The organism is Chitinophaga sp. RAB17, assembly GCF_052114225.1.
Taxonomy (GTDB): Bacteria; Bacteroidota; Bacteroidia; order Chitinophagales; family Chitinophagaceae; genus Chitinophaga.
Map to the genome: position 1 here is coordinate 57672 of NZ_JBFREI010000017.1, position 57671 is coordinate 115342.

General features: G+C 45.9%; 44 protein-coding genes and 1 tRNA gene (2 of these 45 cut by a window edge). 25 read left to right on the plus strand and 20 right to left on the minus strand.

Annotated elements, in window-relative coordinates:
• The 6 genes from mgtA to AB4Z08_RS33020 form a co-directional block, all read left to right on the plus strand.
• On the plus strand, nt 1-194 hold the final stretch of the coding sequence (mgtA, locus tag AB4Z08_RS32995; RefSeq protein ID WP_441578055.1) for a magnesium-translocating P-type ATPase. 2557 nt of this gene lie to the left of the window's left edge; 194 of the gene's 2751 nt are visible here — the last part of the coding sequence; the start codon falls outside the window, past its left edge; the stop codon is at nt 192-194.
• 144 nt (nt 195-338) lie between these two features.
• On the plus strand, nt 339-1439 hold the full coding sequence (locus AB4Z08_RS33000) for an efflux RND transporter periplasmic adaptor subunit (protein ID WP_441578056.1): 1101 nt from the start codon (nt 339-341) through the stop codon (nt 1437-1439).
• Nucleotides 1440-1465: 26 nt separating this feature from the next.
• Complete coding sequence (locus tag AB4Z08_RS33005) at nt 1466-4549, plus strand: efflux RND transporter permease subunit (protein WP_441578057.1); 3084 nt, start codon at nt 1466-1468, stop codon at nt 4547-4549.
• Between the two features lie 9 nt (nt 4550-4558).
• Nucleotides 4559-5845, plus strand: coding sequence for a TolC family protein (locus AB4Z08_RS33010; RefSeq protein WP_441578058.1), 1287 nt, complete (start codon nt 4559-4561; stop codon nt 5843-5845).
• Nucleotides 5846-5881: 36 nt separating this feature from the next.
• Nucleotides 5882-6592 carry an SDR family oxidoreductase gene (locus tag AB4Z08_RS33015; RefSeq protein ID WP_441578059.1) on the plus strand — a complete coding sequence of 237 codons (711 nt, stop codon included), beginning with the start codon at nt 5882-5884 and terminating at the stop codon, nt 6590-6592.
• A 103-nt stretch (nt 6593-6695) separates the two neighbouring features.
• Nucleotides 6696-7838 carry an FG-GAP repeat domain-containing protein gene (locus AB4Z08_RS33020; RefSeq protein ID WP_441578060.1) on the plus strand — a complete coding sequence of 381 codons (1143 nt, stop codon included), beginning with the start codon at nt 6696-6698 and terminating at the stop codon, nt 7836-7838.
• A gap of 2 nt (nt 7839-7840) precedes the next feature.
• Here AB4Z08_RS33020 and AB4Z08_RS33025 read toward each other — a convergent pair whose 3' ends face one another.
• Nucleotides 7841-9136, minus strand: a complete 1296-nt coding sequence (locus AB4Z08_RS33025) for an OmpA family protein (RefSeq protein WP_441578061.1) — start codon at nt 9134-9136, stop codon at nt 7841-7843.
• An 84-nt stretch (nt 9137-9220) separates the two neighbouring features.
• Nucleotides 9221-9451 carry a hypothetical protein gene (locus tag AB4Z08_RS33030; RefSeq protein WP_441578062.1) on the minus strand — a complete coding sequence of 77 codons (231 nt, stop codon included), beginning with the start codon at nt 9449-9451 and terminating at the stop codon, nt 9221-9223.
• Between the two features lie 132 nt (nt 9452-9583).
• Between AB4Z08_RS33030 and AB4Z08_RS33035 the strand changes: the two genes are divergently transcribed.
• From AB4Z08_RS33035 to AB4Z08_RS33045, 3 genes are all read left to right on the plus strand, one after another.
• Nucleotides 9584-10063: an inorganic diphosphatase gene (locus tag AB4Z08_RS33035; RefSeq protein ID WP_441578063.1), complete on the plus strand. Its 480-nt coding sequence runs from the start codon at nt 9584-9586 to the stop codon at nt 10061-10063.
• A 301-nt stretch (nt 10064-10364) separates the two neighbouring features.
• Nucleotides 10365-12992: a PAS domain S-box protein gene (locus AB4Z08_RS33040; RefSeq protein ID WP_441578064.1), complete on the plus strand. Its 2628-nt coding sequence runs from the start codon at nt 10365-10367 to the stop codon at nt 12990-12992.
• Nucleotides 12993-13175: 183 nt separating this feature from the next.
• Entirely contained in the window at nt 13176-13691 is a 516-nt protein-coding gene (locus AB4Z08_RS33045) for a hypothetical protein (RefSeq protein ID WP_441578065.1), read from the plus strand.
• 5 nt (nt 13692-13696) lie between these two features.
• Here AB4Z08_RS33045 and AB4Z08_RS33050 read toward each other — a convergent pair whose 3' ends face one another.
• The 3 genes from AB4Z08_RS33050 to AB4Z08_RS33060 form a co-directional block, all read right to left on the minus strand.
• Complete coding sequence (locus AB4Z08_RS33050) at nt 13697-16051, minus strand: ABC transporter permease (RefSeq protein ID WP_441578066.1); 2355 nt, start codon at nt 16049-16051, stop codon at nt 13697-13699.
• 19 nt (nt 16052-16070) lie between these two features.
• Nucleotides 16071-16478 carry a hypothetical protein gene (locus AB4Z08_RS33055; RefSeq protein ID WP_441578067.1) on the minus strand — a complete coding sequence of 136 codons (408 nt, stop codon included), beginning with the start codon at nt 16476-16478 and terminating at the stop codon, nt 16071-16073.
• 143 nt (nt 16479-16621) lie between these two features.
• Nucleotides 16622-19102 carry a YfhO family protein gene (locus tag AB4Z08_RS33060; protein ID WP_441578068.1) on the minus strand — a complete coding sequence of 827 codons (2481 nt, stop codon included), beginning with the start codon at nt 19100-19102 and terminating at the stop codon, nt 16622-16624.
• A gap of 395 nt (nt 19103-19497) precedes the next feature.
• Between AB4Z08_RS33060 and AB4Z08_RS33065 the strand changes: the two genes are divergently transcribed.
• Together AB4Z08_RS33065 and AB4Z08_RS33070 are read left to right on the plus strand one after the other, a co-directional pair.
• Complete coding sequence (locus AB4Z08_RS33065; protein WP_441578069.1) at nt 19498-20430, plus strand: hypothetical protein; 933 nt, start codon at nt 19498-19500, stop codon at nt 20428-20430.
• Nucleotides 20431-20462: 32 nt separating this feature from the next.
• Nucleotides 20463-20999: a hypothetical protein gene (locus AB4Z08_RS33070; protein WP_441578070.1), complete on the plus strand. Its 537-nt coding sequence runs from the start codon at nt 20463-20465 to the stop codon at nt 20997-20999.
• Between the two features lie 64 nt (nt 21000-21063).
• On the opposite strand, the gene bla is transcribed toward AB4Z08_RS33070, so the two are convergent.
• Nucleotides 21064-21780: a subclass B1 metallo-beta-lactamase gene (bla, locus tag AB4Z08_RS33075; RefSeq protein ID WP_441578071.1), complete on the minus strand. Its 717-nt coding sequence runs from the start codon at nt 21778-21780 to the stop codon at nt 21064-21066.
• Between the two features lie 126 nt (nt 21781-21906).
• On the opposite strand from bla, the gene AB4Z08_RS33080 reads away from it, so the two are divergent.
• The 7 genes from AB4Z08_RS33080 (at nt 21907) to AB4Z08_RS33110 (ending at nt 28750) form a co-directional block, all read left to right on the plus strand.
• Nucleotides 21907-22722, plus strand: coding sequence for a serine O-acetyltransferase (locus tag AB4Z08_RS33080; RefSeq protein WP_441578072.1), 816 nt, complete (start codon nt 21907-21909; stop codon nt 22720-22722).
• 98 nt (nt 22723-22820) lie between these two features.
• The gene (locus tag AB4Z08_RS33085; RefSeq protein WP_441578073.1) at nt 22821-24878 is read left to right on the plus strand and encodes a TonB-dependent receptor; all 2058 of its coding nucleotides are present in this window, start codon (nt 22821-22823) and stop codon (nt 24876-24878) included.
• Between the two features lie 4 nt (nt 24879-24882).
• Entirely contained in the window at nt 24883-25455 is a 573-nt protein-coding gene (locus AB4Z08_RS33090) for a Crp/Fnr family transcriptional regulator (protein WP_441578074.1), read from the plus strand.
• A 156-nt stretch (nt 25456-25611) separates the two neighbouring features.
• Nucleotides 25612-26073: a hypothetical protein gene (locus AB4Z08_RS33095; protein ID WP_441578075.1), complete on the plus strand. Its 462-nt coding sequence runs from the start codon at nt 25612-25614 to the stop codon at nt 26071-26073.
• Nucleotides 26074-26152: 79 nt separating this feature from the next.
• Entirely contained in the window at nt 26153-26947 is a 795-nt protein-coding gene (locus tag AB4Z08_RS33100) for an MlaE family ABC transporter permease (RefSeq protein ID WP_441578076.1), read from the plus strand.
• Between the two features lie 3 nt (nt 26948-26950).
• Nucleotides 26951-27724: an ABC transporter ATP-binding protein gene (locus tag AB4Z08_RS33105; protein ID WP_441578077.1), complete on the plus strand. Its 774-nt coding sequence runs from the start codon at nt 26951-26953 to the stop codon at nt 27722-27724.
• Nucleotides 27725-27727: 3 nt separating this feature from the next.
• On the plus strand, nt 27728-28750 hold the full coding sequence (locus AB4Z08_RS33110; RefSeq protein WP_441578078.1) for an MlaD family protein: 1023 nt from the start codon (nt 27728-27730) through the stop codon (nt 28748-28750).
• A 4-nt stretch (nt 28751-28754) separates the two neighbouring features.
• On the opposite strand, the gene AB4Z08_RS33115 is transcribed toward AB4Z08_RS33110, so the two are convergent.
• The 10 genes from AB4Z08_RS33115 to AB4Z08_RS33160 form a co-directional block, all read right to left on the minus strand.
• Complete coding sequence (locus AB4Z08_RS33115) at nt 28755-29051, minus strand: isochorismate lyase (protein WP_441578079.1); 297 nt, start codon at nt 29049-29051, stop codon at nt 28755-28757.
• Nucleotide 29052: 1 nt separating this feature from the next.
• Nucleotides 29053-29757, minus strand: a complete 705-nt coding sequence (locus AB4Z08_RS33120; protein ID WP_441578080.1) for a 3-keto-disaccharide hydrolase — start codon at nt 29755-29757, stop codon at nt 29053-29055.
• Between the two features lie 136 nt (nt 29758-29893).
• A complete protein-coding gene (locus AB4Z08_RS33125) occupies nt 29894-30592 on the minus strand; it encodes a CDGSH iron-sulfur domain-containing protein (RefSeq protein WP_441578081.1) in 699 nt (232 codons plus the stop codon).
• 237 nt (nt 30593-30829) lie between these two features.
• A complete protein-coding gene (locus AB4Z08_RS33130) occupies nt 30830-32176 on the minus strand; it encodes an alpha-L-fucosidase (RefSeq protein ID WP_441578082.1) in 1347 nt (448 codons plus the stop codon).
• Between the two features lie 6 nt (nt 32177-32182).
• The gene (locus AB4Z08_RS33135; protein WP_441578083.1) at nt 32183-33367 is read right to left on the minus strand and encodes a DUF4998 domain-containing protein; all 1185 of its coding nucleotides are present in this window, start codon (nt 33365-33367) and stop codon (nt 32183-32185) included.
• Between the two features lie 25 nt (nt 33368-33392).
• Nucleotides 33393-34559 carry a DUF5000 domain-containing lipoprotein gene (locus tag AB4Z08_RS33140; protein WP_441578084.1) on the minus strand — a complete coding sequence of 389 codons (1167 nt, stop codon included), beginning with the start codon at nt 34557-34559 and terminating at the stop codon, nt 33393-33395.
• Nucleotides 34560-34589: 30 nt separating this feature from the next.
• Nucleotides 34590-36488, minus strand: a complete 1899-nt coding sequence (locus tag AB4Z08_RS33145) for a RagB/SusD family nutrient uptake outer membrane protein (protein WP_441578085.1) — start codon at nt 36486-36488, stop codon at nt 34590-34592.
• 21 nt (nt 36489-36509) lie between these two features.
• Nucleotides 36510-39896, minus strand: coding sequence for a SusC/RagA family TonB-linked outer membrane protein (locus AB4Z08_RS33150; RefSeq protein ID WP_441578086.1), 3387 nt, complete (start codon nt 39894-39896; stop codon nt 36510-36512).
• Between the two features lie 238 nt (nt 39897-40134).
• Nucleotides 40135-41298, minus strand: a complete 1164-nt coding sequence (locus AB4Z08_RS33155) for a FecR family protein (protein ID WP_441578087.1) — start codon at nt 41296-41298, stop codon at nt 40135-40137.
• Between the two features lie 83 nt (nt 41299-41381).
• The gene (locus AB4Z08_RS33160; RefSeq protein ID WP_441578088.1) at nt 41382-41966 is read right to left on the minus strand and encodes an RNA polymerase sigma factor; all 585 of its coding nucleotides are present in this window, start codon (nt 41964-41966) and stop codon (nt 41382-41384) included.
• 273 nt (nt 41967-42239) lie between these two features.
• Between AB4Z08_RS33160 and AB4Z08_RS33165 the strand changes: the two genes are divergently transcribed.
• The 6 genes from AB4Z08_RS33165 (at nt 42240) to AB4Z08_RS33190 (ending at nt 51049) form a co-directional block, all read left to right on the plus strand.
• Nucleotides 42240-43388, plus strand: coding sequence for a putative sensor domain DACNV-containing protein (locus tag AB4Z08_RS33165; RefSeq protein ID WP_441578089.1), 1149 nt, complete (start codon nt 42240-42242; stop codon nt 43386-43388).
• A gap of 221 nt (nt 43389-43609) precedes the next feature.
• On the plus strand, nt 43610-44209 hold the full coding sequence (locus AB4Z08_RS33170) for a pseudouridine synthase (protein ID WP_441578090.1): 600 nt from the start codon (nt 43610-43612) through the stop codon (nt 44207-44209).
• A gap of 147 nt (nt 44210-44356) precedes the next feature.
• A complete protein-coding gene (locus AB4Z08_RS33175) occupies nt 44357-46657 on the plus strand; it encodes a family 20 glycosylhydrolase (protein ID WP_441578091.1) in 2301 nt (766 codons plus the stop codon).
• A 94-nt stretch (nt 46658-46751) separates the two neighbouring features.
• On the plus strand, nt 46752-48050 hold the full coding sequence (locus tag AB4Z08_RS33180) for a hypothetical protein (protein WP_441578092.1): 1299 nt from the start codon (nt 46752-46754) through the stop codon (nt 48048-48050).
• A 314-nt stretch (nt 48051-48364) separates the two neighbouring features.
• Nucleotides 48365-50815 carry a glutaminase domain-containing protein gene (locus tag AB4Z08_RS33185; protein WP_441578093.1) on the plus strand — a complete coding sequence of 817 codons (2451 nt, stop codon included), beginning with the start codon at nt 48365-48367 and terminating at the stop codon, nt 50813-50815.
• Nucleotides 50816-50976: 161 nt separating this feature from the next.
• Nucleotides 50977-51049, plus strand: a tRNA-Lys gene (locus tag AB4Z08_RS33190).
• Between the two features lie 319 nt (nt 51050-51368).
• On the opposite strand, the gene AB4Z08_RS33195 is transcribed toward AB4Z08_RS33190, so the two are convergent.
• The 3 genes from AB4Z08_RS33195 to AB4Z08_RS33205 form a co-directional block, all read right to left on the minus strand.
• Nucleotides 51369-52523, minus strand: a complete 1155-nt coding sequence (locus AB4Z08_RS33195; protein WP_441578094.1) for a macro domain-containing protein — start codon at nt 52521-52523, stop codon at nt 51369-51371.
• Nucleotides 52520-53875, minus strand: a complete 1356-nt coding sequence (gene darT, locus AB4Z08_RS33200; protein ID WP_441578095.1) for a type II toxin-antitoxin system toxin DNA ADP-ribosyl transferase DarT — start codon at nt 53873-53875, stop codon at nt 52520-52522. The genes AB4Z08_RS33195 and darT overlap by 4 nt, the downstream gene beginning before the upstream one ends.
• Nucleotides 53876-54886: 1011 nt before the next feature.
• The gene (locus AB4Z08_RS33205; protein ID WP_441578096.1) at nt 54887-55729 is read right to left on the minus strand and encodes a hypothetical protein; all 843 of its coding nucleotides are present in this window, start codon (nt 55727-55729) and stop codon (nt 54887-54889) included.
• Between the two features lie 379 nt (nt 55730-56108).
• Here AB4Z08_RS33205 and AB4Z08_RS33210 point away from each other — a divergent pair, with 379 nt between their 5' ends.
• Nucleotides 56109-56237, plus strand: coding sequence for a hypothetical protein (locus AB4Z08_RS33210; protein ID WP_441578097.1), 129 nt, complete (start codon nt 56109-56111; stop codon nt 56235-56237).
• A 103-nt stretch (nt 56238-56340) separates the two neighbouring features.
• On the opposite strand, the gene AB4Z08_RS33215 is transcribed toward AB4Z08_RS33210, so the two are convergent.
• Nucleotides 56341-57671 carry the 3' portion of a UvrD-helicase domain-containing protein gene (locus tag AB4Z08_RS33215; protein WP_441578098.1) on the minus strand. Its footprint extends 469 nt past the window's final position, so the window shows 1331 of its 1800 coding nt (coding positions 470-1800); its start codon lies off the right edge, out of view; its stop codon occupies nt 56341-56343.

Sequence of the window (57671 nt, forward strand, 5' to 3'; positions counted from 1 at the left end):
CCGTGGTGGCATTGACCAGTGTGATTATGCTCATCGGTATCGCGATTCCGTTTACACCGTTTGCCGCTACACTAAAAATGGAGCCACTTCCATTGTCCTATTTTCCCTGGCTCGCAGCTATTTTATTTGGTTACTGTATGCTGACACAAGTCATCAAAAACTGGTATATCAGGAGATTTAACCAATGGTTATGAGTCATTCAAAACGGTGGTGGATCACCACTATTATAGTGGTCCTGTTGCTGATTGCGATAGACTGCTGGATTAGCAGCCATTGCGCAGGAAGGTAGTCAACAGGACCACTTCGGGTACTATATCATTTTTCAATCCGCAAACATCATGAGAACAAGACTAATTGCCGCAGGCATGCTGACCGCTGCTGCCTGTCATTCTGTAAAGGACGCCCCTATCACGACTGCCGTTCCGCAGGGAGATACGATTACCCTCCCGGCCGGATCAATCGTAAAGAACCGGATTAAAATCAATGCCGTAGTAAGTACCCCTTATAGCCGGGAGGTGAGCACCGCCGGAACTGTGAAAGCTATTCCCACTCAGTATGCAGAAATAGCCCCGCCTTTCCAGGGCCGGGTCACGAAATCCTATTTGCACCTGGGCATGAAAACACAACTGGAAGCACCTTTGTTTGAAATCAGTTCGCCGGATTTTATTGCGGCACAAAAAGTTTTCTTCCAGGAAAAAACACAGTTGCAGCAGGCCGAAAGAACCTGGCAACGGCAGCAGGACCTGATGGCCAACGGAGTGGGGACACAGAAAGACCTGGAAGAAGCGCTGACTGCCTATGAAGTAGAAAAGAAAGAGTATGAAAACGCCGTCATGGGCATTCGCATTTTTAAAGTCAACCCTGCACAATTATCTCTCGGACAACCACTGGTGATACGTGCGCCGGTGGCGGGAGAAGTAATAGAAAATAAAGTAGTGCTGGGACAATTTATAAAAGATGATGCTGCCAGTGTGGCTACCATCGCCGACTTATCCGGTGTATGGATTGCCGGACAGGTAAAAGAAAAAGATATCCGCTTTATTCATACCGGTGACGAATGTACGATTGAAGTAGTGGCCTTACCGGGTGTACTGCTTAAAGGAAAAGTATATCACGTAAATGCCGTGGTAGATGAAGATACCCGCAGCGTCCAGGTATTAATTGCCGTCACCAATACCGATCATGCCCTGAAACCCGGCATGTATGTAACTGTAAACTTTAAGGATCATCCTGTGCCTTCGCTGCTGATCCCCGCCACTGCATTGTTGCAGGCCAACGATGCGCCCTATGTATTTGTAGCCACCGGGGAAGCGCAGTTTGTAAAACGTACTATTACTACCAATGGTACCAGCAACAACCAGGTGGTAGTTACTGCCGGTCTTCAGGCTGGCGACCGGATTGTAACCGAAGGTGGATTTTACCTGCTGGACGCTAAATAAGTACTCCTGTTTATCAACGACTTTTTATGAAGAAATTAATATTTACCGCTATTGAAAAGCGCTGGCTTTTTGCTGTGCTCTTTTTACTCCTGGCCCTGTTTGGTTATTACTCCTGGAAACAACTATCTGTGGAAGCTTATCCGGATATCGCGGATGTAACTTCCCAGGTAGTTACCCAGGTACCTGGTCTGGCTGCAGAAGAAGTAGAACAGCAGATTACCGTTCCGGTAGAACGTGCGCTGAATGGCATGCCGGGCATGCACGTGATGCGTAGCAAAAGTACTTTCGGCCTGTCCGTTATCACCATTGTATTTGAAGATGGTATGGAAGATTACTGGGCCAGGCAACGCATCACCGAACGACTCAGCGATGTAGACCTGCCTTACAGTGCCAAACCCGGACTGGACCCATTGACTTCGCCCATCGGTGAAATATACCGGTACATTATTGAAAGCAACAACCATGACCTGAAAGCCATCACCGACTTACAGAACTGGACCATTATTCCCCGCATCAAACAGGTGCCGGGCGTAGCAGATGTGACCAATTTTGGTGGTATCACCGCCCAGTACCAGGTGGAGATTGATCCGCAGCTGCTGGAGCAGTACCATGTATCACTGGCAGATGTGCAGGCGGCCATCAGTAACAACAATGCCAATGCCGGGGGGAGTGTACTCACCATTGGTGATCTTGGTTATGTAGTGCGTGGTATAGGGCTGGTGAAAACATTGGAGAGCCTTGGTGATGTGGTGGTAAAATCGGTAAACGGTGTGCCCGTATTTTTAAAAGACCTGGGACGTCTCAAACTGGGTAACCTGGAACGCAAGGGCATCCTGGGTTACACCGATAGAAAGGTGAATTACAGTGAAGGTGATGAAGGCATTGTATTGTTGCTGAAAGGCCAGAATCCTTCTGTGGTACTGGAAGGCATACACGCTGCAGTTGCTGATCTTAATCAACATATTTTGCCGGCGGGTGTCACCATCCGTCCCTACCTGGATCGTACGCAGCTGATCAACAATACCCTGGATACGGTATCGCATACATTGCTGGAAGGTATAGGGTTGGTGATTATTGTGTTGATCATTTTCCTCGGTAACTGGCGTGGGGCACTGATTGTGGCCATCACCATTCCGCTTGCGCTGCTGATTGCATTTATATTGATGCACTTCACCAACGTTCCTGCTAACCTGCTTTCCCTGGGCGCCATTGATTTTGGGATCATTGTAGATGGGGCCATTGTGATGATGGAAGCCATCCTGAAAAAGCGGGAAGATAATCCGGAAATGGAATTGTCCGAGACTGGCATTGCGCAGAAAGCGGCGGCAGTGGCTAAACCTGTCCTTTTTGCTACTGTCATTATTATCACTGCCTACCTGCCTTTGTTTTCTTTTGAAAGAGTAGAACGTAAGCTGTTTACACCGATGGCTTTTACCGTAGGCTATGCCTTGCTGGGCGCATTGGTCGTAGCATTGTTGCTCATACCCGGTCTCGCGTTTGCGATATATCGCAAGCCCCGTAAGCTGTATCATAATAAATGGCTGGAGCGGTTAACAAACGCCTACCGGCGGCGGTTGGAAAAGATCATGGAAAAACCCAGACGGGTATTTGTTCCATTGGCGTTGGTGCTGACGGGGGCGGTGATCCTTTCCTTTACGGTAGGGAAGGACTTCCTGCCACCGCTGGACGAAGGTTCTATCTGGCTGCAGGTGCAACTGCCTCCCGGGATATCGCTGCAGCGCTCCAAGGAAATGAGCGATAGTTTGCGGCAGCGCACCATGCAATTTGGTGAGGTAACCTACATGATGGTGCAGGCCGGCCGCAATGATGACGGCACAGATCCCTGGACCGCCTCGCATTTTGAATGTTCTATTGGCCTCAAGCCCTATCATGAATGGAAGAACGGTCGTACCAAGGGAGATCTTATCAACGATCTGTCTGCCGCTTATGCCGCGATGCCGGGATATAACGTGGGTTTCAGTCAGCCGATGATTGACGGCGTTATGGATAAAATATCCGGGGCACATAGTGAGCTGGTAGTAAAAGTATATGGCGATGATTTTAAAGAAACGCGGCGCATGGCAGAAGAAATATCCGCTACGTTAAAACAGATTCCGGGAGCAGCAGATGTGGCCATCGACCAGGAGCCGCCACTGCCGCAGTTGCAGATTGCCATCAACCGTGATGCCATTGCACGCTACGGCCTCAACGTGAGCGATGTGGCGGAGCTGATAGAAGTGGCCATCGGCGGGAAAGCCATCTCACAGGTCTTTGCCGGCAATAAAGTATACGATGTCATTTGTCGTTATACCGATGAAAGCCGTAACACGCCAGAGAAAATTGCAGGTCTGATGCTCACTTCTGCCACAGGCGCAAAGATCCCGTTGTCGCAGGTGGCCACTGTAAAAACAGCCACCGGGGAAAGCACCATTACCCGCGAGTTAAACAAGCGGCACCTGACCGTGAAGCTCAACCTGCGGGGCAGCGACCTCACCACATTTCTGCAGTTGGCACAGCAGCAGATTGAAAAGAAGGTGCACTACAATCATGAGCTGTATAGTATTAAATGGGGCGGACAGTTTGAAAACCAGCACCGGGCCTATGCCAAGTTGATTGTCGTAGTGCCGTTGGCGTTAGCTATCATGTTTTTACTGCTCTACGGCGCCTTCGGGAAATTCCGGCAGGCGGGCCTGATCATCAGCATTGTGCCGCTTGCATTATTCGGTGGGATGCTGGCACTGAACATTCGTGGCATGACGCTGAATGTATCTTCCGCAGTGGGTTTCATTGCCTTGTTTGGCGTGGCCATTCAGAACGGAGTGATTTTGATTTCACAGATCAATGATTTGAGACAGCAGGGCTACCTGTTGCTGCAGGCTGTTATAGAAGGGGCGCGTAACCGCTTCCGGCCGGTGCTGATGACGGCCTCCGTAGCCGCCCTGGGCTTGTTGCCGGCTTCCTTTGCCACAGGCATCGGTTCGGATGTGCAACGTCCGCTGGCTACCGTAATTGTATATGGACTGCTGGTGGCTACAGCTATCACCCTGTTCGTATTGCCGGCGCTGTATTATCTCATCGAAAAGAAATGGAATTCTTCACCTGAAGCGTAAAGTCATTGTATGCAGTTTTTTAAAAGATATCTTATACTGGCGGGGGCGCTGTGGCTCATTCACAGCACCGCCCTTGCACAACGGGACAGCAGTTTTAATAAAACGCCGCTCTCCCTGCCGCAATACCTGCACCTGGTAAGCACGCAGCACCTGGGCTATGCGGCGCAGCAATATAATGTGAGCATCGCCGCTGCCGGCATAGAAAGCGCTAAAGTTTTCCCGGATCCGGAACTATCGCTGGGAGGTTTCGATAATCAGCACCGGGCACTCCATCTTTCTTATGGCTATAATGCAGGACTAAGCACCACCATTGAACTGGGAGGTAAAAGAAAAGCCCGCATAGGACTGGCCCGCAGCAACCTGGAACAAAGCCAGGCCCTGTTGCTCGACTATTTCCGCAACCTCCGCGCAGATGCTACCCTGGCCTGGTTTAATGCCATGCAACAGCAACACCTGTACGAAGTACGGCAACAGTCTTATCTCCTGATGCGGCAGCTGGCAGATGCAGATGCCATCCGTTTTCAAAAAGGCGTGATAACGGAAACGGATGCACGCCAATCGAAACTGGAGGCAGACAACCTGCTGAACAGCGTGTATCAGCAGGAAGCCGACTGGAAAGCCGCGCTGTTACAACTGAATATCAATACCGGACATGCACATGCGGATACCCTGTTATGGCCATCGGGCAACTTTGAACACCTGCAGCGGATATTCATCTTACAAGACCTGGTGACCAACGCACAAAATACCCGTGCAGATGCCGTAGCAGCCAACGCCGGCAGGGTAGTGGCGGATAAAACCCTGACACTGGTGAAAGCAAACCGGAAAATAGATCTGGGCATCAATGCAGGCGTAGGGTATAATGCAGAAGCTACCAGCGAAATTGCGCCTACACCCCGTTACGTTGCCAGCAGCGCCGGCATTTCGGTACCACTGAAGTTTTCCAATCACTATAAGGGAGACCTGCATGCTGCACAATATGCAGTGAAACAGGCAGCACTGGAGTATGAACAGGTACTGCTGCAAATCCACACCGATGTGATACAGGCCTGGTTTAATTACAACGCAGCAGGGCAACAGGTAAAACAATTTGAAAACGGATTGCTGGCAGATGCGCAAAAAGTATTGCAGGGGAAAGTATACAGCTACAAACGTGGTGAAACCTCCCTGCTGGAAGTACTGAATGCGCAGCGTACCTGGAATGAAGTACAGCAGGATTATTACCAGACCTTATACAGCTATGCCGCAGCGCTGGTTGCACTGGAACGTGCCGCCGGTACCTGGGATATACAATAATTGTAAAATTATTATCTTGGCATAAACCCAACAGGAATGAGTAACGGAGATAAAGTATGTTTAGTTACCGGAGCGAGCAGCGGTATCGGTTATGCCATCGCCGATGCATTAAGGGCAGACGGTTTCCAGGTAGTAGCTACCGCCCGCCGGGAAGACCGGCTCCTGCAGCTACAGGCACCTAACGTAGCGATTTTAACCGGCGACCTGAGCGATGCTATTTTTCAGGATAAGATAGAAACGTTTGTATATGAACAATTCGGCAGGTGCGATTATCTTTTTAACTGCGCCGGTACTATTGCCACCGGTACTATCGAAGCCATAGATATCGACAAGGTAACCGATATGATACAACTGAATGTGACTGCCACCTTCCGGTTGACGTATAAATTATTGAAACGCTTTCGCCAGCAGGGATCCGGTCATGTCATTAATATATCCAGTATCCTTGGTACCAAAGTAAGACCTACCGCAGGCGCTTATGCCGCTACTAAGTTTGCGATGGAAGCCTTGTCGGAGGCACTACGGATGGAGCTTACCGGCAGTAATATACAGGTGTCCTGTATTGAACCCGGACTGGTGATGACAGAGCTGCATAAAGATTGGGAAGTGCATCCGAAAGATGGGATGGGCATTCATGAACCTCTCAGCACCGGCGACATTGTGGCCACCGTGAAATTTATCATGCAGCAGCCCGCACATGTAAGAATTCCACGGCTGATGATTTTGCCGAAAGACCATAATATTTAAAACTGCCGGCGGATACCACCTGGTGTCCGCCGGTCAGGACACTACAGGATAGTTTATTCGGAAGGTTCAGTATATTGTCAGGTATAACTGATTCCACGTTGATATGAAAAAACGATTGATACCAGCGCTCGCCGGACTATTATTTGTTACTACTGCGCATGCGCAGCAGCACGTATCCAAAGTAACACCATCACTGAAGTTTGAAAAGCAGACCATCGCCGCAGAAAGCTATGAGTCGGTGGCTGTGTTTGATGTAAATAATGATAAGATCCCTGACCTGGTATCCGGTGCTTTCTGGTATGAAGGACCGGCGTATTTTAAACGTCATTATATTGGTCCGGTTAAGCAATACGGAGAATACTGGGATGATTTTTCCACCATCCCTTTTGATGTAAATGGAGATGGCCGCATGGATTATATTACAGGTGGCTGGTTTGGAAAAACGCTGGTATGGAAAGAAAATCCCGGCAATGATAATGAGTGGAAAGAACATATCATCGCTACGCCTGGCAATATAGAAACTACCCGTTCCTGGGATATAGACGGAGACGGCGTGCCGGAGATCATCCCCAATACCCCCAATGACCCACTGATTATTTTCCATCATAATAAAGCTACCGGGGAGTTTACTGCCCATAAGATCCTGGACAGAAAATCCGGTCATGGTCTTGGTTTTGGAGATGTGAACGGAGATGGCCGTGTAGACATTATAATACCGGAAGGCTGGGTAGAAGCGCCCGCGGCACCATTTACGGCGCCCTGGACTTTTCATCCGGAGTTTAACCTGGGCACCGCCAGTGTACCCGTGATCGTTACAGACGTGAACAAGGATGGGTTGACAGATTTAATTGCAGGGCAGGGCCATGATTATGGGCTGGACTGGCACGAACAAAAAAAGGATGTCAAAACAAATAAGCGCACCTGGATCAAACATGTCATTGATCCCTATAATTCCCAATACCACACCATGGCATGGGCAGATATTGACGGGGATGGCGCGGAAGAACTGGTAACGGGTAAGCGTTATCGTGCCCACAACGATCATGATCCAGGCTCTGATGATCCCTGTGGTATTTATTATTTTAAATGGAATGGTGAATCTTTTACCAAGCAGGTGATCAGCTATGGCTCAAAAGGGGCGGGGCTTTACTTTGGGATATATGACCTTACCGGCTCCGGTAAAAAGGATATCATCGTAGCCGGTAAGGATGGGTTGTTTATCTTTTATAATAAAGGGAATAAGTAATACTATAGTTTAACAAATTCCACTCTTCTGTTATTGGCTTTTCCTACCTCGGTGGTATTGCTGTCTATCGGCTGCGTTTTGCCTTTACCGTTAGTGACCATTCTGCCGGCATCAATACTGAAATTTTTGGTGAGGGCGGTCTTCACGGCTTCGGCTCTGCGTTTGGATAATTCCAGGTTCAATTGTTCGTTGCCATCGGCATCGGTATGGCCGGTGATGCTCACCCGTAAGGCGGGGTTTTCTTTCAGCACCGCGGCAATATCCTGTAAGGCGCCGTAGGATTCCGGCAGTATCACATCACTGTTGGAATTAAAGAGAATACCATGGGTAACGAATTTACCTTCGGTAACCAGTTTGTTCCGGGTATCGGGGGCACCTACTGCGAGGCGTATATTGCTGAGAAAGAAAGTGCCACCACTCTGACCATAATCCGGTGCATAAGTCGCAAAAACCAGCGCATTCATTACGGCGCCTGCATCCAGTGCGCGGGGCAGGTCCAGTACTTTGGTGCTGTCCAGGTATACTCTTACTCTTTGTTTTTGCCGCCAGATAGCTATTCTTACCGCGTTCTTTTTGGGCACATTAAAAGCGGGCATTGCAGATATGGTATTGCTGCCTATTACGTTGGAGGAATAGTGCAACATCCCGCTACCGGAAGATTTTGGCGTGAGTGTTACTTTAAAGGAGGGGATGGAACTAACATCATGTTCATCGCCATAACTAAATTTTTCTTCCGTATTGGCCGCCTTAATCAGGCTGATGGTGAATCCGCCAATGCTGGAAATGTTGTTGTTGGCCATCACATCGGCCTGCAGGGTGAAATTTTCCGGCAGGTTGCCCGTCAGGTATTCAGGAAAAAAGATACCATCCTGCTTCATGCTGAGCCATTTGCCGGGGCGGTTGTCTACTGTTACCAGTTCCGCGCCGGAGTGGGTATTCCATTGTCCGGGAAATTCACCTATGGCGTCCTGGGCGAACGATTCTTCCACAATTATTTTTTCTCCCGGTACAAAATCGAAATGAGAGTAGGCAGTAATGTCTGTCTTTATATTCGTACCTGCTTTACCGTTATCAACTGTATTTTCCGGGGTTCCGGCAGGAGCTGGCGTAGTTGCTTCCGGTGGCTGATCAGCAGGGGGAGGCGTCTCTTTTTTCTTGCCTTCCGTAGCCTGGTCAATGGTTTTATCTATTTTTTCATTGACCTTCTGTTGTACTTTGTTTTTGATACGGTCGAAGATCTGAGCACTGGCACTGGTTGCCAGGCTACAAACAATTGCTGTGAGTATTAACTTCTTCATTACTAGGGGGTCCTTTATCTATGGTCTCTATAAAGGAGTCCGCAAGATAAGGATGTTGTAAATATCAGAGACATGATTTTTGCATTATGCGTCCGGATGCTCCTGTGCGAGCCAGGTTTCAATGGCGGCGCCCAACTCGGCAGTCAGGGATGTTTCATTGTCTTTTCCTTCTTCAAACCAGTGGTTCGCGCCTTCATTGTCCTGTCTTCTGAGCAGGTGAATTGTTTTTTCCGGCAGGCGGACAATAAAGACATTTTCATCTTGGCGGGAAACGCCGATTTCATGGTCATGCAGTTGTATATGGAAGGTACTCATGGCAATATGTTTATGTCATTCGTACAATCATTATGCCCTCCTGTGTATTATATATCAACTGGTTGGTCCTTTTTTTGTTTCTTCGCAGCTGAGTCCTCTTTATCCTATTTATTAGACCAACAAAATGTGCGTATGATCATTAAAGAGTTACCTGTTGTCATTGAAACCCCGAAAGGGAGTAGCGAAAAATATGATTTTGATCCGTTATCCCGGTTTTTTGTTCTCAGCAAAATATTGCCCGCCGGAATGGTTTTCCCTTATGATTTTGGTTTTATTCTGGGTACCAAAGGGGCAGACGGTGATCCGCTGGATGTCATGGTGATTTCTGAATTTAAAAGTTTCCCTGGCTGTCTGATTAAATGTCGTTTGTTGGGCGCCATTAAGGCGGAACAGCGGGAGAGAGATGGCACCATCCTGCGAAATGACCGCTATATTGCGGTTCCTGTAGTGTCTAAAATCTTCAAAGGAGTGGACGCGGTGTCTGCGCAAACCATCAAAGAGATAGAGCATTTTTTTGTTTCCTATAATGAACAGGAGGGAAAACAGTTTACCCCATTGGGCTATATAGAAGCCGCCCCTGCATACGAACAGATAAAGTTTCCGGATAAATAAAGCTGGCAGAGCAGCTTTCGTCACGATTATTGCAATTGTAAGGAGGATAGGAGAAGCACGGACGATCATAGCGGTATCCCCGTTTGCTGGTATTGCAGCCGTTGCGATAGGAAAGGCTTACGGGGAACAAAAGAACGGATCAGCTCTACGGGAAAACAGTATCCTACACAAATTGGGTGTTTTGTGCATTTTTTTACCCAGTTTTAAGCTGACTGTGGATTTTAATAGCATCAATGTAGCGCGTGGATCAACCATCATAAACCTTTACGATTTTATTTTTTGTACGATGATAAATGCCCCATTGAAGGCAACTTTGAGTGAACTGTCTGCACCTTCATTTGGATTTCTCGCTGGTGGCGGAGAAACAGGTGAACTGATACGTTCCTATAACTGGACCAATACCCCACTGGGGCCAGTGGACCAATGGCCGCAAAGTTTACAGACCTGCATGCGTATTTTGCTTACTTCCCCTCAACCGATGTTTTTGTGGTGGGGTAGTGAAGCCATCCATATATATAATGATGCCTGCCGGCTATTGCTGGGAGATCAGCATCCCGGCGCTTTGGGCCTGCCGGCATCTGCAGTTTGGGCCGGACTCTGGGATCAGCTGCAACCACGATTTAAAGACCTCCTGGTGCCTGGCACCGAGACCTCTGATACCCCTTTACTACAGATGGTACAACGGGATGGGCTATACTATAATTTCAGTGGCAGTCCCATTGCAGACGAAAAGGGCCACATCGCCGGTATTCTTTCCATTGGCGCAGTATTACCGCATCCAACGCCTTCTTCTTTTGTTAAAACAGATATCAGCAGCTTTACCAAAGGATTGCTGGCGCATTTCGATCCTGTTATCCGACAGGCGAAATTAACCCTCGTCATTAGTATTGAACCAATCATTGATGAAGTATACATAGACCGGGAAATGTGGGAGAAGATCCTCCTGACGCTATTGGCTAACGCACTGAAATATACGTTGAACGGCGCCATTGCGGTAAGACTTGCCCAGCAACAAGGACAGGTTCAATTGTCGGTAGCCGATACGGGCATAGGCATGAGCCCTTTGTTGCTCGCGGAGATCAGGCAAAGCCTGCTCCGGCAGGAAGATTGTAATAATGGTCTAGCCCTGGTAAATGAGCTGGTAGCAAGACATGCAGGTGAATTGCAGATCAGCAGCTCGCCGGGAGAAGGCAGCACTTTTTACGTGACCATTCCGGCAGGAAAAGAACATTTGCCGGCAGACAAATTGAGCAACGGAAATAGCCCGGTAATATATAAGCAATACAAGGACTTTTTATCTGCGATGGAATCCAACATCCGGATATCCAAAGAAAGACTACGGCAGGATACCGGAGCGGAAGCCTACCGGCAGTTAATAGAATGTTTACCTGCGGCAATATATACCTGTGATAAATATGGACGTGTACTCATGTATAATGAGGCGGCCGTAGCCCTCTGGGGCAGGGAGCCCCGGGCCGGTGTAGATATGTGGTGCGGCTCCTGGAAAATTTATGAACCGGACGGTATTACCCCCATCGCACTCGATAGTTGCCCAATGGCAGAAGCGATCAAAGGCGCAGTTCCTGTCAGAGGTAAAATAATCGTGGTAGAACGACCAGATGGTAGCCGCAGACTTATACAACCTTATCCTGATCCGCTTTTTGATGCGGACGGTATATTGACTGGTGCCGTGAATATGCTGGTAGACATTACTGATCAGAAGTTCGCAGAAGAATATGTATCTAAACTGGCGGCCATTGTGGAAAATTCAGATGACGCCATTATCAGCAAAAACCTGGATGGCGTTATTACCAGCTGGAACCCTGGCGCCGAAAAGTTATTCGGATTTACTGCCGAAGAAATGATCGGAGAAACCATTACCAGGATTATCCCACCTGATAAGTTGAATGAAGAACCTAAAATAATAGAGCAGCTGAAGGCAGGGCAACGGGTAGACCATTTCCAAACGAAACGTCTTACGAAAGATGGGAAATTACTGGACATCTCGTTAACCATCTCCCCGGTAAAAGATATGCAGGGTAAGGTGGTTGGTGCCTCCAAAATAGCCCGGGATATCAGCCAGCAGCGGCAACTGTTTTCCGCACTGAAGGAAAGCGAAGCCAAGTACATGCAGCTGGCCTATAAGCTGGAAGTCCTGGTAGAACAACGCACGCGTGAACTGCAGGATGCTAACTTCTATCTCGAAAAATCAAACCGTGAACTGGAACAGTTTGCCTATGTAACCAGTCATGATCTGCAGGAGCCGCTGCGCAAGATTCACACTTTTGCAGGCATGTTATATAACGTAAACAAAGATATCCTTTCCGATACTTCCCGGATGTACATTGACAAAGTGATGTTCAGCGCCAAACGGATGTCGCAACTGATCAATGAATTATTGGATTATTCCCGGCTCGTACATGTGAAGGATCCTTTTGTGGAAACAGATCTTAACGAAATACTGAAAAATGTACTGATAGATTTTGAGGTAGCTATCAGTCAGCATGATGTGCAAGTGGACACGGCGGAATTGCCGCGCCTGTTTGTGAGCCCGTTGCAGATGAACCAGTTGTTTCACAACCTCCTGGGAAATGCGCTTAAATTTTTATCACCCAACAGGAAGCCGCAGATAAAAATATATGCGGAACCGTTATCCGCAGACGAATTGGCAACATTGCCGGATCTGGACCAGGAGAAAGCTTATGTTGTCATTATTGTAAAAGATAACGGGATAGGTTTTGATCAGATGTATGCCGATAAAATATTCCAGATTTTTCAGCGGTTAAACGAGCGTACTGCATTTGAAGGAACCGGTATAGGACTGGCTTTGTGCAGTAAAATTGCCATTAACCATAAGGGATATATTTATGCAAATGGTGTTCCTGATAAAGGGGCAGAATTCAAAGTGGTTTTACCGGCAATGCCTTAGGGCATTGTTGCCGTTTTGTTAATTATTGGTGTTTTTTGAAAGATCCCGGTGTATTGTAACCCTCCAATTTTTTCAGGAACATTTCCGGGTGTAATATTGCAGCTGAAGAACAAAAATTTTCTATCGCTTGTTTTCAAGAGATTGTTGTTACAGAATTTTTTCCTGCCATTAAACTGCCCTGCAATGAGAGAAAAATTAACCTCCTTATTAATTGACCCGGACCGCGACCGGCGTAACCAGTTTTATCTTGCACTGGACCTTTTAAATATCAGCAAAGCTTGTATTGCCCAGGATAATACGACAAGAGCATTGGAATATTTAAAAAAGCAATCCGGCTTTACACCGGATTACATTTTTTTAGACAGCTTGCAACCTTCAGACGAAGCCATTTCATTTTTGCGTGAACTCAGAAAAATGAAACGCCTGAAACAGGTGCCATTAATCTGGTATGCCGCATCGTTTGAGCCTGCACAGCAGCAAGCGATCCGGGAAGCCGGTTTTGCAGCTGGTTTAGCCAAGCAGGAAAACCTGCATAAGCTGAAAGAGAACCTGAAAGTGCTCTTCCAGAGTGAGTTGCTTGAAACAGTGGTACCGGATGAACTATCTGCGGCTACCCGCTTTAAGCTGAAGATGAAGGAAGTATTCCTGCAAACACAATCGCTGCTGGAAGCTCCCGAGCATTTGCTGACCCATCCCTGATCCGCTTATTCGGTTTGTAATGCCTTCACTGGATTTGCACCTGCTGCTTTAATGCCCTGGTAGCTGATGGTGGCGATGGCAATCATCACCGTTAATGTCCCGGCTGCCAGGAACATCCACCATTGCAATTCAATACGGTAGTCGATACCTTTCAACGCCTGTTGCATTGTTAACACGGCAATAGGTATGGTAATGAGGAAGGCGATGAAAACCGGTTTCAGAAATTCCTGTGCCAGCATAAACCATATCCTGCCTGCGCTGGCGCCCATGATTTTACGGATGCCTATTTCTTTCGTGCGCCGTTCCGCCAGGAAAGAGGATAGTCCAAATAATCCCAGGCAGGAGATCAGGATGGCCAGACCGCCTGTCCAGTTCAGCATAAACCCTGATGACCTGAGCCCCGTAAATTTCTGCTGATAGGCCTCTTTTGTAAAGTGAAATTCAAATGGAAATTCGGGATTGCTCTTTTTTACGGCAGCCTCAATTTTAGTCAGCGCCGTTTGCGGATTATCTGTTTGTCGTAGCCGTACAAAGAAATGACTCATAGCCCCGGTACCCAGGTATACCACCATAGGACCGGGAGTTTTGTAGGGATCATTGGACACAAAATCTTTCACAACGCCAATAATCGGATTGGTGCCCAGCAATGTACCGATGATGGGTTCTTTCAGTCCCATTTTTTTTACAGCAGCTTCATTTACCAGGCAGCCAATAGAATCACTGCCATAGTCTGCGCTGAAGTCGCGTCCTGCCGCTAGTTGCAGCCCACCTGTTTTTACCCAGTCGTACTGCACCCAGGTAATGGTGATGGGGAAATTCTGGTCCGGCGTTTTTCCTGGCCATTGCACTCCATCGGTGGCGCCGCCAAATCCTAAGAGGTCATCCGATCCGGCAGATACACTTTCAATTTCCGGAATCCTTAACAGGTCTTCCCGCACCACCTTAAATTTGGTGGTCATATCGCCACGGGCGGGTATTTCCAGCAGGTTATCCTGGTTATATCCCAGTGGCCTGTTTTCTCCATGCTGTAGCTGTTTATAAATAACGATGGTCGTAATAATGAGGAAAATGGAGATCACAAACTGAAAAGTCACGAGGCTTTTGCGGAAGAAGCCACCGCCATGCTGGTTGGCGACAACGCCCTTCAACACTTTTACCGGCTGGAAGCTGCTGAGGAAAAAAGCAGGATAGCTCCCTGCCACCAGGCCGGTGAACAGCGTCAGCAATAATAAGCCTGACAAAATTTTCCAGTTGCCGAAACTAAAGGAAACACTCCGGCCTGAAATGCGATTTAATCCCGGGATAGCCAGCTTCGCGAGCAGGATGCCGAGCAGCATCGCCAGAAAGGTAATGAGAAGCGCCTCCGTCAGGAATTGCAGGATGATAGTGCGCCTCGAAGCGCCCAAAGCCTTTCGTACGCCCACTTCGCGGGCACGGCGTTCTGAGCGTGCGGTGGAAAGATTCATGAAATTGATACAGGCAATCAATAAAATAAACAGTCCGATAGTGCCCAGCAACATCATAATCTCGATACGCCCACCATCCGGCTGCCCGTTCTTAAAACCGCCATGCATATGTAGTGCGGCAAACGGATAGGCGAATAAATAGCTGGTCTTATCATTTTCACTGGCGGTTTGTCTGGACACCTGCTTCAGTTTGTTGTTAAAGCCGGCAAGACTGCTCCCCGGTTGCAGCTGTGCCCAGGTGGAGAGCCGGTAATTATCCCATTTATCTATCCAGTCCACGTTCTCCAGTTCATAAAGACGGAAGGGGAGGATCATATCAAATTTGGTGGTACTGTTAGGTGGCACATCGCGGATCACCGCTGCTACTTTGAGGTCGTGCTGACTATTATGCCGGATGATTTTACCCATTGGATCTTGCTCGCCAAATAGCCGGCTGGCAGCGCTTTGGGTGAGCACTACGTTACCGGGTTCCCGCAGCGCGGCTACCGGATCGCCACTGATGGCTGGGTAAGTAAAGATGTTAAAGTAGTCGGGATCAGTATATATACTTTGTTGGTAGATGCTCTTATTACCGGCCAGTACCAGCTGCTGCCCTCCGAAGGCGCTGCGGGAAGCATATTTTATTTCCGGCAGGTCCAGCTTCAACTTTTTCATCAGTGGCCCCTGCGTATTATCGCTGGTGCTCCAGGAACCGCCCTGCTGCCGGTTTTCCATTATCTTGAAAATGTCCGCGCTGTTTTTATGGAACGTATCAAAACTGAATTCATCATTGATCCAGAGCAGGATAATGATGCCAGTGGCCAAACCGATGGAGAGTCCGCCCATATTGATAAGGGTAGATAATTTGTTTTTCAGGAGATTTCTCCAGCCATGTCTGAAATAATTTTTGAACATAGGAAACAGTTGAGGGAAATTAAAAACCGATTTCTTCTATCGTACAATCGCCGGAGGCATCTCGGTGATTAGTGCCGTTAGCGCTTTTGATAGCGATGCTCAGTGATATATTGTTAGCGTTTTTTTTCAGCCCATATTTTTCCCAGAACTTAATATTGCCTTGCTGATCTCTGACTTCAATAATATGTGTGCGGGAGGTAAGCAGTACGAAGCGTGTTTTTTTATCCAGGTCGCCTTCTCCGCATTTGGGAGCTTTTTCCAGGTAAGGGAGCGTGCCTTGTAAGCTATCGTTGATATATAGGAAGTAGGGACCGTTGCTTTGGTGGCGGGTCCAGAAGTAAGCCTTCATTGTGCCTCCCTCTTCCCCGCAATGGCTGAGTAATAGCAGGGAGAAGGAAGCAACGAGAAGGGTAAATATGATTTTCATGCGATGTGATTTTGGAATCAGTAACTATCCAAAAATTACACAAAGCAGTGGCGTATTTCACCTAAATGTGACAGAACGATTGTTATATGGGACGAAAGCACGCATGTTTTGTTTAACATCCGGTCCATCTTTATCTTGTCTTGTTATTTTTTCACGACAGATTTCCAACTACTCCATATAAATCCGATGGTCACGCCGATCAGTAATATCAGTGAGGATATGGCAGATATTTTTCTTCCGAGGAAGAAAGTAGCCGGTTCAAATTTAAAAGTGATGTCGTGTTTGCCCGCCGGGACTTTGAGTCCGCGCAGGGCATAGTTCACGCGGATGATCGTTGTTTCCTTTCCATCGATGTAAGCCTTCCATCCGGCAGGATAATAGATGTCGGAGAATACCGCCAGTCCTTCGCCGTTGTTTTGTGCGGTAAACTGTAATTGGTTAAGGCCGTATTTGGTTAATACTATCTGTGCACTGCTATCCGCTGCGGGCGTGAAGCTGCCCGTGATGGGCTGAAAACGTTTATCGATGATAACAGTATCCTTTGGATTAAAGTGATCCAGTGTGTTCATCTCCGTATTGGCGTCCGGTACCCAGTTAATGGCTTTTACAAACCATGCATTGCCCAATGCGCCGGGATTACGTTGTACCGTAGGCTGTCCGGACTGCCGGTCCGGTACAATAAAGTATTTGGTATTGAGCATATTGAACACCGCCATATTATTTTTCGTGAGCTGATGTTCAATCAGGTCTTCGTAGATCCAGAGCTTGGCGGGACTTTGTCCGCCTACTGATTTATGAAAGTAGGAGGTGTTCGCATCCAGGAAGGGATTGGTGGTGAGATTGATTACGCGGTAATAAGGATCCTTATCCTGTAAGATCTGTTCATCTGTTGGGGACGGGGAAATGTATTCTGCCAGGGGGGCTTCGCTGAAGTTGTTTTCATTCATGTAGCTTTTATCCAGCTGGAAGAGATCAAACAATACGGCTACCACGATGATGCCCACGGCCAGTCCGGCTTTTAATTTCCCTTTCAGGAAATACCACATGGCCGCAAAGGCAATCAATATTAATATCAGCGCGCGTATACCATCTGCTCTTAGTATCGCACTGCGATCCTGTTTTAGTGCGCCCAACAATTTGGCAGCGGGGATTTCACCTCCGAGCATCTGTGCGTAACGGGACAGTAAGGCACTATCGGCCGGACCGCTGAAAGGATACAGTACGCTGCCTGCCAGTGCAAGTAATATCACCAATCCACCGGTGACAAACAACGCCATCTTCAGGTGCTGCTGTAAAAATGCTTTGGGTAAGTCGCCGTAGATTAGCTCCTGCAACGCCCAGCAGGCCAGTATCACCATGCTCACCTGTGGAATTACCAACGCCATGGTAGGAGCCCGGAACTTACTATACAAAGGCAAATGATAAAACAGGAAGTTATTCAGCTCCGGGAAATTGGATCCCCAACAGAGTAAAATGCCGATTACAGTAGCAGCCACCAGCCACCACTTATGCCAGCTTTTAATGATGAGCAGCGACAGTACAAACAGGAAACAGATAATAGCGCCTATGTAAGCAGGACCCGAAGTAAATGGCTGTGCACCCCAGTATAACTGCCAGCTGGCGGTGTTCACAGCATCTTCCGCTTTAGCGGGAGGTACGCCAATTTCGGTGAGTGCTTTATAGGTATGTGATCCGGTCGATAGTTTTTCGCTGGTAGAACCGCCTACCAGGTGGGGCAGCAATAGCGTGAATGTTTCTCCTTTGCCATAGCTCCATTGGAAAGCGTAGTCAATATCAAGTCCACCTGATTTTTTATGATCCTTGTCCTGCTGGTTCAGTGTTAACTCCGACTGGCTGCCCCGGATAGTATACTTCGTATACTCTTTCATGATAAGCAGGTTATCCATCGCTGGCAATACGGCCATTACACCGGCAATGGCCAGTAGTACCGACGCTTTGAAAAAAGCAGGGAGTTGCTTCTCCCGGAAAGCATTAATACCAGCAGCCACTGCAAGGCAGATGGCCATGATAAGCGTGTAATAGGTGATCTGCGGGTGATTGTTGTAGATCTGCACGGCCGCAGCGAGTGCAGTAAGACAGGCACCCGCAACATAGCGTCCGCGGTAGGCGAGGATCATACCTGCCAGCACCGGCGCCATGTAGGCCATGCTCATTACCTTGGTGATATGCCCCGCATCCATGCTGACTACCGTAAAAGTGGCAAAGCCATAGGCGATGGCGCCCATGATACTAATCCAGTAGCGTATATTCACTACCGATAGGAACACATACATGCCCATCATCAGCACAAAAAACATATCTGCCGGGTTGGGTAACCAAAGCGTCAGCAGTTTATTTACCATCCCAACTTTGTTGGTGGATGGACCGGTGAAGATGACGTAAGACGGCATACCGCCAAACATGCTGTTGGTCCACATTGGTAAATCACCCGTCGCTTTGTAATAATCCGATGCCTCTTTTGACATGCCCTGATAATGCATCATGTCCGATTGAAACAATTGTTTGCCATCTAAGACCGGACTACAAAATACTAAAGCCAGGGTTACAAATATCACTAAGGCAGCAAAATGTGGTATAAATGCCTTGAGCCAGTCCAATTTCATATCTAGTTGATTTTCTTTATGTTTTATCACATTACCTGAAGTGTATTCTAATGAAAAATGCCCTTTGTTTAAAGTAAAGCTTTAAGTGTACCTGAAGTAAAGCTTTAAGTGAAATACACTTCATTTTAAAGATGATATGCTTTTTTTTACGACTCACTTAGTGCAACACAGGTTTCTTTTTCATGAGATTCAGGTGTTCGTCATTGATCTCTGCATTGATAAAAAAAGCGGGTATCATTTTCGGGGCACACGCTTCATATTACAAAATAGCGGGTAAATATATTAAAATATATAAGTAAGCGAGCGGTTTTTTAGCGTTGCAAACCAGGATGGCAGTAAAGTGCTATTGAATTACCTAACCGCAACAATTACCTTTAAACATCAGTGACGCCCGCATGAAACGTATCTTTTTTATATTATTAACTGCACACTTCCTGGCTATTGCCTGCAAACAGCCTGTTAAAGCACCTGAGGAAAAACCTCCTCCAGTCAATGAGTCAGCAACACCGGTTAAAGCCGGAGAGCCGATTCAGGTGGCAATGAACCTGGAAAGGAGTGTGCCTGTTCACGTTTCTGCCAATGCTGCTGAGGATATACCTGACGACACACCTATTGACACAGAACCGGCGGCGCTGAGTGAGGCTACTGATAACTGGAATACTACTTCTTCCTTAGCTGCCATGATCTCCAAATGGACGCCCTGGCCGGCTGTGGGTAGCCCGGACAGCTGTCTGGTTCCTATCATGGGATCCCGCTTCGTTTTGCAGGGTGACTTTGATGGTGACGGACTAACCGATACACTGACCGAACATTTTTTCAGCAGCATTGATCACCTGGAAACCAATAAGTATTATAAGGACCTGGACTATGACCTGATGGTAAAATTAAACGATCATCAATCTCCATTATCCTTTGTGAGCTGCAGTAACAGTAAGATAGATACCCTCCATATCGGAAGTGGATTAATGTTTGGGTTGTCGTGGCTGAAGAATGAGGGTGACTTAAATGGCGATGGCACCGATGAATTGTCTTATGTGGTGGATCTGGCAGACTGGTCAAGTCTGAACCATTGTACCCTGATGACCTATCGCAATCATCAGTGGGAGGTGCTGTATCGTTTCCCAATATGGGACTGGCAGCTCCCGGATTTACCGATGACGGACAGCGAATACGGACTTTTCGGTTTACAGGATAAGGTCGTTGGTGGAGATGCGGCGGCCTCCCGGGAAAACTTTTCCGGTTTTATTAAGAAGATAAAGTCCGGCAAGATCATGGTGTGGTTTGAAAATAAAGGAGAGCAGGATAGCGCGATCATCCGTTTAGATTAATACCTTCGACCAAATTTTTTAATACCGGACCTATGTTAAAGAAGTGGAACCTGCTGAGTATTTACACGAGAGCTGTGCTGACAACGGCTGCTGCATTAATCGGCTATGGCTACCTGTGCCGCGGCCTGCATCTGTACTTCTTTTGGGAAAGCCTGCCCATAGGATGGGAGGTTTTATTAGCAGGTGGCATATTAGCATTGCTGGAGATCATTAAAATCAGGAAGCGGGAAGGAAGTAAGGCCACACCTTTAAAGATCGGAGTGGGGCTGTTGTGTTTTGTAGCAGTGATACAACTGGTGATGAGTATCGCCATTTTAAACTCCGATAGCTGGATTGCCGCCAAAGAACATCTTCGTAATGATAAATGGGTAGTGACTACATTAGGAGGCCCTCAAACTTTTGTACTGATGCCGGCAGGAGGTATTTCTACAAGTACCAGTGCTGCAGGAACGGAAGGCAGTGCGGAAATTCATGTTATCGTAAAGGGTACCAACGGTATGATGGATCTGGTGGTACTGGTAGAAAAACAACTGGGCGATAAGAAATGGAAAGTCGTGTCGTCTAAATAAAATATTGAAGGGGCAAAGTGAGTTGATGAGAAAACTTACTTTGCCCCTTTTTTTTCTATAAGAATTACTTCAGCAATTGCAAGGAATGATCTACTTGTTCCATACCGCCTTTCCAGCCATCATGGCCGGGAATCAGGTAAGCCGGACGCGGAAATTTGCGCTTTAGCCGCTTCAGGGAAGCCGGATATTCTTTAAGATTACCATCACCGGTAAAGCCCATATTAGTGGCCTCCAGGCTTTTTACAAAGCAACCACCATATAATACTTTTGATTGTGGCAGCCAGATGACAATATTATCTTTGGTATGTCCTTCGCCAGGATAGTAAGTTTGCAGGGTCACACCATGAATGTTAAAGGTGGTGTCCTTCCTGAAAACATACTGCGCTTCTTTTTCTCCTTTTGCTTTACACAAATCCAATGTCTGCTGCGTGCTGTAGGTTTTAACACCTATCTGCTTCAATACATCCAATCCCGCTGTGCAGTCGGCATGAAAATGCGTTACAATGCAATGCGTGATTTTCTGATGGTACTGTTTTTCGAGGGTATCCACCAGCTGCCTGGTTTGGGCCTCACTCCAGGGAGTGTTGATCAGAACGATGCCTTTACCGGTAACAATATACAACCCGTTGGCCGGAACTGCGGCGCCTTTGTATTCACCGTAAGATACATCTACATAAACATTTCCGGTCAGCTGAGTGGGGTGAATCCGGAAGGAAGTGTCCTGTGCGAAAACAGCAAAGGAGCACAACAGGCAACAAATAAATGAGAGCAGATTTTTCATGATTTCCAATAATATACCGCAAAATTAATGCATTAATAAACCGCCCCAATTTTTAATTTTTATCCGAAAAAACATTATCCTACTAAATTAGTAGATTATTCATATCTTACCCTGAAATCAAGTGTTTTGGATAGTCGTCATACACAGTCATTAATAAACCTGTTGCGTAAAACGCATCATGCAGAGTGGGAGGCTACGCCTGCTGCGCAGGATGCCATCACCTGGCTGAATGATCTGGTCGGTTTTCTGTTTCCCGGCAATCATCTTCCCAAACAAACTTCCTATGAAGGCATCCTGAAAAAGAACCAGATAGACCTGGAAAATATCCTGCTCAGCTACCTGGATCCGCGGGAAGTACCTATAGAAGATATTGTACACGCCTTCTATAACTCCCTGGGAACCATTTATCAGCACCTGCGTCAGGATGCGGCCAAAATTCATGAATATGATCCGGCAGCTACCAGCGTAAATGAAGTAATTGTTTCCTATCCCGGTTTTTATGCCATCACCGTATACCGGATCGCGCATAGACTCACCCGGTTGGATATACCGATATTGCCCCGTATTATCAGCGAATATGCGCATGGTAAAACAGGCATCGATATTCATCCCAATGCCAGTATTGATGTACCATTTATTATCGATCACGGCACCGGCATTGTGATAGGCGCCACCACCATCATTGGTTCCAATGTGGTCATTTACCAGGGCGTTACCCTGGGAGCGCTGCATGTTACCAAAGAATTATCTGATGTAAAAAGACATCCCACCGTAGAGGATGATGTGATTATTTACGCCCGCAGCACCATCCTGGGTGGAAATACCGTCATCGGGAAAAGCAGTATCATTGGCGGCAGCGTGTTTATTACGAAGAGTGTTCCTCCTTTTTCCCAGGTGTTTAATACCCACCAGGTGAGAATTACCACAAAAACGGGCGTATAGGGCGCTCCACACAATTACCGGTGCAATTCGCAGAAATATTTCTATATTAAGCCCTCCAGGCTGACCGCCACAACGGCGGCAGAAGAACTTATACTGACATGCGAATCAGAATTTTACCGGCAGGCACTTTATTAACCATGTTATTGATGACTAACAAATTGCAGGCACAGGAAGATACCTTGCAGCAATTACCGGAAGTCGTTATCCAATCTTATTTTTCAAAGGCATCGCTGCAACGTGTACCCACCGCCGTGAGTGTACTATCGCCTGCCGATATGCAGCTGCAACAGGGTGCTTCCCTGTTGCCGGCTTTTAATACGGTGCCGGGGATACGTATGGAAGAAAGGTCACCCGGTAGTTATCGTTTATCCATCAGAGGTAGTTTACTCCGTTCTCCTTTCGGTATCCGCAATATTAAAATTTATGCAGACGATATCCCGCTGACTGACGCAGGAGGCAACACTTATCTCAACCTGGTAGATCCGGATGCTATCAGCAGGGTAGAAGTACTGAAAGGCCCTGATGGCAGCCTGTTTGGTGCTAACTCCGGTGGAGTGGTGCGGCTGGACCTGGCGCCACCGCCCAATGATACGCATCACCTGCAGGTAAATCTGCAGGGAGGCAGCTACGGACTTTTTCATGGCAGCATCGGCTGGCAGCAACAATGGAAGAACTACCAGCTACAGGTATTCCAGGGATACCAGCGGGCAGATGGCTACCGCCAGAATACCGCCATGAAAAGATCTTATACCCAAACTACCCAACGCTGGGAGTACAAACCAGGTTACGCCCTGAAGCTGCTGGCATTTTATTCGGACCTGTCTTACCTCACACCAGGTGGCCTGGACCTCGCACAGAGTCGGGCTAATCCCCGCGCTGCCCGACCCGCTACGCCTACCAACGCCGGCGCCATCGCGTTAAAGGCAGGCATCTACAATCGTACTTTCCAGGGAGGACTGATTCATGAAGCGCAGTTTATGCCACGCCTGCAACATGTATTGTCCGTGTTTGGCGCCAATACTCATTTCGAAAATCCGTTTCTTACCAACTACGAAGCCAGGGATGAAAATACTGCGGGCTTCCGGACCTACCTGCAATGGGTTAACAATCCGCAGCAGCATAGTATCCTGCAATGGAAATGGCTGAACGGCGTGGAGTGGCAACAAACCGTTACTGATGTCATTAATTATGGTAACCGTGGCGGAAAAAGAGATACGGTGATGGCAGCTGATAAGCTGAATGCCCGGCAATACTTTTTCTTTAGCCGCTTTCACGCGACCATCAACAATTTCACATTGGAGGCTGCTGCCAGTTTAAACTATTATGGATACAGCTATAACAGCAATGGACACACGAATATTCATTTTACCCCACAGCTGATGCCGCGTTTATCGATGTCCTACCTGTTTACACCACAGGTAACAGGTCGTTTAACGGTAAGCAGAGGGTACTCTCCACCAGCCACCGCCGAAGTTCGTGCATCCAACAACGTTATTAATACTTCATTGCAACCGGAAACCGGCTGGAACTATGAGGCCGGCGTGCGTGCCGCCACCCGCAGGGGTAGGGCCATGGTCGATGCCGCCTTCTTTTATTACCGCATGCAGAATGCCATTGTTAAACGACAGGATGCGAACGCCAACGATTATTTTGTCAACGCAGGTGGGGTAACGCAGAAAGGCATCGAGTTACAGGGCATGTGGTGGATCAGGAAACCGGGCACACATGGCGTGTTGCGGGGCATTAAATGGCAGGAAGCATATACGTTCAGCGATTTTAAATTCCGGGATTATATCAGTGGTACAAAAAACTACTCCGGCAACCGGCTCACCGGGGTACCGCAACATGTACTTGTGAGCAGTTTGTTATGGCAGTTGCCGGCAGGCATCTCGTTATATACCCAGCATACTTTCACCAGCCGCCTTCCGCTGGATGATGGCAACAGCGTATATGCCGGCAGCTATCACCTGCTGCAGGCCAATGTAAGCTGGAAGCTGCCACTGCATACCCGCTATGCTTTGTCCTTACGTGCCGGTGCCGATAACCTGCTCAATGTAAAGTATAGTCTGGGTAACGACCTTAATGCCGTAGGCGGCCGATATTATAATCCGGCCCCCGGCAGCAACTATTTCGGTGGCATCAGCATGCAATTATAATTTTATGTACGAAGCAGCTATTCTGACCAACATCGCCAAACACATCGTCCTGGACGCCACAGAAACGAACTTTTTCTGTTCACTGCTACTGGAGAAAACGCTGCGGCGGAAAGAACTCCTGCTCCGGGAAGGAGAAGTATCCCGTCATCAGACCTATGTGGTGAGTGGATGCCTGCGGACTTACAGCATAGATGAATCAGGGCGGGAACATATTGTGATGTTTGGCCCGGAAGATTGGTGGGCGGGTGACCTCTATAGTTTCCTTGCCGAAAAACCAGCTACCTATAATATAGATGCATTGGAACCGACTACCGTTGTACAAATCAGTAAAACGGATATAGACACCCTGTTCATCCGCGTTCCCAAATTTGAACGCTTTTTCAGGATGCTGTTCCAGAATGCCTTTGTCATTCACCAAAACCGCGTGGCAGGCAACCTTTCCCGCAAGGCGGAAGACCGATACAAGCAGTTTACCCAAACATATCCCGGACTGGAACAACGTATAGCCGGTAAGTATATAGCGTCTTACCTCGGGGTAACCCCGGAGTTTTACAGCGGAATGCGGAAGAGCTGTTAGCTTTTAGCAAATGTTATGTTGAAGATCATATGCCGATATTCGCTGCATTTGCCTAAAAGCTAAAAGCTAACCGCTAAAAGCTTTTCTTAATCTACCTTATTTTTTACCCCTCTCCACGGTTGTTTCTTTGTGTAAACAAATAAAAACAAACACATCATGCAAGCAACTACCGCTACCACCGCCATTAACATTAACGAAACAGTAGTAACAGGCCGCTCTTTATGGGATAGCTGGACCACCATGTGGAATGGTGACTTGCCCCTTGCCCACGATATTATCGCAGACGGGTTCTATGCACATCTTTCCAATACGCTCACCGCCGATCCGGCCACGTTGCGCAATGCCGTAGAAGTGGAGAAGTGGGTGGTTAGGGTAAGAAGCAGGTATGCAAAGCTGGTATATGCTACTCATGCCGGTCCTTTTGTAGATGTAACTGCCCAAACGGTGACTTGTTACTGGAAGGCCCGCGGTGTATTTGCGGGGCTGACCGGCAAGGCGGGCGATATAGTGGGGAAGGAATTTACCGTAGTGGGAACTGACATCCTCAGATTTGAGGACGGAAAAATAACCGAATGCTGGACAATGAGTGTACCGCTGGAAATAGATCCGCTTTCATAGCGGGGGCTGACATATTCCTCGCGATCGTTAACAAAAGCGGCATAGAATTGTAATTAGTGTGTAAGCATTTTACATACAGATGAATTCTACCAACGGAAAACAGGATAAGCCGGTTATTACCGCCAAAATTGATGGATTTTTTATCAACTTTTATAATATATCCGTCTTTGTAGCTCGTTTCTTCAGAGAGGCTTTCCGGCCTCCCATAGAATGGGGTGAGTTTATACGGCAGTGTTACCAGGTGGGATATAAGTCACTGGCCCTTGTTACAGTAACGGGGTTTATTACAGGCGTGGTGTTCACGGAGCAGTCGCGCCCTACCTTATCGGAATTTGGCGTTACGGCATGGCTACCTTCCCTGGTGGCCATTGCCGTTGTACGGGCATTGGCTCCGCTGATTGCTGCCCTGATCTGTGCCGGTAAGGTAGGATCCAGTATCGGCGCCGAGCTGGGCTCCATGAAAGTTACCGAGCAGATTGATGCCATGGAGGTATCTGCCATCAATCCCTTCCGCTACCTGATCGTTACCAGGGTAACGGCAATGACCATATGTTTACCACTGCTCATGTTCTACAACGCCCTGATAGGCTGTCTGGGATCTTATTTTGATGTACATGCCCACGAACAAACCAGCCTGGTATCCTTTTTTGATAATGCCTTCGCCCAAATCACCTTCCTGGATTATACCACCGCGTTAACCAAAGCAATCCTTTATGGTTTTACCATCGGTATTGTGAGTTGTTACCAGGGATGGAATGCTTCTCAGGGAACAATGGGGGTAGGTAAGGCTGCCAACGTTTCCGTAATCGTTTCCATGTTCCTGATATTTATTGAAGAAGTCATTATTGTTCACGTGTTTAATTCTATCCGATAGTATATGAAAGAAAACGGACATCATATCGACATGAATGAAACAGTGATCAAAATACGTGATCTGTATAAGTCGTTTGGAGAAAAGCATGTATTGCAGGGCATAGACCTGGACCTGCATAAGGGTGAAAATGTGGTGGTTCTGGGCCGTTCCGGTACGGGTAAGTCTGTGCTGATAAAAATTATTATCGGGTTATTAAAACCGGATGCCGGCACTGTCAATGTGTTGGGAGAAGAAGTAGATCAGCTGAAAGATGTGGATCTGCGTGCCCTGCGGCTGAAAGTAGGCTTCTCTTTTCAAAGCAGCGCCCTTTATGATAGTATGACAGTAGGTGAGAACCTGGCGTTTCCCCTGAAACGAAATAACCGGGACTTCACCAAAGACCAGATCAGGAAGACCGTAGACATTGTACTCGATGCCATCGGGTTACCGGATACGATTAACCAGCTGCCTTCAGAATTATCCGGCGGGCAGAAAAAACGTATCGGTATTGGCCGGACACTCATCCTGCGACCCGAAATCATGTTGTATGACGAACCCACCGCTGGATTGGATCCTATTACCAGTATGGAACTGAATAAGCTGATCAATGCAGTGAAGGAAAGGTTCAATACCAGTTCCATTATCATCACCCATGATCTTACCTGTGCAAAAGAAGTAGGCGACCGGGTGGCTGTAATGGATGAAGGGAAGTTTATACGGCAGGGAACTTTTGATGAAGTATTCAACGAAAAGGAAGGATTGATAAAAAGTTTTTACGACTATAATTTTATACAATAAGCTATGGAAGCAGGAAAAAAACGCGCAGTCATTGTAGGCATCTTTGTATTCCTGGGGTTGGCAATTTTTGTGACGGCCGTCATGATGCTTGGCAAACAACAAAAATTATTCAATAAATCTGTCCAGGTAAAAGCGATATTTAAAGATGTGAATGGATTGGCTGTGGGCCGGAATATCCTGTACTCCGGGGTGAAAATAGGGACGGTGAAAAAAATCAGCTTTGTGAGAACAAATGAGATCCTTGTGCTGATGAATATTGATCAGAGCTCACAGGAGTTTATCCATAAAGATGTAGAGGCCCGGATCAGTTCCGAAGGTTTAATGGGTAACAAGATCGTGATGTTGTCCGGTGGTACCCCAAATGTACCGGTGATTGAAGATGGAGACCAGCTCCATGTTGGCAGTGGATTAAGCACAGAAGAAATCATGAACACCCTGCAGGTAAATAATAAAAGCCTGGTAGAAATTACAGATAACCTCAAAGTCATTACCAAAGGAATGGTAGATGGAAAAGGTACACTGGGTAAATTACTCACAGATGATTCTGTTTACAAGAATCTGAACTCCACCATGGCAGGTTTGAACGATGCCGTGATCAATACCCGGCGGCTGACCAGCGCCTTGTCGTTATACGCCTCCAAACTGCAAACGAAAGGTGTATTATCAAATGACCTGGTAACGGATACGATGGTGTTTTCAAATTTGCGCGCAGCAGTGGCGCAAATGAATCATGTAGCTGACAATGCCAATAAAACGGTATTGGACCTGCAGGCCACCAGTGCCGGCATCAAATCCGACATGGCCAACCACAATGCGCCTATAGGCATGTTGCTACAGGACACATTGCTGGCGGATGCTTTCAAAGCCACCATTTATAACCTGGAAAGCAGCACAGAAAAGCTGGATACCAATATGATGGCCGTGAGAAATAATTTCCTGTTCCGTGGCTATTTCAGGAAACAGGCGAAGCGGGAAAGAAAGGCACAGCAGGAAAAAGAAAAGGCGGAGAAGCAGGCACAAAAATGACAGGCTATTGTTTGGCCCGCCAGTGTTGCATTTCTTCTTCTATAAAATGTTTGACCAGGTCGCTGTACATTTTTTCAATGGCGTCTGCATTTAACCCTGCAGCCGTTGCCCATTCCCTTCTTTGTTGTAACATGGCTTTAAACCGCTCTGGCGCCTGCACGGCGGTAGCACTCGTTTTGAATGCCGCCGCTGCTTTTACATAAGCAAAGCGTTTGCCCAGCAATTGCACCACCTCGTGGTCAATAGCATCAATCTCGGTGCGTATATCCTGCATGTGTTCGCAGGCTTCTGGTAGCTTCATATCAATGTCCTTTTTCAGAGAGCGCTTTAATAGGGGTGAGGTCTACTTTACGGAATTCCACTTCAGACCCTTCTGCCTGCAGTGCAATCTGACCTTTATGGGCAGTAGCCTGCGTACCGTAGTTAACGAGGTCGCCGTTTACCCATACTTTAATGGCATTGCCCACACATTCTATGATCATGGTATTCCATTCTCCCAGTGGTTTTTCTGAGCCATCGGTGAGATTGAGGATACGACGTTTTTTACCATCTACTGCGCCCCATTCACTTTTTGGACCGCGGCGTTTTTCCATGTCCGGAACGGTAATATCTTCACCAATGCACCAGAAATCACCTGCATCCTGGTTTTGCAGCTGCACTTCTATTGATTTCGGAAACATGCCGTACAATACACGGGGAGTAGAGGCAAATACCAGTACACCGCAGTTACCCGGTTTGGCGGGGAAACGGTATTGTACTTCCAGGCGATAGTTTTCATAACTGGCATCGGTAATGAGATGTCCCTGTGGGTTAGCCAGGCTAACGACTACACCATTGCGCACCAGGAAAGGACTGCTCACCGCTTTGTCTTTGTCCATGGCAGGTACATCTATATGCCAGCCGCTAAGGTCCTTGAAATTGAATAAACTGCGCGTTTGCGCCTTTACGTTGGCAGCACCGCAAAGCATAGTGGCAGCAATGCAGGAGGAGAAAATGAATTTTTTCATAAAGGAACCGATAGGAATTACGAATTAAGAATTAAGAATTACGAATTACGGATTTATGTGAAGATAGTAAACGCGAAGGTTATTCGCTATTATCTTCACATAAATCCGTAATTCGTAATTCTTAATTCGTAATTCCTCACTCGAGGCCATCTTTAAAACCCATTGACGCATGTGAACCGTCGCAGAAGGGTTTGTTGGCGGAGGCGCCGCAGCGGCATAAAGTGACGCGGTTACGTATTTCATATGGTATTCCTTCTGCGTCTACCACTTCAATACCACCTTGCAGCCACAGCGGACCGCTGATACCTTTGACAGGATCTTCAATGATGCCGATAGCGGGCTCCAGTTTGGGTTCTATTGGTGTTTGTGTTTCTCTGTCCCAGGCTACGAGGCGGCCGGAGGGACATTCGCCCACCTGCTTAATAAACTGCGCTTTCACAGTGGGATCATCTGAATCATTGACCATACTCCATACCTGTCCGTTAGGATCGCAGAAACGGGCAAACGCGCAGAGGTGCTGTACATCTGTGAGCAGCAGCGTAGGCCCTTCCAGCAATTCGGCTTCTTCTACATAGGCCGTATGTCCTGCTGTTTCGGTGCCTTCAAAACGGATTTTTAAATGGGTATCGTCACAAAAGGGTTTGTGTTTGGAATGTCCGCACCTGCAAAGATAAAAGGGTTGTTCTGTTGGCGTGAAGGCCTTGCCGGGAACCCATTTCACTGATTCCTTATGTACATTGGTACCAATGGTTTCCAATCGCAATGGTACGGTACCGGAAACTTCGTAGGGACCGTCAGGGGTTACTTTTACCTGTATGCCGGGTGCTGCTTTCATGATGACTGGGTTTAACCAACATAAACAACCGGGAGCCGGAAAAGTTGAACCAGCTTTTAGCCATTAGCTTTTAGCTTTTAGGAAATGCAGCGAAGATCGGCGTATGATCCTCAACATAACATTTGCTGAAACAGCTTTTAGCTTTTAGCGGTTAGCTTTTAGCAAATGCAGCGAAGATCGGCGTATGATTTTCAACATAACATTTGCTAAAAGCTAACCGCTAAAAGCTAAAAGCTGTTATTGCAATACCAGCTCAACCACCGGTATCTCCATTGCCGGCTTTTTTTCCGGGAGAGATAATACTACACTATTATCTCCGTCGGCGGTGAACTTCACTTCGGAGTTATCGTGGAGGAACTGGGCATATTTTACTTTGCCTTTGTAGCCTGGGAGCACAACGCGGGCATTGTAATCCAGCAGGTGTACATACAATCTTTTCGTAGTAGGATTGTAGGTCAGCATCGTATTTTCAGGGACTTGAAATGTTTCGGGTGCATAGGTACAGCCATAAATGGATTCACTGTTGCCTTTCATCCAGTCGCCGATATTGCCGAGGGCACTTTGTGCGCGGTAGTCGAATACACCACGGGCAGTAGGGCCAACGTTGAGGATCAGGTTACCGCCTTTACTAACGGAACCAATCAGCAGTTGCAGTAATTCGTGGGTGCTTTTCCAGGTGTTTTCATCGCGGTAATATCCCCAGGAGCCGGAGAAGGTTTGACAAGTTTCCCATGTTTTACCACGGAACTTTGCCAGCTCTTCCACCTTTACCTGTTCAGGTGTCAGGAAGTCGGCGCCATCTTCGTATTCATCCAGGTTCAGGCGGTTATCTACAATAATAGAAGGCTGCAGTTTGCGGATCATTTTCAGCAGTCCTACTGCATCCCAGTCATTTTTGTCTTTACCATTTTTGCCGGGATAGGAGAAGTCCAGCCACAGGATATCTATTTTACCATAGCGGGTTAATAGTTCTGTAATCTGGTTACGCATATACTGGCGGTATTTGTTCATGTCTTTGCCCTGGTTCAATCGGGCGAAGGTACTGTCAGCGCCATTTGAGGGGCGTTGCGGATGTACAACGTCAATGGTGAAGTCAGGGTGGTGCCAGTCGATCAACGAATAGTAGAAGCCTACCTTAATACCTTCTGCGCGGAATGCATCTACAAATTCCTTTACGAGGTCGCGTTTAGCAGGCGTGTTGGTAGCTTTGTAGTCGGTATACCTGGAATCAAACAGACAAAAGCCTTCATGATGTTTGGTGGTGAGTACAGCGTACTTCATACCAGCGGCCTTTGCCTGTTTGGCCCAGGATTTCGGATCAAACTGATTGGGATTAAATAAGTCAAAGTAGTTTTGATATTGTGCGTTGGTCAGCTGCTCGTTATGCTTTACCCATTCATGACGGGCAGGCATGGCATACAAGCCCCAGTGGATGAACATTCCAAAGCGGTCATGTGACCACCAGGCCATGCGTTGTTCTTTCTGTGCGGCTGTTTCCGTACCTATTCTTTTTAACTCCTGTGCCTGCACGGAGATGAGCGGGCTGAATAGCAGTGCTGCTATCAGCAGTTGTTTCTTTAGCATGTGTCGTTATTTATCTTTGATCAGTAATACTTTATTTACACGGATGGTTTGTTCTGCGGGTGAGGTATAGGTGCCGGTGAATCCCACAGTAACGGTAGTGGTAGCGGGCAGACTAAATCCTGCAGATGCATACTTATTGTTGTTATCGACAATTTTTGCGAAGCCCAGCGCAGTATTCATCTGGTTAACATCGGGCAGTTGATTGCCGGCGGCCACTACCAGGTAAGTGCTTTCGAGGGTGTTGTCGATGTTGGAGATATCTGCCTCAAACTTGTAATTTCCTGGCGGCAGCGTAAAGGTCTGGTATATTTTACCATTGGTGATGGTGCCGTTATCCCAGATCCAGAGTGTCAGTCGGCCTTGTCCGCCTATTTCATCATAGGTACCATTCCTGCCTGCTTCGCTGTTATATTTCCAGTCTTTCAGCTGTCCGAAACGCCCGCCAGGCATTTGTACGGCATCCCGGACGAAAGGAGCGCCAGGATTTAGTATATACGTTAACGTGACATCTTCTTTTATACCAGAGGTAGCGAACGAGGTATAAAAAGTATCTACTGCCAGCGGATCCGGAATATACAGGGTACGGTAGCGGAAGTTACTGCCGGAAAGATAATTCGGCAGCGTAGTTATCTGCATCTCGGGTTCTGCATGAATGATGGTGTCGTGCAGTACATGATCGCTGGTGGAGTATTGCAGCTGCATACCGATGATGCCGCCGGTGGTATCAATGTTTGCCCAGGGTATCACCGCATTGCCGTTTTTCATTTCTGTATTACCTAATGCCCTGCTGAGTAATGCATCTTCATATAAACTACCATACACAAAACCATTCGCTTCAGTTCTTACGGAGATATTACCATCTTTATCATAATTAAATACTTCAAAACCGTACGCCCTTTCTTCCAGTTTGTCAATAATAAAGCGGATGGTATCAACGCCGGAGGTACGTTTAATAGCTATGACAGCAGAGTCTCTCCGGTTATTCCAGTAGATTTTTGATTTGCTGACTTTGGGATCCGCGATGAGCAGCCAGGAGAGCTGTACCCGGTTACGTCCCGGATGTACTTGCAGGGAATCGGCTTTGCCGGTGTAAAGTATTTCACCGTTTTTTATAAATCTTTTATAGTCATCCTGCTTGCGGCAAGCCGAGAATAACAGCAGGCAGCCTATGATATAGCTAAGTGTGCGCATAAATTTTTTTTTAGGTAGATGATCATCATTTGTCGTTACCCCAGAATTTCATTTGCTGGATGTTAGCGGCATAACCGCCATCAGTCCAGGTACGCAGAATTTTAAGGCGTATATACCTCACTTTTGGTGCATTCAGCGGCACGGTCATTTGTTCACCGGCGATGGAGGCATCTATATCATCCTGTGTTTTTTGCCCCACTGGTAAACCGGAAGGTTTTACCACGGTATGCTCAACTAAACGGGTCCAGCTATCCCAGCTGCCATCTGAGGCGGGGTTCACTGATCCCCAGATTTCAAATTTGCGGACGTTGTTCTGCAGGTAGATCCATTCGTTAGGACGCTGCCACAATGCAATGCGGCTCAACTGTGCGGTGACACCCAGGTCAAAGGTGATGGACATGGGGAATCCGTCCAGTTTATCGGCGGAGTGCCACATGGTACCGTTCCATAAACCGGAGATAGGGTAGCCCCATCCGAAGTCTGTATCTCCCGGTAATTTTACCTCCCGGAAAGTACTTTTGTCGAGTAGTTTTTCAAAGATGGGAACGAGTTCCTGCAGGATGGTATCTGATTGATTACCCCAATGGTCTCTCACATAGAAGCCAAACTTTCTTTTGGTAGCTGCATAGCCTCTTACAGAATAATTGCCTTTTTCCAGTTTGGTATAATGTACATCCGCCGGACCAAATACGCCGGAGGAGTCTGTGGTGAGTGTAACGATGGCCAGATCCGCTTTACTGTCGTTCGTAAAGGCAACGTTGATACCACCGAAATCTTCTTTTATTATTAATGAGTTGCGTACGTTCATCATGGGCGGCGACAATGGTTTTACTTTGGTGACCACCGGATCAGAAGCTACCTCATTGCGGCTTACCACGTACAGGGAGATGTCGTGGGCGAGTGAATCGCCAAAGCCATCAACCACGAGGAAGTTATTATAGTAAGATGATCTTATTTCGCGTTGCTTTCCTGATTGGATATTGTATACGGCTTTTACGTAAAGGATATCCTTATTATCGGGGAGGCTGTAGCTGATTTTAGCAGCACCGGGCATATTGGTGATGTTCAGATTTTTCAGCACATCCGGTTTATTGCCCGTGGTATTTATGGGCGTGTGTGTTTCTTTCTGACAGGCGGCTACCAGCAGGAGCATAGCGCCGGTGAGCAATGTTAAAAAATTATACGGTTTCATGTTGTCGGCTGTTTACGTAAGTGGAAAAAGTTACCATCCAAAGTTTTGCACCAGTTTGGGATTGTTGAGTAAATCCCAGCTATCCAGCGGCCAGAAATAATTCCGTGTCTGGAATGTTTGACGGAACAATGTTCTGACGCGGTAATAGAAAGTTGGATCTGACTGATCTACGTCCCAGCCTGTAACTGGTTTATTCAGTTCTTCCATACTTTTTTTCCAGCGGCGCAGATCCCAGAAGCGGGCACCTTCGAAGCTGAGTTCTATGAGTCTTTCCTGGTGGATGATCTGTCGGAATCCTTCTTTGGTCTGGAATTTTCCTGGTTGTTTGGAGTAGTTGGTCCAGGCAGTTTGCACGGTGGGCAATCCTGCGCGGGCTCTTACTTTATCGATGTATTTGAAGCCTTCTGCTTCAGGACCATTTTGTTCATTCAACGCTTCTGCATACAGCAGGTAGAGGTCTGCCAGGCGCATTTCGGGCCAGCTGTATGTTTTTACATAGAGGCCTTGTCCTTCCAGTATTTCATTTTTCCAGTTAATCATTTTTTTGCAGAAGTAACCCGTCACGTTATTATCGTAAATGTTTTTCCTGGTTTGCCATTGGCCGGCTTTTGATTCTATATGGAAAGTTTTTTTCTGCATGCTCCAGATGGCGCCATCAAATGCGAGGTCTGCATAGAAACGAGGTTCCCTGTTGAAGTGGGTGGCAACGGTAGTGTAGCCTTCCTGGATGAGCTCTCCTTCTGCTTTGGTGGCGGTTCTTAACTTCAACCGGTTGGCATAGTCCCAGGTATTATCTTCATTGATAGGCACGCCTTTATCTGTGTAGAACTGATCAGCTATTTTCATGGTAGGTGCTACGCTGCCTACTACGGATTCGTTACCGATGCGGGCGGGATCCAGGCGGGGCATCATCTGCCGTTGCATGTCGTAGTTCATCGCATTGGAATTGTTCCAGATGATTTCCGGGTTCCATTCTTCGCAAACGCTGTTGCGTAAAGACATTTGCCTGGTCATGGTATCAGAGAGGATGACACCCAGCTGATCGAAAGTATATAGCAGCATCCCCATTTTTTCGCATTCGGTGATGGCAACTTTACAGGCGTCAACCGCTTTGGTCCATTTGGCAGGATCGTATGCCGGGTTGAACAGGGGCGTGCCATCATAATTTTTAAAACCGGTATAATCCGGGTTACCGTTAAACAGTGGGCTGGCGGCTGTGACCAGTATACGTGCTTTGATGGAAAGTGCAATGGGTTTGGTAAGACGTCCCAGCTCAGTGGATCTGTCGGTAATGAGTTCCGGTAAACCAATAGCCGCGGTATCGAGCAGGCGGGAGATGTAGTTGAATACGGTGTCTACATGCAGGCGCGGTATCTGCGTTTCCTGGATCGGACTGGAGATAGGAAGATTATGATCTATAATCGGAATGGGGCCATACATGCGCAGCAGCACCCAGTGATAGTAGGCTTTGAGGAATTTTACTTCCGCAATCCACCGATCTTTTTCGGGTTGGCGCATATCTACCACTTTATTAATATTGTCGAGGAAGATATTGCAATCGCGGAGTCCCCTGAAGTAATAGCTCCATTGCGACATATAGATCACGTTAGCACTCAGGAAGCCTTGCGCAATTTGCCATGGGGATTCATCGGTGCTGTAAGGGCGTACCATCCAGAATTCATCACCGGAAAGTAGCGCAGGATTAGCCCCAAAATCGGCAGATTTAGGGAGATAAGAATAGCAGGTGAAAAGGTATTTTTCTGCTTCTGCGCGCATGGTAAATGCATTGTCGATGGTAGCGATATTATCCGGCACCACATCCAGGAATTTTTTGCAGGCAGTAAACTGCAGCAGCAGTGTGCATAGCAGTATGCGCATTGCTTTTTGGCGGAAGGAGCGGGTATATAATGTAGTAGTGATATGTTTCATGTTGCACAATTAATCGGTGAATCAAAGTCCCAGGTTAATGCCCAGATTTATTACACGTTGCACCGGATATCCAAGTCCGTTGCCGCCCATTTCAGGATCCCAGGTTTTGAATTTGCTGATCACAAACAGGTTAGAGGCATTGGCATAGATGCGGGCGGTGGTCATGTGTATGCGGTCCAGCAAGCGTTTGGGTACAGTGTATCCCATCTCTACTGATTTTAACCGCAGGAAGTTGCCACTGCGCATCCACCAGGTAGAAGTCTGGTTGTTGTTTGCCACAAAGTAGTCGCTCAGTCGCGGCCAGAAAGCATAGAGATTTCTGTTGCTTTCACTCCAGTGATCGTCTGCAATAGACTGCAGCAGGCCGTGCTGGCCACCGCCATTCAATACAAATGGTGAGGTGCTGTAGGAATCTATCCAGAAGGAAGACCTGGCAGAGCCCTGGAAGAAGAAACTCAGATCCAGTTGTTTGTAGCCAAAAGAAAATCCGAATCCATAGGTGATTTCCGGCGTAGTGGGTAACCCGATGGGTACCGCATCAGCGCTGTTAATCTGACCATCACCATTTACATCGTGGTATTTGATATCTCCGCCCATCACTACCTGGCCCCAGTTCTGGTAAGCCGAGTTGGCCACTTCCTGGTCATCTACAAATAATCTTTCTGCGATGTATCCATAGTTCTGTGAAAGTGATTGCCCTACGCGTGAACGGTATGCTTCCGGATAAGTAGGCTCTTCATTGACCAGCAGTTTGCTGGTAGCATAGGTGAAGTTACCACGGAATTGTATGAAGGAATTATTGTTAAAGCTTTTCGTATAGTCTACCGCGAGATCCACTCCTTTACCGGAAGCTTCACCCACATTGGCCTGTGTCCAGGCATTCAGCCCCATGGTGCTGGGGATGGTGCTGCGGGTCATGAGAATGTTTTTACGATGTTCCTGGTATACGTCCAGCTGTACATTTACCGCATTGAACAGGCCCAGCTCCAAACCGAGGTTTGTTTTATAGGATTGTTCCCAGGTGATTTCCCTGTTTTCATAGCGGTTAATAGAAATACCATTGCGATAGTATTCTCCTCTTTCTCCGAAGTAGCCACCTTTGCTGCCGTCATTCATATTTACATCCGAGAGGTAGAAGAAGCGGTCGTTTTCATTACCGATCTGGTCATTGCCTACGATGCCGTAAGTGGCTCTCAGCTTCAGTTTGTCGATGGTATGTTTAAGTGGTTGAAAAAAGCTTTCCTCCTGTATATTCCAGGCAACACCGGCAGAGGGGAAAAATCCGAAGCGGTGGTTGCTGGCAAATCTTTCAGAGCCATTGTAGCCGAAGTTAAATTCTGTCAGGTAACGGTTGTCGTAGCCGTAGGTGAACCTGCCGGAAATACCCTGGTTACGGTGGGGCAGTGATGACTGCAGGGAGCCGGCATTAGCGGTGAGGTAGTTACGGAACAAACCGATGAGCATACCGGAAACACTATGTACTTTATTAAAGTCCTGGTTATAGTTCACGGCGGCTTCCATGTAGGTAGTCGTCGTCATCGTTTTACTACCGGGACTATAGTTCAGGTACTCCGTACCATTGGTGTTGAGTGAAGTCAGTTGAGGGATCTTATCATACTGGTCATATTTCATGGTATAGAAATAGGGCGTGTACTGACGTGTCAGATCGAAGTAAGAATAACGTTCTGTGTATCCCATCATCCTGGCACTCAGTCCTGGCAGGATGAATTTGAAATCCTGCTTTAATTCTGCCTGTACCAGCAGGGTAGAAGTATTGTATTGCGAATAACCGGAAACTGAGTTGGCGTAAGGATTATTATAGAGGTTGCCACCATCGCCCGGCATGCTGTTGTATCCGGGTTTTATGGCGTTACCAAACAACGGATGTTTCAATTCCGGTGCGTAACTGGCAGGATATGCTGCCGGGAACATCACCGGGTTGGCCCAGATTGTTTGTGAAAACAGGCTACCACCGCCGCCTACGGGTCCGTTGTATTCATCGAACTGTCCGTAAGTACGTACAATGGCGGTAGTAGTGGGGGTGAGGTTTATATTAACATTGGAACGGAGCGAGTAATTTTTTAATTTGATGTTGCTGTTAAAGTTGTTTCGTTTATCTACGTTCAATATGCCATTGTCTACATTGTAAGTACCGGCTACATAAAACTGGGCTACTTTTCCGCCGCCTTTCAGGTTAAAGTTGGTGCGTTGGTTAACGGTGTAGTCTTTGATCAGTTGTTTTATCCAGTTATTATTGGGATATAGCAGCGGGTCGTCGCCGGCAGCAGTATGGTCTATTTTGGTTTGCGAATACTGTACATCCCGCAGCGGGTTCCTGGTGAGCACTGCTTCGTTGGCCAGGTTCATGTAGGTGATGTTGTCTGCAAAATGGAAGTTACGGGTATTGCTGGAAATCGAATTTTCGAAACGTACGTTAAAAGATGTTTTTGCTTCCACACCGGATTTAGTAGTCACGAGTACCACGCCGTTGGCGCCCCTGGCGCCATACAGGGAGGATGCGGTGGCATCTTTCAAGATAGAAAAGCCGGCAATATCATCTGGCTGTAAGCGGGCCAGGTCATTGGTGCTGGATTCCATTCCATCAATCAATATCAGCGGATCTACTTTACCGGTACCAAAAGTGGTGATACCGCGAATGAAGAAGCTGGCATTATCTCTTCCCGGTTCGCCACTGCGCTGGTAGGAAATAACACCCGATAGCCGACCGGCCAGCATGGTAGTAAGGTTGCTGGTAGGGCCTTTCAGCTCTTTAGGGTTGATGCTGGTGACCGCACTTACCATACTGGCTTTTTTCTGGGTACCATAGGCTACCACCACTACTTCTCCCACATCAGATACTTTTTGCTGCATCACTATTTTAATGAGCTTATCACTTTTTACAGCTACCGTTTGTGGTACCATGCCGATCATGGTAAATAACAGGCTGTCGCCCAGGTTAGCTTCAATCGTAAAAATACCCAGGTCATCTGTCAGTGTATTGGAGCGGCCTGATTTGTTGACTACCGTAACACCTACCATGGGGCTACCGTTACTTTCTGTCACCTGCCCCTTTATTTTAATACGGGCCACTTCCGGGACAGAGGAGCGGATGACCGTTTTCTTTTTGATGATGATTGTTTTTTTAACGATGGAATAGGAGAGTGGCTGGTCCCTGAAGATATCTTCCAGCACACGTTCCAGCGGAGCACCGTCTTGTGAGCAGTTTACGGGTTTGGCATTGTCGATCATCTGCAGATCAAAGACAAACACATACCCTGTTTGTAGCCGGATAGCTTTGAACACTTCCAGCAGGGAAGCGGCTTTTACGTGCAGGGTGACTGACTGCGCATATCCGTTGGCGTTAGCCTGCAGCACCAGCGATAGCAGCAATACGAAGGTTAGTTTCATAAAGCGAAATAGTTTTTGGTTTGATGGACCACGCCGTTTGAGGTGGCGGGCTTTTTGTAAAAGGTGCATCATGTGCGTTTAATAAGATGAATAGATTCTGGTAAGTGAGGACATAGCTACGCCTTGACGTGCCTGTCGTCTGTCGTTATTCACTGCCGGATGTTAGAACAAATGTTAAGCTGTTGTCGAATTTGGTTGACTAATCATTTTTTTCATAACTATCGATTGTAGGTTTTTTTTAAGGACTTACGGTAATGGTTTTATCTGCTATATTAAAATGTATCGTACCTGTTAATTCTAATTGTTCGAGGATATCATTCAGACTATCCTGCCTGGAAAAAGTAGCGGCAAAAGACTTATTGGTAACTTCGCCTTCATAGATCACCTGCAGATCATACCAGCGTGCCAGCTCCCGCATAATTGTTTTGATATTACCATTGAATTCGAAGCGTCCTTCTTTCCAGGCGATGGCGGCATTTACATCTGCGTTGCTGATGCTGATACCATTATGTTCTCTGTTTACCAGCGCTTGTTGTCCGGGCAACAAACGTCTTACCGATGTCCCGTTGATAATATTCACCCCGCCTTCCAGCAGAGAAGTACAGATATCTTTTTCCTCTTCGTAGGCCATGACATTGAAGTGGGTGCCCAGCACGGCTATTTTGGTGGTATTGGTTTTTACAATAAAGGGCTGATTGGCCTGCGGGGCTATCTCAAAATAAACTTCTCCCTGTATGGCTACTTCCCGGGTGCTATCTGTAAATGCGGTAGGGAAGCGGATAGAGGATGCGGCATTCAGCCATACTTTGGTGCCATCAGGCAGTACTACCTGGTAGGTGCCACCTTTGTTGGTATATATGGTATTGACAGTAGGCGTGATAATGGCACTGTTGCTGTTATAAGAAAGAAGATTTCCTTGTTGGTTTACAGATACGCCTGATTGTACTGCTACGGTAGTTGTATCCGTTTGTTCCAGGTCAATAACGGAGTTGTCGCCGAGTACGAGTCTGGCCTTTTCATTTTTAGGCTGGGCCGGGTGGCTGCTGGCCACAGGCATATTAACAGGGCTGCTTTTCTGATACAGTTTATAGCCGGTAACGGAAATCGCTGCCAGGATACATGCGGCAATGGCGGCCCGTTTCCAGAGCGGTACCACGCGGATGGGCGCTGGTGCAACGCCCCCGGAGGTTGTTTGCATGATTTGCTGTAACATGTTGGCCGCGGTATCATCGGGCATGGCGCCAACGTCGTCTGCATCCAGCAGGAGTTCATCCAGCAGCTGCTTTAGTTCTTCGTCATGTTCTGTCTTTTCTACCAGGAGCATAAATTCCTGTTGTTCTTCCGGCGTGGACTGCCCGGAGTAGTATCGACTGAACAGGTATCTGAAACGGGATACTGTCATGAAAAGCGATTTGATAATGGTGTCTGAATAAGGAGACGATAAAAAGGAGCCGATGGGTTAGTGCCCCGAAAAAAAAATTCGATTTAGCAACAAAGGCATATCAGCAGGAGGAAAGTATTAAGGTCCATACGTGCCAGACAGAAGGCCCGGATAGAGCGCATAGCGTTAGCCAGGTGGACTTTGATGGTTTCGGGAGATAATTGCAGGCGGTCTGCAATTTCATTTCTTTTCAGTCCCTCTTCTTTACTTAATTTATAGATGAGTCCCTGTTGAGGAGGTAACTGAGCGATGGCATTTAAGAGAATCTGTTCATATTCTTTTTGAATCATGGCAGCCTCTCTTATATTATTGACCATGGTAGCAGAGAGTTCTGATTCCATGAGTTGTTCCCTGGCCAGTAATTTGAGTGCGGTGAAAATATGATTGCGTGTAACCGTAAAAAGATAGGCTTTAAAATGGCTGATTTCATGCAGCTCCTGGCGTTTCAGCCACATCTTCAGAAAAACATCCTGTACGGTATCTTCTGCCTGTGAGGTAGAACCCAGTAAACGGAAAGCAATAGCGTATATACGGTGACGATAGTGATGGAATACTTCGGCAAAAGCATTGTCATTGCCTTTTGCAAGACTTAACAATAGTTCCCTTTCATTATAGGTATTGACTTCCATACGTGGTTACAGTAAAGGCAAATTACTGTATTATAACATAGCTTGTTAACCGTAAATTCGCCGGGAGTAATATTATTTTAGCTATTAGCTTTTAGCGGTTAGCTTTTAGGAAATGCAGCGAAGGAATAATGGGATGATAATGTTATGTTCCTCTTCGCTGCATTTCCTAAAAGCTAACCGCTAAAAGCTAACCGCTAAAAGCTCTTTTTTCACGACATTTTGAAAAGCCTTAATTTAGTGGTTTAATCCGGACCTAAAAGTGAACCTGGCATTATGGAAATAGTTAATGAAGCAACGTATCAGGCCGCCGCTAAGGTAGCCGGGACCATAGAAGCACATTTTCAGAAACACCTTTCCACTGCGAAAGAGGAGGGGGAAGATGACCTCGCCGTGGTACCTACCTCGCGGCAGGTAGAGAAAATTATTGATGTGGCCTTCTGGGCCAGTTTACGTAAAGAAGAAGGCAACGCAATCCGTATATCACTGGCATTTTTGCCACCATCACAGGCAGGTAAGCCTTTATTGTTTGAGAAGCCGCTGTTGCTCACGCCGCAGCTGCTCACCAAGCTGGCACCGGGCGTAGAACGTCCTGGTATACACGTAGGCGTGTGGTTTGAGGGAGATGAACTGTATGTATGGGGAACAACTATTAAATTACCGAACCTTTGTTTTGTACTGGACGTTTCCGAGCCGGGATTGCTGGTGGTGAAGCACCGCCGGGCTGCCGGGTTGGGCAAATTTACCAATGTGGCCGTATTACGCGGCGACCAGATAAAGGTGGTGAATGAAGACAGTGGCCTGCTGCCTGACAGTCCCCCGATCCTTAAATCCTTGCTGGGCCTCACGCCTTCCTGTTTATGGAACAATGGGGTGAATGTACTCATACAGATCGCCGTATCCATGCGGGCACATAAGCGGGGAGGTATTTTACTGGTAACACCTTCTAAAAGTGACGCCTGGCGCGACTCTATTATACATCCCCTGCAATATCCTATCCATCCGGCCTTTTCAGGCGTAGCGGATCTGCTGCGTTATGATGGTAAAAGTGTAACAGAAATTTTCTGGCAGAATGCCCTTCGGAGAGAAGTAGAAAATATTACCGGTCTTACTGCGGTAGACGGGGCTACCATCGTCAACGACCAGCAGGAATTACTCGCCTTTGGCGCTAAAATAACCCGGGCCAAAGATGCCTGGCCGGTAGATAAAGTATTGCTGGCAGAGCCTATTGAAGGTGGTATTCCAACGTTGATCCATCCTTCGGCGATTGGTGGTACCCGGCATTTGTCGGCCGCACAGTTTGTGCATGATCAGCACGATTCGCATGCACTGGTGGCTTCACAGGATGGCTATTTTACCGTATTTTCCTGGTCGGCCCGGCAACAACTGGTACAGGCACACCGGATAGATATATTGTTGTTGTAAGCAGCGGGTATTGTCTTTGTCCAGGATTATACTGATTATACTGATTTTTACTCTTATGATTTTCCGGATTTAAAAGATTTTGGAAGATATAAGTGGATAGACTTATCCGCTTATATCTTCCAAAATCTTTTAAATTCAAAAAAGTTAAAAATCAGTATAATCAGTATAATCCTGGACAAAGACAATACCCGCTGGAATATTCTTTACTTTGCAACCATTATATGGATCGATACTTTATTATTAATAAGCCACATAACATGGTTTCGCAGTTTGTGAGCTCGCATCCGGTGAGACTCCTGGGGGAACTGGATTTTGATTTTCCGGAAGGCACACATGCGATCGGACGGCTGGACAATGATTCGGAAGGATTATTAATATTAACCACCAACAAAAAAGTAACACGGCTGTTATTCCAGGGCAAGGCGCCACATGAGCGCACCTACCTGGTAAGGGTAAAGGGCATCATGAGTGAGGCTACTTTACAACGGCTGAAAGACGGTGTTGCCATTTGCGTTGCGGAAGGGCAGGAATATATTACCACCCCCTGTCGCGTAAACATCGTAGACCGTCCTCCCGGTTTATTTGATCATCCCCGGGAGCTACCTAATAATGCACCACATACCTGGTTAACGATTACGTTGACAGAAGGGAAATTTCACCAGGTAAGAAAAATGGTAGGAGCAGTGCATCACCGCTGTCAGCGCCTGATCCGCGTATCCATTGAAGATTTGCTGCTGGGGGATTTACAGCCGGGAGAAGTAAAGGAGTTTGCGGAAGAAGAATTTTTTTCCCTGCTGAAAATTGATGACTATAAAGATTAGTGCATCCATATTGGAAATTGTTTTTTATAAAGATGTATCCAGCGCAGTCGTCAATTTTGCCGCAGGATTAGAGAAGATCGCATTAGGTTAACGGGTTGATTCTTATTACGTTTGCGCTTTGGAATCATGTTTTAACGAGATATTATTATGAGGAAACTTTTCTGGCTTGCAGGGGCTTTGTGTTTAGCGCTGCAGGTTACTTTCGCGCAGTCACCGCGCTACCCCATCATTCCCTATCCGCAACAACTGGTGGCTAAAACCGGCACATTTGTGATCACCCCGGCTACCAGCCTGGTATTGCCGGAGGACCCAACGCCATTTTTAATTGAAACGGCACAACTGGAACTGTTGTTGACCCAGGCATTGGGTAAGCCGCTGCCAACTGCGAAGAAGGCGGCGAAAGGTGCGATTGTATTACGTCAGAACCCTGCGCTGGCAGGAGAGGAGGACTATACGCTGGATATCAGCGGAACGCAGTTGCTGATCACCGCGAAAACGGGCACCGGTTTTTTCCGGGCTATTCAAACCTTGCGGCAGCTGATGCCGGCCAGCATAGAAGATGCAAGTACGCCTGATCTGACAAAAATCATTCTTCCTGCGATGCAGTTGAAAGATCATCCGGCCTACGGCTGGCGTGGCATGCACCTGGATGTGTCGCGTCATTTCTTCTCGGTGGATTATCTCAAAAAATTCATTGACCTGCTGGCATTATATAAAATGAACAAGCTGCACCTGCACCTGACCGATGATCAGGGCTGGCGCATTGAAATAAAAAAGTACCCGTTGCTGACGTCTCAGGGCGCATGGCGGGAATTCAACAACCAGGATTCGGTGTGCATGCAAAAGGCGGTGAACAATCCTGATATGGCCATTGATACCTCACATATCATCCATAAAGATGGTAAAACATTGTATGGTGGCTTCTATACACAGGAGCAGATGAAAGACGTGATCCGTTATGCGGCTGCACGTCATATCGAAATTGTTCCTGAAATAGATATGCCCGGACATATGATGGCGGCCATCAGGGCTTATCCATTCCTGGCTTGCAGCAGTGAATTGGGCTGGGGCAAAACCTTCTCCACGCCTATTTGCCCTTGTAACGAATCTACTTTTAAGTTTGCCGAAGATGTGTTTACAGAGATCGCCGAGTTATTCCCTTCAAAATATATTCACCTCGGCGCCGATGAAGTAGAGAAAACCAGTTGGGCCGCAGCGCCTGGCTGTGCGGAAGTGATGAAAGCCAACAACCTGAAAACGGTGGAAGAGCTGCAAAGCTATTTTGTAAAACGGATGGAGAAATTTTTCCAATCCAAAGGTAAAACGCTGATTGGCTGGGATGAAATCCTGGAAGGTGGTATCAGTCCTACTGCAGTGCTGATGTACTGGCGCTCATGGGTGCCTGATGCGCCGGTAAAGGCAGCCAGGCATGGCAACCAGGTGATCATGACACCCGGAAATCCACTGTACTTCGATGGTATGCCTGATCGCAATTCCATTTATAACGTGTATCATTTCCAGCCGATTCCGAAAGGATTAACAGCAGATGAGTCTACCCATATCATGGGAGCGCAGGCGAATATCTGGACAGAATACATCCCTTCAGAAAAACGAGCGGACTATATGTTTATGCCACGTATGACTGCCCTGGCGGAAGTGTTGTGGACGAACCGCAATGAATACGACAGCTACCTCCAACGGCTGAACGAACAATATAAGCGCCTGGACCTGTTGGGGGTGCACTATCGTTTACCTGACCTGGATGGGTTTACAGAAGATAACGTGTTTGTAGACAATGGGACCCTGGAGGTGAAGAAGCCACTAACGGATATGACTATCCGCTATACCACAGACGGCACTATTCCGGGTGACAATGCCACCGTACTGCCGGCACATTATACCATCAGTGAGCCACAAACCATTAAGCTGGCGGCTTTCAGCCCTGCAGGCAACCGGGGTGATATCTATACGCTGCACTATCGCAAAGAAGCTTACCGCAAAGCTACGGTGGTTAAAGATGCGCGTCCGGGTTTGAAACTGGATTACTATGCAGGTACTTTTAAAAGCGCTGCTAAAATTAAAGCACAATCCGACAGCAGTATCCGCGTAAACAATGCCATTATTCCGGAAGGGATGGGCAAGGGTGGTGGTGCTTTCGGCGCCCGCATACAGGGTTATATCAACGTACCTGTTACCGGTATTTACAGTTTTTACCTGACGGTTGATGACGGAGGAATATTATATATAGATGACCAGGAAGTAGTGAATAATGATGGCTGGCATGCTCCTTTTCAAAAGAGCGGGCAGGTAGCACTGGAGAAAGGCTGGCATCCGGTTAAGGTAGCATTTGTAGAAGGTGGCGGTGGTTATACCCTTAAACTGGAATACAGTGTGAATAGCAGCAAGCTGCAACCGGTGCCTGACAGCTGGTTTGGAGCAGGAAGATAATAAAGCAATACCTGACTATAGGAGCGGATGACGATAAGTTATCCGCTCTTTTTTGTTTATATAAAGTACTTTTTTTTGTTATTTTTATGGCATTATGCGCATTGTAAAAATACTATTGTTCCTGTTAACCATTGGTCAGGCGGCATTTGCAACGGATGCTGCGTTGGCAAAAATACTGGCCTCCCTTAGTGGAGAGCAAAAAACATTGTTGTACCAGTATGGTACGTTAAACACCTGGGCAACTCCGGCACAGGCAGACAGCTTCTGGCGGCAGCATCAAACGGAGCTAACCAATATTTCACAAGAGGATGGGAAGTTGCTGGCTACGGAGCTACTGGCTAATACAGAGCTGGTGTATTCCATTAAGAAGCCTTCCCGTTTACAGGCACTCCGGGGTGTGTTTACCGCTTCCCGGCTGTTACTGGGACTGGCGGGATTGATAGGCGCCTTTGCGTTGCTGATGTTGCTGGGTAAGTATATGCCGGGAATATGGAAATGGCTGGTGCTGCGTTTTTCCGGGGTATTCCGCCGGTTGTTTTCGCCACGTATGCTCAGCTGGGAATTGCTGGCAGTGGGTATTGCCATCGTTTACTTTGGTCCGATGTTGTTGGACGTGATGCTCCGCACGGCGGTAATCCACCTGGGATTTGCGCTGATATGGACGCAACTAACGGCGATAGCTACACGTCAACATGGCGCCAAACAGTATGTGGATGTTATCCGGCGCAGCTATAGTAATGAGTATAGTCCGCTGAGGATATTTGTGAATATATCAGTTCCAGCCTTACTCGTTTCCGTGGCGATATTCCGGGTAATGTGGGTGTGTCCGGATACCTGGTACCGTTACGAAGTGATTGTGCCGGTGATGATCGGCATCTTTGCGTTGCCGCCTTTGCGTGGTATGGAAGGTATTTTAAGCCGGGTGTTGTTTCCGTTCCGGGAGTCTCATCTGAGAGCCCAGGACCGGCGTTTAGCTGCTTATATCGTGATATCGATAGTGATATGGATCATCCTGTTGGTATTACCGGTACTGTTGTATGAGTCGCTGTTGATGCTGACTATTTTCGTGGCGGGGCTGTTGTTTGTGTTGTCGATTGCAGAAGTGACGCATTGCGGACCGCGAAATTACTGGTGGCTGCAGGTGATGACGTTGATTTTCCTGTTTGCCACTGTAATGGTGGGAGCCCAACGGGGGCTGCTTTTCCTGACCTGGGAGGGTATGGGAGGCCTGGTGGTATATTTACTCATCAAGTACTGGGAAGTACCGGCAGTATTCGGCTGGAGCTGGAAGAACAAAAAGGGCTGGGGTGCGCTGGGTATGGCTTTGCTGATATGGGGCATCGCCACATTGATTCGTTCGCATCCGGAATGGTTTGTGCTGTTTCGCGGGTAGTTTAATAATATTTAATGTAAAATTTGATGTAAAAGTGTATTTTTGCGCTCCTTACCTGTATCGAATTTAATTAATTTAAGATACGCGTAGATCTGAATAACGTACTGACAAGGCTTCTCAGGGCCTCCAAGGCGTTCGCAGGGTCTACGCTTTTTTATTTCCCTGACTTTTTTTTTGCCCCGGCTAGTACTATTGGCGTTTGTAAGAGATATGTAACGAATGCTATTCCTTTTTATGAGCGGTGATGATTCATAGCAGAAATGTAATAGATTCAGTAATTGTATTTTCTACGCTTAATTGTTTTAAATCACGTTATGGTGAGAACACTTGCATTTTTAGCATTGCTCGGCCTGGGCAGCAGTGTGGCAGCACAACAGCAGGCGCCGGCCTATCCACTGATCACGCATGATCCTTATTTTAGTATCTGGTCAACTACAGATGAGTTGAACGGCAGCTCCACCACCCATTGGACGGGTGCTTCCCAATCCCTCACCGGCCTGGTAAAAGTAGATGGTGTTACCTATCGGGTACTCGGACAAAACGTGCAAAGTTATCAGGCGGTAGTGCCCACGAGTGATGAAAAGGCATACGAAGTAAAATACACTGAAACGACGCCGGCAGGCGAGTGGATGCAGGCTGCCTATGACGACAAAGCCTGGAAGACAGGCAAAGCGCCGTTCGGCGATAACTCCGGCATGGGCGGCACTCCCTGGCACAGTCATGACCTCTGGACCAGGAGAACATTCGATGCAGGTGACTTAGCATCTGCTGCGTTATTTTTAAAGATATCTCATGATGATAATATTAAAGTATACCTCAACGGAGAAGAGATTTACAATTACGAAGGCTGGCTGAATAAATATATTTATCTCCCTATTCCAGATGCTGCAAAAAGTAAATTAAAGAGCAAAGGCAATGTATTGGCTATTCATATCCTGAACACCGCCGGTGGCGCTTTCCTGGATGCCGGTATTTCGCGTTTAGCGGCCGCTCCCGGGGAGAAAGGTATAGAGAAAGGGGTGCAGACTGCCGTGAACATCAACGCCACGCAAACCAGCTATAACTTCAACTGTGGTAAAGTCGATCTCACGCTAACCTTCACCTCTCCATTGCTGATGGATGACCTGATGCTGCTGTCGAGGCCCGTATCTTATATTTCCTATCAGGTAGCCGCCAATGACAACGCAAGCCACCAGGTAGCTGTATACTTCGGGGCCTCCTCCAACCTGGGTGTAAACGTGTCCTCACAGCCGGTTACCGCTACAAAATATACTTCCGGCAAGTTATCTGTTTTAAAAGCAGGCACCAAAGAACAGCCCATACTAAAGAAAAAAGGAGATGACCTGCGTATCGACTGGGGCTACATGTATGTGGCTGCACCCACCGCCGCACATCCCATACAATACATCAGTGCCGCCAGCGATGCCATGCAGGCCTTTGCCAACGGTACTACTCCCGGCACCAAACAGGATAAGGAACTCATGTTAAGTACCGTTGTGAACCTGGGCGCCGTCAACAGCATTGCCAAAGAGCAACTGTTCCTGCTCGGCTATGACGACCTGTTTGCTCTGCAGTATTTCCATACCAACCTCAAAGCCTGGTGGAAAAATGATGCTACCCAAACCATCGATAAACAATTGAACACGGCTTACACGGACTACGCCAGCATCCTGGACAAGTGTACTAAATTCAACGCGCAACTACATAAAGATGCGGTGAGCACCGGTGGAGCATCTTACGCCAAACTCTGCGAACTGGCTTACCGACAAGCCATCTCCGCACATAAGCTGGTAAAGAGTCCACAGGGAGATATCCTGTTTCTTTCCAAAGAAAATTTCAGTAACGGATGCATCAATACCGTAGATGTTACTTATCCATCTGCTCCGTTATTCCTACTTTACAATCCGGATTTGCTGAAAGGCATGATGAATGGCATCTTCTATTTTTCTGAAAGTGGTAAATACACCAAGCCTTATGCCGCACACGATCTGGGTACCTATCCGCTGGCTAACGGTCAGGCATATGGCGAAGGGATGCCTGTAGAAGAATCCGGTAACATGCTGGTGCTGGCAGGCGCCATCGCCCGCGCAGAAGGGAATGCCGACTACGCCAAAAAACACTGGGCTACCTTAACTACCTGGGCCGAATACCTGCTGAAAGAAGGCTTCGATCCCGCTAACCAGTTATGCACTGATGACTTTGCAGGTCACCTGGCACGTAATACCAACCTCTCGCTCAAAGCCATCGCCGGTATTCGCGCATACGCCATGCTGGCGCGTATGTGCGGCCAAACAGCTGTAGCAGATAAATATGAAAACAGCGCCAAAGAAATGGCGGCTAACTGGATCAAACTCGCAGATGATGGCGATCATTTCAGTCTTGCTTTCGAAAGCAAAAACACCTGGAGCCAGAAGTACAACCTAGTGTGGGACAAAGTGCTGAACTTTCATCTCTTTCCAACAGACGTATACAAGAAAGAAATAAATTTCTATCTCACGCAGCAACATAAATACGGTCTGCCGCTGGATAGCCGCAAGACTTACACCAAGTCCGACTGGATTATGTGGACCGCCGTGCTAACAGACAACGCCGCTGATTTCAATGCATTCATTGCACCACTATACACCTATGCTACGGGCACGGCTACACGTGTACCACTCAGCGACTGGCACGAAACCACTGATGGTAAAATGGTAGGCTTTCAGGCACGTAGCGTAGTAGGAGGGTATTTTATGAAGATGCTGGATGCGAAGTTCAATCCGTGATATTTTAGCCCTTCCCGCGTTGCCGGGAAGGGCTTTTTTTATAGCGTTTTATATATATCAGAAATGTAGCTGAGATAAATAATTAAAAATGAAGTGAATAAAATTTGGAAGTAATTTAGAAATTATTATCTTTGCACTCCGTTAAACAAACGGGTATGAATGATTCCCTAGCTCAGTTGGTAGAGCAATACACTTTTAATGTATGGGTCTTGGGTTCGAGTCCCAAGGGGATCACTGGAAGATTACAAAGCTCGCTCTGGTCGCGGGCTTTGTTGTTTTAGTCTATTTCGTAGTCTATCAAAGTGCGGAATTGCTTTTTGTGGTTACTTAGTTTTATTTGGGTTGACTTGTCTATACTAATTTACAACATTTAAATTTTAAGATCACAGTATTAGTTTCTAGTTCGGATTGTTTAATCTCATTTTTTCACGCACTTTATACAGGCTACCTAATTTCTATAGTGAGCAATCTGTTCAAGATAGGAATGTCTTGAAATGCTTAGATTTTAATTGGGAATAGTTAAATAATTAAATGATTATAGATAAAAATAGATCTATGTTAATTTTGTCGGAATCTTATTGAAGATTGACATATTAGGTTTATTGGTTACTTTGTCTCTACCAATTGGGTTAGCATGTATTCTGTTAAAAAAATCTGGCTTTTCATTCCAATAATTTAAATAAAAGAAGGAAGTAGAGGATTCACTAAACTCTTTTTCTATTTTGGATAGAAATTCAAGAGTAAGATTTGTAATCAATACGGTAGTTGAGATTTTTAGGCGAAATTTTAAAGCCTTAATACTTTCTATGCCACTCCATGACTGATGTGGTTTGCTAATGGAAACTACAGCAGCTTTTTTATCATCCCAGATGTCCATTAAATCTTTTCTTAATTTTAAATTGATGATTCCATATGGGAGCAGTAAAACTACCTTGAATTTTTTTTCAATCATAGTTTTTATTAGGTCTATTTCAAAGCTGCTATTATAGGCCATTAAAAATGTATAATCATTGTTTACTGGGACGGTATCAATACTGCTTAGTATAGCTTTTTTCTCTCTTTCTGATGCTTTAGGATCGATTATTATTGAAAACAAAGAATAATTTAATAATTCCTTATTCCCTTTTACAAACACTTCAACAGCAGCTTTACCATTCAATTTTGATGGAAAGCTGCTATCATCGGGAGTGATTTTACAGATTCCTAAGGAATCAAGTTCTTTAATATCATCCTGAGATATAGATATGTTTGTGGAACTTGCTGGTTCAAAGACTAATATTTTATTATCAAGATCATCAAGGTATTCTTGGATCATTGATTTTACTCTCTCCCAATCTAAACCACCATGGCCACATCCAAGAGCAGGAAGAGTAACTGTTTTACAATCATATTGTACCAAGAAATTCCTAAGCCAGGCTAAGCCTTTTTCCACATATTCGTATTCTGAAGGTTTTTTCCAATGTCGTTTCGTGGGAAAATTGATTATAATCGGTGAAGTGTTAAATAAACCTTGATCAATCCATACATGGGGCCTTCCAATTTCAACTCTTCCGAGATTGCATTCTCGAAGATATTCCTCAAACATTTTTGGGAACTTTTTTTTGAATTGAAGAGCAACGCCAGCACCCATCACACCCACACAGTTTACTGTATTAATGCGGATGTCCGCATCATAATCAAAAAAATCACCTGTAACAAATTCTATCATCGTAGTCCCTTTTTTTCTAAAGTATCCTGCTTAAAAGCATCAATTTCCGCTTTATATTTTGCATGCCACATCCAATTAATTGCAGCTATGTCAGCCATATTTAGAGTTGATAGCATGTCAAAGTCCTTTTCATCGTTGATGATGTTCTGTAGTTGCACTGGGTCTCTATTTTTACCAAAAATCTCGCCTATTAAATCATGATAAATTACCAACATGCAAATCATCCTAATTTCGTAATTCGATAGGTTTTTAAAATCCTCATTAAGAATACGAGCAACCATTGGTGCTGCATCAGCGGGATGATCGGGATATGCTGGTTGCTTCCCTTTAGCCCATTTCTCCGCCGGCCCTTTTCCAATATCATGCAAATATGCAGAAATTTCAAGTATGTTTTTATCTGAATCGCTACATTTGTTATAGTATTCTGTTTTCTTTAATTGTTCTACTACATTGAGAGTATGATCACTAACATTTTCAGAATGAACATCATTTTCAGTCTCTAATTTATAAATCCCTTTTAGTTCTTTTATTGCACAAAAATCAGCTTTTAATTTTGCCAAGCAATCAGCGATATCTGCGAATAGATAGTCTTTTTTTTCCCTTTTCTCCCGGTTATCAATTAGAGTTTTAACTATATTTTCATATTTTTCCCTCAATACACGAGGTCCTGTAACTAGTAGGCTATTTTCCTGCCCGTGAACCATAAATTTCGTGAAAAAAAAGTTGTGTCTTCCAATCGGCGAATATTCAATTTTGGGAGAACTCTTACCGCTTTGGTCGAAAATATCAATTACTTTCTTCTTAGTTTTTTCATTGTAGACTATTATAGATTTAAAAAAATCCAATGGGACCGCTTGGTGGACCAATACTTCTGCCATCTTTTGATGCCTTTTTATCTCATTGGCACATCCCCATTTTTGTGAATCTATTTCTGGCCAATTTAAACTGGCCAAATCTTGTGGATTTGAATAAAAAGTTGGTGGTTCAGATGTATTGGCGGAGGCATCAGTAAAAACCACATTATCGGCCAATAATTTTTCAATTGGAACTGCTAAAATGATAATATCGTTTTGGTCAACATTTTTAGAATTTACAAGAGAAAGAAACATGGGATTTACAGAGCAAAAGTAGAAAGGAACATAGTCATGCACAGTGCCTTTGGGGCCACAGGTTACGGCCATCGAACTTCTACGTTCTTGTATGCTATACGATGCTACATTCACATGGTTTAATCCGGCTTCCTTTTTTAGATTCGTGGAAAGTAAACCATTACTGATTATAGAGCTAAGATTGTCAATATGTGTAAAATGGTAAAAATATCTATGTAGGTGTTCTTGTGGTATTTGGGGCATATTATTAATTGATAAAATTAGTATTAAAATAATATACCAAATTTAATGTTTTTTCCGGGTTTAATGGAAGGTTATATGGGGATAATTATATACATGTGCATGATTTAATTCAAGCTCTCCTTTGGCCAGAATTCATAACTTTCAGCATTTCATTAAAATGGACGAGTCATTGGAAAGGACAAGATAGATTTGATTGCAAATCCTGAATTCATGTTTTTTAGCAAATGATCATTTTGTTAACTGGGTGCAAATATTTTATATACAAATATACACATGTATATGTATATTTTCTTTATACTATCAGTTCTGACAGAGGTCTGATAAGAGAGACTCCCCCTTTCTTTTGTTACGAAAAGTATTTTTTCACCCTGGTTTGGCTGTGGGCCAGGAAGTTATTTCTTTAATAGCTACAACATTTTCTTGCGGGCTGGTTGTATTTAAATCAAATCGAACAGCTAATTTTAGAGTTGCAAGAGTAATATCTGGTTAGATATAGGGTTGGCTACGAAATGTGATTGTTAATAATCAATCAGCTTTTGAATTGTCGTTTGTGTTAATACTCGTATTGTAATTATTTTGCCACTTGTAAATGTAATTGTTTTAATTCATGCAAATCCAAACGGAAAGAGGATATAGAGTACCCAGCCCTATATTTATAAATCAATAATTCTGTATTGTGGCATTTCGTCATAGGTTCTACCATTTAACAGGCGACCATTTTTTTTCTTATTTGTTCCGCCCATTGCTTAAAGAAAAATGCAACATCTGAGGCCTTACATTGATCCATAATTTCAATAAAATTCGCCAAATGGGCATCTAGTACGCGTTTGTCAGAAATTACAGGGTAATTTGAAATTATACTTTATATTTTATCACTGTGTAAGTACTACATTGCTCAAGTAATCTCATCTGAAGGCGTTAATCTTTCGTAATCCGTAAAATTTAAATTCTATTGATTTTAGAGTGACAAAATTTTCTATCTATCATCTACCATACTAAGGCATTTGAGGTCTAATTTTGGCCATAATTACTTGTTCCTACAAAGTATTGTATAACTGGCTCAAATGAAGCTGCGATAATTGCGACTAAAATACTCCAAAGCAAAAATAGAATCCAATTGCTTCTGACAATTTCGATTATCCCTGACGGCGTAAGGCCGCAGACTTTAAAAATTGATACGTCAATTTTGAGCGAGCCACGATCAGCTAAGGTTAGTATTCTATCTATGATTTCAACCTTTCTTGTTGTGGACATATGAAGAGCTAAGTAATCTCCCTTCTCAAAAGCAATAGCTTCTTCTTTACCAGGTAAAGCATCTCTGTCTGTAATTGAATTTATCGCTGCAAGTTTTAGTAGCTGTCCATTAGGTTTATGTTTGGCGAACTTGTATGTGTATATATAGCCGAGTAAAATAGGAAGGTCAAATATGAATCGATCATCTAAATATGATGGACTTCCACCTAAAATTTTATATCTATTTGATATTGCTTCGAATCCAAAACTGGAATTTCTCATATTCCAATGCACCCAGTAATGAGTTTTATGCTTTTTGAGATAGCTATAAAATCCGTTGAGCATACTTTTCTCGAGAACATCAAAGTCGGAATCAGTTAGTGTACCGAGAGGTTTGTTCAAAATTTGAGCTTCTATTTGAATCGAGAATGTTTTAGTAGTGTTATTGCCTCTGTTTTTTACACAGATCGTTACTATCCTAGGGGTCCTGCCTTGTAAATTGAAAAATGATTCACAGCTATAATGTATAATGAGGGTTTTGTCATTTTCTTCTTTTATTTTGTTGACTATTTTCTTCCCTTTTTTTCTTTCTGAAAGCCTTTCAGAGTTTAAAAATGTCATTTCCCGAATTTTGGTGGTAAATATGAATGGGGTGGTTCGATATATCAAATTTATAGTTTTCTGATTTAATTTTTTGTATTAATAAATATATTATAATATGCTACGTTATGCACGTATATGCTGTGGCTGCGATTACCGGCAGCTATTTCGGGGCTTTTTTCCTTACGCTTCATTCATTAGACATAAAAGAACTGATCAGCAATGTAAAATTGAATAACACTAACCTTTTCAAACGTCATTTGTGAGCATTAAAACCCAACCAGTAACATTTTTACTCGATTAGCATACTACATTTTCCAAACTGCCGGTACTCTTTAGAGAGCGTGTTTGTGAGGAATGTAACTATAGCACCCCTACATTCTACAGAAAGATGTGGGGGATGGATAGGAGGGGTGACGGTAAGCTTGTACAGGCACTGAGCAGGGCAGAAAAAGAAAAGATACGTGAGATTGCTGAGGAAGTTACCAGTGGCTTATCTACCTCCATTTTCGGGGATCAGGAAAAGTAGTATAGAATTTTTTTTATCGTTTAGGACTGCATGACAATGGCGCTTGATTTTTCTTGCGCCATTTCCGCTTTAGGGTATTGAATGTAAATTATGAAAGCAAATATTAAAATGTTCCATAATTAAAGTTATGATTTTCTAATACATCAGTAGGTTCGTAATGGCCTCCCTGCCAATCAGGTCTTGAGCGCCCACGTTCAGATATAAGATGTAAGTTTCGCTTTGCCCTTGAGCAAGCAACATACAAGGTTCTTTTCGCGGATTCATCACGATTTCGGTCCGAAAAATGTGGAACGTAATCTTCTAATAAGGCAAATGCAATTACTGTATCGAATTCTGTGCCTTTAATTCCGTGAATGGTTGAAACAGTTATGCCATCCTTTTGCCTAAAGACTCTCCGAAAGCTTTCTATACTTACAATATATTCTTCTTCTTGATCGATGAGAGTTTGGATACGGCGTTCTGATGCCCGAAAAAAAGCGTCATATTGGTCTGTAAGTTGGGGCGATAATGTTTTGTCGATTGCAAAATGACGTAGGAATTGACTGAAGAAAAGACGTAAATATTCTATCCCCTCGTTTTCCTCTATTGCAATTTGATTTACAGCTTTAAGTAGCATATTTGCCGTAAGGTTATTGCAATCAAACCCCATATTTGTTAATTCAGCAATAATCTCTCCGGCCCATAACATGCGTCGTCTGTACATGTCAGGGGAGGGCTCGGTGAGTGCTATTCGGCATAATTTGAAGAAGAAGTTATCATGGTCACGGGCAAAAGGAGCCATTCCGGGTCCGTTAAAATTAAATTCAGGCATCCGGATCATTAAAGCACGGGTTAATGATGCAAGGGGAATCCATCGTGGCCCGATCACACATATTTGTTCTGGTGATATGTTAAGCACATTCACATTCTCAATAATTAGCCTTGCTATTTCTGTCACCAGGTCTTGTAAGTCAATGACGTTATTATAGGTGATTTTGCTTTCATAACTATGATTCAGACCACGTGGTTCAATTACATTATCAACGGTTTTGTAGTAATCAAAATACCTAATAATTTCGGCAGATGAACGGTAGTTACCAGTTAGGAATTTTTGGGTAAAATTTGTTTTCGATTTTGTGGCGAGTTCTTCTACAGTCATAGCGTACCCGCCCATACTTTGATAGATAGATTGATTGGGATCTCCTACGATGAACGCAAAAGTTTGACCAGGTTCCGCGGATAGTATTTTCGTTAGAATAGAATACTGGATTTCTTTGGTGTCCTGATATTCATCAACAAGTATATAAGCAAAAATGCGCGTTAGTATTTTGGCAACCACAGGGAAAGATTCGATGATTTGGTGGCTATGATAAAGAATCATCTCGAAATCCATCGTCCGATCTTCAATTAAGCGGGCATGGTAGATTCTTAGAATTTGCTCGATACTTGCGCGCT

Excerpts from the sequence above, each read along its gene's own strand:
- AB4Z08_RS33065 (WP_441578069.1), top strand. The coding sequence starts at position 19,498 with ATGAAACGTATCTTTTTTATATTATTAACTGCACACTTCCTGGCTATT.
- AB4Z08_RS33155 (WP_441578087.1), bottom strand. The coding sequence starts at position 41,298 with ATGACAGTATCCCGTTTCAGATACCTGTTCAGTCGATACTACTCCGGG.
- AB4Z08_RS33110 (WP_441578078.1), top strand. The coding sequence starts at position 27,728 with ATGGAAGCAGGAAAAAAACGCGCAGTCATTGTAGGCATCTTTGTATTC.
- AB4Z08_RS33130 (WP_441578082.1), bottom strand. The coding sequence starts at position 32,176 with ATGCTAAAGAAACAACTGCTGATAGCAGCACTGCTATTCAGCCCGCTC.
- bla (WP_441578071.1), bottom strand. The coding sequence starts at position 21,780 with ATGAAAAATCTGCTCTCATTTATTTGTTGCCTGTTGTGCTCCTTTGCT.
- AB4Z08_RS33105 (WP_441578077.1), top strand. The coding sequence starts at position 26,951 with ATGAAAGAAAACGGACATCATATCGACATGAATGAAACAGTGATCAAA.
- AB4Z08_RS33125 (WP_441578081.1), bottom strand. The coding sequence starts at position 30,592 with ATGAAAGCAGCACCCGGCATACAGGTAAAAGTAACCCCTGACGGTCCC.
- AB4Z08_RS33205 (WP_441578096.1), bottom strand. The coding sequence starts at position 55,729 with ATGACATTTTTAAACTCTGAAAGGCTTTCAGAAAGAAAAAAAGGGAAG.
- AB4Z08_RS33000 (WP_441578056.1), top strand. The coding sequence starts at position 339 with ATGAGAACAAGACTAATTGCCGCAGGCATGCTGACCGCTGCTGCCTGT.
- darT (WP_441578095.1), bottom strand. The coding sequence starts at position 53,875 with ATGCCCCAAATACCACAAGAACACCTACATAGATATTTTTACCATTTT.
- AB4Z08_RS33140 (WP_441578084.1), bottom strand. The coding sequence starts at position 34,559 with ATGAAACCGTATAATTTTTTAACATTGCTCACCGGCGCTATGCTCCTG.
- AB4Z08_RS33050 (WP_441578066.1), bottom strand. The coding sequence starts at position 16,051 with ATGTTCAAAAATTATTTCAGACATGGCTGGAGAAATCTCCTGAAAAAC.
- AB4Z08_RS33045 (WP_441578065.1), top strand. The coding sequence starts at position 13,176 with ATGAGAGAAAAATTAACCTCCTTATTAATTGACCCGGACCGCGACCGG.
- AB4Z08_RS33060 (WP_441578068.1), bottom strand. The coding sequence starts at position 19,102 with ATGAAATTGGACTGGCTCAAGGCATTTATACCACATTTTGCTGCCTTA.
- AB4Z08_RS33035 (WP_441578063.1), top strand. The coding sequence starts at position 9,584 with ATGATCATTAAAGAGTTACCTGTTGTCATTGAAACCCCGAAAGGGAGT.
- AB4Z08_RS33195 (WP_441578094.1), bottom strand. The coding sequence starts at position 52,523 with ATGATAGAATTTGTTACAGGTGATTTTTTTGATTATGATGCGGACATC.
- AB4Z08_RS33020 (WP_441578060.1), top strand. The coding sequence starts at position 6,696 with ATGAAAAAACGATTGATACCAGCGCTCGCCGGACTATTATTTGTTACT.
- AB4Z08_RS33170 (WP_441578090.1), top strand. The coding sequence starts at position 43,610 with ATGGATCGATACTTTATTATTAATAAGCCACATAACATGGTTTCGCAG.
- AB4Z08_RS33180 (WP_441578092.1), top strand. The coding sequence starts at position 46,752 with ATGCGCATTGTAAAAATACTATTGTTCCTGTTAACCATTGGTCAGGCG.
- AB4Z08_RS33160 (WP_441578088.1), bottom strand. The coding sequence starts at position 41,966 with ATGGAAGTCAATACCTATAATGAAAGGGAACTATTGTTAAGTCTTGCA.
- AB4Z08_RS33095 (WP_441578075.1), top strand. The coding sequence starts at position 25,612 with ATGCAAGCAACTACCGCTACCACCGCCATTAACATTAACGAAACAGTA.
- AB4Z08_RS33100 (WP_441578076.1), top strand. The coding sequence starts at position 26,153 with ATGAATTCTACCAACGGAAAACAGGATAAGCCGGTTATTACCGCCAAA.
- AB4Z08_RS33015 (WP_441578059.1), top strand. The coding sequence starts at position 5,882 with ATGAGTAACGGAGATAAAGTATGTTTAGTTACCGGAGCGAGCAGCGGT.
- AB4Z08_RS33165 (WP_441578089.1), top strand. The coding sequence starts at position 42,240 with ATGGAAATAGTTAATGAAGCAACGTATCAGGCCGCCGCTAAGGTAGCC.
- AB4Z08_RS33085 (WP_441578073.1), top strand. The coding sequence starts at position 22,821 with ATGCGAATCAGAATTTTACCGGCAGGCACTTTATTAACCATGTTATTG.
- AB4Z08_RS33070 (WP_441578070.1), top strand. The coding sequence starts at position 20,463 with ATGTTAAAGAAGTGGAACCTGCTGAGTATTTACACGAGAGCTGTGCTG.
- AB4Z08_RS33185 (WP_441578093.1), top strand. The coding sequence starts at position 48,365 with ATGGTGAGAACACTTGCATTTTTAGCATTGCTCGGCCTGGGCAGCAGT.
- AB4Z08_RS33115 (WP_441578079.1), bottom strand. The coding sequence starts at position 29,051 with ATGAAGCTACCAGAAGCCTGCGAACACATGCAGGATATACGCACCGAG.
- AB4Z08_RS33010 (WP_441578058.1), top strand. The coding sequence starts at position 4,559 with ATGCAGTTTTTTAAAAGATATCTTATACTGGCGGGGGCGCTGTGGCTC.
- AB4Z08_RS33055 (WP_441578067.1), bottom strand. The coding sequence starts at position 16,478 with ATGAAAATCATATTTACCCTTCTCGTTGCTTCCTTCTCCCTGCTATTA.
- AB4Z08_RS33090 (WP_441578074.1), top strand. The coding sequence starts at position 24,883 with ATGTACGAAGCAGCTATTCTGACCAACATCGCCAAACACATCGTCCTG.
- AB4Z08_RS33005 (WP_441578057.1), top strand. The coding sequence starts at position 1,466 with ATGAAGAAATTAATATTTACCGCTATTGAAAAGCGCTGGCTTTTTGCT.
- AB4Z08_RS33145 (WP_441578085.1), bottom strand. The coding sequence starts at position 36,488 with ATGAAACATATCACTACTACATTATATACCCGCTCCTTCCGCCAAAAA.
- AB4Z08_RS33135 (WP_441578083.1), bottom strand. The coding sequence starts at position 33,367 with ATGCGCACACTTAGCTATATCATAGGCTGCCTGCTGTTATTCTCGGCT.
- AB4Z08_RS33025 (WP_441578061.1), bottom strand. The coding sequence starts at position 9,136 with ATGAAGAAGTTAATACTCACAGCAATTGTTTGTAGCCTGGCAACCAGT.
- AB4Z08_RS33210 (WP_441578097.1), top strand. The coding sequence starts at position 56,109 with ATGGATAGGAGGGGTGACGGTAAGCTTGTACAGGCACTGAGCAGGGCA.
- AB4Z08_RS33175 (WP_441578091.1), top strand. The coding sequence starts at position 44,357 with ATGAGGAAACTTTTCTGGCTTGCAGGGGCTTTGTGTTTAGCGCTGCAG.
- AB4Z08_RS33120 (WP_441578080.1), bottom strand. The coding sequence starts at position 29,757 with ATGAAAAAATTCATTTTCTCCTCCTGCATTGCTGCCACTATGCTTTGC.
- AB4Z08_RS33030 (WP_441578062.1), bottom strand. The coding sequence starts at position 9,451 with ATGAGTACCTTCCATATACAACTGCATGACCATGAAATCGGCGTTTCC.
- AB4Z08_RS33150 (WP_441578086.1), bottom strand. The coding sequence starts at position 39,896 with ATGAAACTAACCTTCGTATTGCTGCTATCGCTGGTGCTGCAGGCTAAC.